Here is a 54,133-nt window from a genome sequence, read left to right as displayed (position 1 = left end):
AAAGCCCGGCGAAGCGAGCTTGGGAGGATGGGTCGAAGGGCTTTGCAGCAAAGCGCCTGCGTTTCATGGCATGATTTTTATCGTCGCCGAGCTGCCCGGACAAGTCAAGCGAGTTAGCGCGGCGCTGTGGTGGGACGTGGTTTGGCCCACACACTGAAAATTATAAAGTAGCCATTTGTGATTAAAAACGTCGTTCATGGACCAAGTTGCGCCATTTTGCTGGCGGCCCCCTGCAGAGTCCGGAAAACCGTGCTGGCAAGCAGCATTTCGCCAGCGCAAAGCGCGGGCCTGTGATAACTTCCACGCCACGACACGGACCTGAGGGAATGACACCATGAACAAGCTGCAGGCGCCCGCGGGCACGCTTTTGCAGGAGCGCCTGAAAGCGCTCACCCCTGCCCGGCTGAAAGGCATGCGCCGCGGCATCGAAAAGGAAAGCCTGCGCGCCCAGCCCGGAGGCGGCCTGGCGCTCACGCCGCATCCGGCCGCCCTCGGCTCGGCGCTGACACATCCCAGCATCACCACCGACTTCAGCGAGTCGCAGATCGAACTGGTGACGGGGGCACATCAAGACGCGGAAGCCACACTGGAAGAACTCACGCAGATCCACCAGTTCACCTACCGCGTGATGCAGGACCTCGGCGATGAAATGCTCTGGGTCTCCAGCATGCCCTGCGGTCTGCCGACCGACGAGACCATTCCGATTGCCCGCTTCGGCTCGTCCAATGTCGGGCGCGCCAAGAGCGTCTACCGCATGGGCCTGTCCCACCGCTATGGCCGGCGCATGCAAACCATCTCAGGCATTCACTACAACTGGTCGCTGCCCGAGGTCACCAGCGAGCAGTACTTTGCGCTGATCCGCAATTTCCGGCGCCACGCCTTTTTGCTGCTTTACCTGTTTGGTGCATCGCCCGCCGTGTGTTCGAGTTTTGTGGCCGGGCGCCAGCACGAGCTGCAAAAGCTGGCCGATCACACCATGTATATGCCGCACGGCACCTCGCTGCGCATGGGGCGCCTGGGCTACCAGAGCGACGCCCAGGCCTCGCTGGCCGTGAGCTACAACAGCCTCGAGGGCTACGGCGCGTCCTTGCAGGATGCGCTTACCCGGCCCTATCCGGCCTATGAGGCGGTCGGCATCCGCAACCCGGGCGGCGACTACAACCAGCTGGCCACCACGCTGCTGCAGATCGAAAACGAGTTCTACGGCACCATCCGCCCCAAGCGCGTGATCTTCCCCGGCGAGCGCCCGCTGCATGCGCTGCGTGAGCGTGGCGTTGAATACATTGAAGTGCGCCTGATGGACCTCGATCCGTTTGTTCCCGTGGGCATCACGGCGCAGACCATGCGGTTTCTGGATGTGTTTTTGCTGCACTGCCTGATCACTGACAGCCCGCCCGACACCCCTGCGGAAATTGCCGCGCTGGCGCGCAACCAGCACCGCACAGCCGCGCGCGGCCGCGAGCCCGGCCTGCTGCTGGAGCGGGACGGCCGCGAGGTGACGCTGGCGGAGTGGGGCGCCGCAGTGGTCGCCGAATGCGCACCGATTGCCGAGGCGCTCGATGCCCTCCATGCGGGCACGCCGGGCGGTGCGCAGTACAGCGAGGCGCTGGCCGCGGCAAGCGCCGCCTTGCGCGAGCCCGACACCCTGCCATCGGCCCGCGTGCTGGCTGCCATGGCCAAAGACTATGACAACTCCTTTGTCAGGTTTGCCCGGGCCCAATCCGAAAAAGCCCAGACCATCCTGCGAAGCCTGCCCCTGGCCGAAGCGCAGCATGCCCGCTTCACCGAGCTGACCCGGCAATCCATTGCCGAGCAAAAGCAGATCGAAGCCTCGGACAGCATGCCCTTTGAGGTGTACCGCCAGCAATATGTGTCGGCGGAGCGCTTGGGCATACCGGGTATGCCGGATGCGCCGGATATGGCGGGCCGCGCAGCGCTCGCCATCTGATCAGACCGGTGGACTCACGTCCCCCAGCTTGCGCAAGGCCTCTTCGGCCTGTTCGCACCAGTAGTCGACAGCGTTGTCGTAGCTCCCCCACACGCAGCCGCTGCAGCCGCGGCCGCAGCAGGTGGTGGGTTCGGGCGGCGGTGCGCGCAGCGTGATGCCGGCGGCGCGGGCGCGCTGCTGCAATGCGCCAATGGCGGCCGGTACGGCAGCGCGGTCGCCCGGCTCGCCGGACGGGATCTGCGCCTCCATGGCTAGGACTGGTTTGGCCCAGCCAGGCGCCGGCGGGCATACAGGCCTATGAACGCCACACCCAGCACCAGCGCGAACCAGCCCACCAGCGAAGAACTGGCCACGATGCCCTGCATGCCGGGCGAGGTGATGAAGTAGGGCGAGATCAGCACGGCCAGGCCGATGACGACGCAAAGCAAGCCCCGGATCAACAGCTCGTTATTGGCCTTGGTCCGGGTCTGGTTGTTGCTGGGTTTTTGGGTTGGGGCGTTGGGCAGGGGCATGGAGGGTGGGGAAAAAGGTGAGGGGGTGAAGGGATGCGGCAGGCGGAGCAGCTTGCGTCGGTTTGTTCAACCAGCTTTCCCCTGATTTTGCTCCATCGCCCGGCCACGGCACGCATAGGGTTTCCTGCGCCAGCGGTAGCAGGGCCTGAACAGGTGACAATTCGGTCATCGTGCGCAGCGGGTCCGGCTTGATGGAAATGTCGAGCCTGATCCAGCCCCGCCCCGAACCAAGAAAGAATATTCCGATGGCCATCCAGTGGTTTCCCGGTCACATGCATTTGACCAAAAAAGCGATTCAGGAGCGCATCAAGGAGATTGATGTCGTGATCGAGCTGCTCGACGCGCGCCTGCCCGGCTCCAGCGCCAACCCCATGCTCGCCGAGCTCACCAGCGCCAAACCCGCGCTCAAGGTGCTCAACAAGCAGGACCTGGCCGACCCGGCGCGCACCGCGCTCTGGCTGGCGCATTACAACAGCCTGCCGGCCACGCAGGCGATTGCGCTGGATGCGAGTGAAACCACGCCCGCCCGCCGCCTGATTGACGCCTGCCACGCGCTGGCGCCCACGCGCGGCAGCATGGTCAAGCCCATGCGTGTGCTGATCTGCGGCATTCCCAACGTCGGGAAGTCCACGCTGATCAATACCCTCACCGGCAAGCGCGCCACCAAAACCGGCGATGAGGCCGGCATCACCAAGCTGGAGCAGCGCATCGTCCTGGCCGATGGTTTTTACCTGTACGACACGCCCGGCATGCTGTGGCCCCGCATCATCGTGGCCAAAAGCGGCTACAACCTCGCCGCCAGCGGCGCCATTGGCCGCAACGCGTTCAATGAGGAAGAAGTGGCGCTGGAACTGCTCGACTACCTGATCAGGGACTACCCCGGCCTGCTGGCGGCGCGCTACAAGGTGGAAGTCCCGGCAGGCATCGCCGATGAGCAGCTGCTGGAGGAAATTGGCCGCAAGCGCGGCGCGGTGCTGTCAAAGGGGCGCGTCAACCTGCAGAAGGCGGCGGAAATCGTGATCCATGAGTTCCGCGCGGCCACGCTGGGCCGCATCACGCTGGAGACGCCCGAAGAGTTCGCCGAATGGCTGGCCGCCGGGCAACTGATGGATGCCGAAAGGCAATTGAAAAAGGACAAGATCGAAACCGATCGCCTGATCCGCTTCAAGAAGATTCCACGGCCGCAGAAACCACGGACGCCGCGCGTGCCGGACGCTTCCGACCCCTCCGAAACCGACTGAAGGAAGGGCCACCGACCCGCCCATGCCATTCCTGTTTTTCCTGCGCGACAACGCCCGCTGGCTGGGCGGCGGCTTCCTGCTTTTTTTCTTTTCCTCGTTCGGCCAGACTTTCCTGATTTCGCTGTCGGCCGGTGACATCCGCCGCGAGTACGCGCTCTCCCACGGCGGGTTCGGCTCGCTCTACATGGCAGCCACGCTGGCCAGCGCGCTCACCTTGCCGCGCCTGGGGCATCTGGCCGACCACCACAGCGCGAAAAAACTCGCGCTGCTGGTGCTGCCCATGCTGGCGCTGGCGGCCGCCGTCATGGCGCTGTCGCGCCACATCGTGACCCTGTTCATGGCCATTTACCTGCTGCGCCTGCTGGGCCAGGGCATGATGTCCCACCTCGCGTTCACCTCCATGGCGCGCTGGTTTTCCGCGCAGCGGGGCCGGGCCATCTCGCTCGGCACGCTGGGCCTGAACACCGGCGAGGCGGTGTTGCCGCTGGTGTTTGTGGCGCTGGCCGCGTCGGTGGGCTGGCGCAACACCTGGTGGCTGGCCGCCGGCGCCTTGCTGCTGTTGGCGGCGCCCCTCATCGCCGCGCTGGTTTCAGTCGAGCGCGCCGCGCAGGCCTCCGACCCCGTGGCCCGCGTGGCAACGGCGCGCGACTGGAGCCGGGCCGAAGTGCTGCGCGACCCGTTTTTTTATGCCGTGATGCTGGCCATGGTGCCGCCGGCCTTTATTGGCAACACCATCTTTTTTCACCAGGTCTACCTGGTCGAGCTGCGCGGCTGGTCGCTCACGGCGTTTGCGTCTTCCTTCACGCTGTATGCGCTGATGACGATCGCCTTCACGCTGATCTCGGGCCAACTGATTGACCGCGTGGGAGGCCTGAGGCTGTTGCCCTTTTACCTGTTGCCGCTGGGACTGGCGCTGTTGCTGCTGGGGTCTGTGCCAGCGGCCTGGAGCATGTTTGCCTTCATGGCGCTGTACGGGGTGTCCAACGGTTTTTCACTCTCGCTGTATGGCTCGCTGTGGCCGGAGCTTTATGGCCTGCGGTACTTGGGCGCCATTCGCGCCGTGATCCTCTCCGTGCTGGTGTTTGCCTCGGCCACGGGCCCGGGGCTGGCGGGGCTGCTGATTGACGCGGGTGTCAGCTACCCGGCGCTGATCGTCACGTTGGGAGCCTACTGCCTCGTCATCTCGGGGGTGATGCTGCGGGTGACACGCCGCCTCAAGGTCAGGGCCCTGGCCGCCGCGCCGCCTGATCAGGTTCAAGAGGTTCCCGCGGCCTGACAAGCCTGAAGCGTTGCAAGCAGGCTGGGCGGCTGCTACCTCAATACCGCCCGCCATCTGCAAGTTGATTAGTGGGCCGCGCTGCCATAGCGGACAGGAAAGTCAGCTGATCCGGGCCAGAAAATGCTTCAACGGCGAGAGAAGGGGGCCTACGCCATTGAATAACTCAGCAATTTTCAAATCCCAAATCCGCTACCTCCCGGCAACGCATTTGCTGAACCGCAGCGATGCACCTATAGTGGCTTTTCACCATTTTCGCGCCCGCACACCACCCTGGTAGATGCGAGGCCGCCATTCAGGGGCATTCTTTGATGACTGAAACCCAATCCACTCAGGTCAACCCGTCACGCTTCGGCAGCGGACAGTCCGTTCGCCGCCTGGAAGACGATGCGCTGCTGGCCGGCGCCGGCCAGTACACGGACGACGTGACCCTGCCGGGCCAGACCCAACTCGTCTTTGTGCGCTCACCCTATCCACACGCCCGCATCGTGTCGTTGGACACCACGGCAGCGCTGGCCATGCCAGGCGTGCTGCAGGTGGTCACCGGGGCTGATCTGGTGGCTGCCGGGGTCAAGCCGATTCCCGGTGCCAGCGGCTTTACGCGCGCCGACGGCTCGCCCTGCGCCGCGCCGCCACGGCGTGCGCTGGCCCACGAGCGCGTGCGCTTTGTTGGCGAGGCGGTGGCCGCCGTGGTGGCGCTGACACTGCAGCAGGCTCGCGACGCGGCGGAAGCCATAACCATCGACTATGAAGAGCTGCCCATGGCCGTGGACATGAACGACGCCATGGCTCCCGGCGCCCCCGTGCTTTGCCCCGAAGCACCCGATAACATCGCCGCCGAAACACGCTACGGCAGTGCCGAAGCCACCGCCGCAGCCTTCGCCAGCGCCCGCCACGTGGTGGCGCTGGACCTGGTCAATCAGCGGCTGTCTCCGCTGAGCCTGGAGCCGCGCTCGGTGCTGGCCGCTGTTGACACCGCGTCCCAGCGCCTGACCATCCGCATGAGCACCCAAATGCCTTCCGGCGTGCGCGACTCGGTGTGCGACGCGTTGGGCATGGCGAAGGAGCAGCTGCGCGTGGTGGTGGGCGATGTGGGGGGCGGTTTTGGCATGAAAACGGGGGCCTACCCGGAAGACGTTGCCGTGGCCTTTTGCGCCCGGGCGCTGCAGCGCCCGGTGAAGTGGGTGGCCGACCGCAGTGAAGAATTTGTCTCGAGCACGCACGGCCGTGACCTGCAAAGCCACGCCGAACTGGCGCTGGACGAACACGGCAAGATACTGGGCCTGCGCCTGGCCTCGCAGGCCAATGTGGGCGCGTATGCCACCGGCGCGGGCGTGGTCATCCAGTTGATGATCGGCCCCTGGGTGCAGACCAGTGTGTATGACATCCAGACCATCGACTTTCATTTCAGGGCCGTGCTGACCAACACCGCGCCCACCAGCGCCTACCGGGGCGCGGGCCGCCCTGAAGCCATCTTCACGATGGAGCGGCTGATGGACGAAGCCGCCCGGCAGACCGGCATCGACCGGATCGAGCTGCGCCGCCGCAACTTTATCCAGCCCACGCAAATGCCCTACAAAAACCCCATGGGCCAGACCTACGACACGGGCCGCTTCGAGTCGGTGATGGACCAGGCGCTGGTGCTGGCCGACTGGCAAGGCTTCGAGGCGCGGGCCACCGGCTCAAAGCAGCGCGGTCTGTTGCGCGGCCTGGGCATCGCGACCTTCCTGGAGTGGACCGGCGGCAATGCGCTGGAAGAACGCGTGACCGTGGAGATCAAATCTTCCACCCCCGGCGCCGACGGCATCATCGAAGTCTTCTCGGCCGTCAACGCCATGGGGCAGGGCATCGCCACCACGCTGGCGCAACTGGTGGTTGATGCGTTTGGCGTGCCGATGGACAAGGTCCGCATCGTGCTGGGCGATACCGACCGCGGCAATGGTTTTGGCAGCGCTGGTTCGCGCTCGCTGTTCACCGGCGGCTCGGCTGTACGCATAGGCGCCGAGCGCACCATCGACAAAGCCCGGCAACTGGCGGCCCGGGAGTTTGAGGCGGCCGAGCAGGACATCACGTACGCCGACGGCAGCTTCAAGGTGGCGGGCACCGACCTGAGCATCGATTTGTTTACGCTCGCGGCGCGCCAGAGTGACCAGCGCATCTTCATGGACTCGACCACCGCCGTGGCCGGACCCTCCTGGCCCAATGGCTGCCACATCTGCGAGGTCGAGGTCGACCCGCAGACCGGCCATGTGGCGGTGGTGGCCTATGCGTCCGTCAACGACGTGGGCCGCGTCGTCAACCCGATGATCGTGCGCGGCCAGCTCGACGGCGGAGCCGTGCAGGGCATAGGCCAGGCGCTGTGCGAGCACCTGGTGTATGACCGTGAAACCGGCCAGCCCCTGACGGGCAGCCTGATGGACTACGCCGCCCCGCGCGCAGACAACGCGCCCGACTTCAAAACCGAAATGGACCCCTCCACTCCTTGCCTGAACAACCCGCTGGGCGTCAAAGGCGTGGGCGAGCTGGGCACCATAGGCGCCGGGCCCACGGTGGTCAATGCCGTGGCCGACGCGCTGGCACGCAGCGGCATGGCGGCGCAGGCCCGTCAGTTGCAGATGCCGCTGTCACCATCCCGGCTCTGGCATTTGATGCAGGGCTGAGGTTCATCAATTCCTCCGGCTTTACGAAGGCAGGCGGCTTTCATCGCCGGCATCCGGCTCGGCGCAGCGCTTCAGGATTTCCGCGCGCGCGGCGTCGCGCAACCGGATCGACGCTGACCAGTCGTCACCATCGGGTTGAATCGGGGCACTGACCAGCACGCTGATCGGTACGCGGCGGGGGAACCACTGGCCGGCACGCAGCACGGAGCGCGTGCCGCGGATCGTCACCGGCACCACGGGCACGCCGGCCTGCGCTGCCGCAGAGAACGCGCCCGCATGGAACGGCAACAAGCCTGGCACACGCCTGAACGTTCCTTCCGGGAAAAACAACATGGCGGTTTCGTCGCAAACGCTGCGCGTCACCCGCGCGACGTCCTGCGCCCCGCGCTGCGCGTCGTCGCGGTCTACAAACATGGCGCCGAGGCCTTGCAAGTAGACCCGTGAGATGAACTGTTTCTGCAGTTCGAGCTTGGCGATAAAGCGGACATGGCGCGGCAGTGCGGCGACCAGGGTTATGCCATCCAGGTAGCTCGCATGGTTCGCCACCACCACACAGCTTGCCTCGCGCGGCAGATTCGCCAGCCCCTCGGCCGCAAACGAGAGCCCGGACAAACGCAGGAACAGCCGGGCTGCATGGTGACTCAGGGCCCAGCTCCAGGACGGCTTGGGCAGCACGGCGGTCAGCGCCCACGTGATGGGCGCAAGCAGCCAGAACAGCAGCCAGACATAGCCAGCGTAGGCTATCTCCGCTGCGACGCGCCCGGCACGCCGCAGTTGCGGCAGTATCGCCTGCCAGGCAAAGCGCGCGATCTGTTGCCATGGCGCCGGCTGCGTGGCCGAAGCGCCTCCGGTCTCGTACAACTCGCGGCTGGCCGCGCGACGAATCTTGCCGCTGGAGGTCTTCAAGACCGTGTGCGGCGGCACCAGGACCACGTCGTCCGGCGGCGCACCGAGCACGCCGACCGCGGCGCTGTTGATCTGGCGGCGCAGCTGCGCCAGCGCCTCGGGCGGCAGGCCACGGGTTTCCGCCATGACAACGACCCGCTCGCTGCGTGTCCTGGGGTCCGGGCTGCCGAACACGGCGACACAGCCCTTGCGGACAGAGGGAATCGCGCCGACGGCCTCCTCCAGGTCGTACGGGTAGACCTGATGGCCGCCCCGAATGATCACGTCCTTGGCCCGCCCGGTGATGTAGACGTCGCCTTGTGCCATGTAGGCGTAGTCGCCCGAGTCCAGCCACTCGCCATCAAACAGCCGGCGCGTCTCTTTCGGGTTGCGGAAGTAGCCGCTGGTGGTCGACGGACCCTTGAACAGCAGACGCCCCTCCTGGCGTTCCGCCACCTCACATCCCGTCGCGTCGACCAGGCGGACCTCATGGCCCGGCAGCGGCCGTCCGCACGCCACGACCAGCCGCACGTCAGACGTGCTGCTCGCCGCGGGCAGTGCGCGGCCCGAGTGCGAGAACGCTTGCGTATCGATGCGGTCGACCAGCAGACCCCGTCCCTGCGGCGGGAAGGTCAGGCCCAGCGTTGCCTCCGCCAGTCCATACACCGGCGCCAGCGCTTGCGGCCGCAGCCCGTAGCGGGCGAAGCGTTGCTGAAACTCCTGCATGGTCGTCGCGCTGACCGGCTCGGCGCCGTTGAACGCAAAGCGCCAGCTGGACAGGTCGAGCCCCTCCAGCGCGGCCTCGTCGAGCTTGCGCAGGCACAGCTCGTAGCCGAAGTTGGGCCCGCCGGACAGCGTGCCGCGGTGCCGGTGCACGGCCCACAGCCAGCGCTCCGGTCGCGCGAGAAACGTCAGCGGCGACATCACCACCAGCGGGTACGCATAGTACAGGCTGCCCAGCCAAGCCCCGATCAGCCCCATGTCGTGGTACAGCGGCAGCCACGAGACGAAGACGTCTTCGGAGCTGACTTGCAGGGCCTGCCCCATGGCCCGCAGGTTGGCCAGCAGGTTGGCGTGCGTCAGGACCACCCCCTTGGGACTGCTGGTACTGCCGGAGGTGTACTGCAGCAGGGCGATATCGTTGGCATGGGCGGTGACGCGTTCCAGGGAGGCGGTGGACGCGGACAGTTCTTCCACCGTGCAGACCATGCGCAGCGACGGCACCTGGGACTTGAGCAGCGTCGCCAGCACCTTGGCCCGCGGCACAGTGATCAGCGCCGTGGCGAGCGCATTGGTGAGGATGCCGACGTGACGCTGCAGGTGCTCCTCGATCTGCGCCGCCCGCGCTGGCGGGTAGATTGGTACCGGAATGCCGCCGGCCAGCAGAATGCCGGCGAAGCTGAAGAAGTACTCGCGGCCGGTCGGCAGCATGAGCGCCACCGGTTGACCCGGCTGAAAGCCGCGATCCAGCAGCCCCGCAGCGACGCCAGCGGCGCCCTGCTGCAAGTCGGCGTAGCTCAGGCGCGTCGGTGCGTCGCTGTCGCCGTTGTCGATCGCAATGTGCTCGCGCTGCGGATGAGTCCGCACGTGCCAGTCGAGCACCTCCTGCAGGGTCGCAGCCGCGTGCGGCACTTGCGAGACGCGTTCGGGCACCGCAAGCCGCCGTGCCTGCTGCACTGGCGCCTGGGGTGAACCCCGTGCGGCAAGCAGCGCACGCAGCAAGTCTCGTGGCGCTTCGGCCGTGCTCAGCATATGCTCCGGCGGGCGTACGCCGAACGCGCGTTCGAGGCGCATCAACAACTCCACGCGCGCCAGGCTGTCCAGGCCAAGGTCTTCCTCCAGCGCACTGTCCAGCGTCACCGGGTCCGTGTCCTTGCGGCCCGGGTGGAGTTCGGTCAAGACTTCCCGCACGATCCGCAACACAGCCTCGTCGGACACTGCGCGGGAAGGCGAGTCTACGTTCATGGGCTGATTACCCTTGCTGCATGGGGCCCTCGTGTTGAGGCGCCATCAAGCTTCTTTCCGTCCGCGAGACCATTCTTTGCCGATCTCGACGGTCCCGGCGAGAAAGAACAGGATGACGGCTTCGAAGCAGGGCATGTCCCCGGTCGGGCACGCGAATGAATCAGCGCACGCCCGGAACCGGGATCTGGGCCGGGGGAATAACATTGTAGGCTTGCGGGCTCCGCAATAGGGCTTTCGTGGAACTCATCTGGTACCCCTGAAGACGTTGCGGGTTTAGCAGAAATCTGACCTCGGTTTGCCTTGATCACCGTTCAGGACGGCCTAAGAGCCACCCCTTTCAAGGTCTTGCTCCAGAGACAGCGGTAATCTTCTGCTCCACATAGAAATTGTGGAGAGAAATGGATGTTGGAAGCAGTACTTGCCCGGTTCGAACAACAGGGCAGCCTGATGGACTACGCCGCCCCGCGCGCTGACAATGCGCCCGACTTCAAAACCGAACTGGACCCCTCCACTCCCTGCCTGAACAACCCGCTGGGCGTCAAAGGCGTGGGCGAGCTGGGCACCATAGGCGCCGGGCCCACGGTGGTCAATGCCGTGGCTGATGCGCTGGCACGCGGCGGCATGGCGGCGCAGGCCCGTCAGTTGCAGATGCCGGTTTCACCATCCCGGCTCTGGCATTTGATGCAAGCCAATTGATTGGCGGCCGGCGTTGTGCAGGCGCCAAAACAGGTCTGCTGATCAATTCCTGAGCACTATGTTGCAAGCCAATACTGGTGCGGTGTTGCGGGGTTGTTAGTGACCTTATCCACAGGGTGGCCCACAGAAGCTGGGGGCAATTCCGTTGCTATCTCGCATCGCATTGGAAATGAAATAAGGCTGCCCCCAAAAAAAACCGGAACGCCAGCGGCCGCCTGCTCATCCAATGGACAGGAACAGCCATGAACACCTCACCAGCGCCGCGCTCTATGTCCACAGAAGCCCGTTCGGACGCAGAGCTGGTCAGCCTGTCCGTAGCCGGCAACGATCCTGCGCTTGCCCGGATCATGCGGCGCTACAGCCGTTTCCTCTTTCGCACGGCCCGTGGTACCGGCGAGCGGCCAGCGCAGCCGCATGGGCATCGTTCACCGGATCGAGGCACGGCATGAGCATGAGCCCCTGCCAAGTGTTGCTGCAAGCACGCGAGGAAGTTGCTGGCGGCACGATGGCGTTTTATTTTCAGCGGCCGGCCGGCTTTGCCTTCAAGGCCGGTCAGGCGATTGACCTGATTCTTCCAGATGCAGTGGCGCCCGGCGGGCAAAGCCAACGGCATACGTTTTCCCTTGTGAGTGCGCCGTTTGAGCACGAACTGGCGATCGCGACACGCATGCGCGACAGCGCATTCAAGCGGGCGCTCAAGATGTTGCCCATTGGCGGGCTGGTGGACATTGAAGGGCCCTTCGGTTCCCTCACGCTGCATAACGAGCGCACAAGACAGGCGATATTCATCGCGGGTGGCATTGGCATTACCCCGTTCATGAGCATGTTGCGCCAGGCGACGCATGATCGGTTGCCACAGGAGATGGTTCTGCTCTATTCCAATCGGCGCCCCGAAGATGCGGCGTTTCTTCTGGAACTGCAGGACCTTGAGCAGCAGAACGTCAATTTCCGCCTGTTGCCGACCATGACGGAGATGGGCAAATCCCTTATGCCGTGGCAAGGAGAAACCAGCCATGTCACCGAAGATCTGTTGAGAAAAACCATGAACGGTTTTCTGAAACCCGTTTTCTATGTGGCTGGACCACCCGGCCTGGTCGCTGCCGTGTGCGACATGTTGAATCGTGTCGGTGTCAATGACGACGACATTCGCAGCGAAGAGTTTTACGGGTACTGAGGTTTTACGGGTACTGAGTATTCGGAGTCGCGCGCGCCGTGGCGAACGAGGTTTGGCCGGGCGCTGTTTTTTTTCCTTTTGCCTCGTCGTCTGACAGAGAAAAATCCGGAACGCTGGTGGCACCCTGACCATCCAATGGACAGAGACAGGAGCAGATATGAACACTATGAACAACTTGCAATCAGTGCCCACCGTGCCGTCCGACGCCAGTTCGGATGCAGAACTGGTCAGCCTGTCCATAGCCGGTAACGATCTGGCGTTCGCCCAGATCATGCGGCGCTACAACCGTTTGCTCTTTCGCACGGCGCGCAGCATCCTCAAAAGCGACGACGACACGCAAGACGCCTTGCAGGAGGCTTATTTGCGCGCCTGGCGTGCGCTGGCCACCTTTCGGGCCGAGGCCAGGCTTTCCACCTGGCTGGTGCGCATCGTCGCCAACGAAGCACTGGGGCGGCTGCGGCGCAATGGTGCGCAGGCTGCCCGCATCGTGCCGCTGAGCGCCAGCGTGGATGCCGATGACGAAACCCCGGAGATGCAGATGCAAGCCAACCCGAATGACCAGCCGGAGCCATCCGTCATGCGTGCGCAGATACGCCAGCAGATTGAAGCCCGGATTGACACCTTGCCCGATGCCTTTCGCACCGTGTTCATGCTCAGGGGGGTTGAAGAGATGAGTGTGGAAGAAGTTGCGCTGGTGCTGGGCATACCTGAAGCGACGGTGCGGACCCGGTTTTTTCGTGCCCGCAGCATGTTGCGCGAAGGCCTGTCACGCGACATCGACATGGCCGTCGGTGACGCCTTTTCATTTGCCGGCGCGCGCTGCGATCGTATCGTGGCGGGCGTGCTGGCAAAGATTGCCCACGAGCGTGAATCCTCTCGCCCGTGATCCGTGAAGTTCGTTAAGTCCGTCATTTGTGAACCGTTTTTTTTCACTGGAGATTGCCATGTCGTTTTTTGAAATGTCCACGCCCGTCGCTGCACGGCGGCTGTTTTTGGGCCGCTCGGGCGGTCTGGTCCTGTCGGGCGCAGCGGTTGCGCTGCTCGCGGGCAATGACGCGCTGGCCGCCAAGGCGGGTGGCTCCAAAGCCGGCGACGTGCAAATTCTCAACACCGCCATCGGCGCCGAACTGGAGGCCATCGCGGCCTATCAGCTGGGCGCAGAAAGCAAGCTGCTGACCAAACCCGTGCTGGACCTCGCCGTGACGTTTCAGGGACACCACAAGGCGCATGTGGCGCTGCTCTCGGGCACGGTCGAAAAGCTGGGTGGCAAACCCGTCATCGCCAAAACCAAATACAACTTTCCGGTAGATCAGCTGAAAACAGAGCTGGATGTGCTCAAGTTCGCGGCCCAGCTGGAGCAAGGCGCCGTGAGCGCCTACCTCGGTGCCGTGCCGCTGTTTGCCAACCGCGACTTGTCCAAGGCGGCCGCCAGCATTCTGGGTGATGAAGCCATGCACTGGGCCATCCTGCGCCAGGCCATTGGCGAAGCCCCCGTGCCGTCGGCCTTTGTGTCGTGAAGCCGCGGCGCCATCGTCTGCGGGGTGCCAACAGCACGGCGCCGTGCCGCAAGTAGCGGGCGCTGCCGCGCCGGTTGGCGTCATGGCCTGTGGGTGTGGTGACGCTTCAGGCCGTTCCCCAGACCTCCTGCGCCGTTTCCACCACCAGGCGCAGTTTGGCGCGCTGTGCTTCAACGGCGATGTCGTTGCCATGCACGGTGCTGCTGAAGCCGCATTGCGGTGACAGCGCCAGCTGCTTCAGCGGCGCGTAGCGGGCCGCGGCTTCGATGCGGCGTTTCAGGTCGTCCTTGTCTTCCAGCGAGCCAAACTTGGTGGTGACGAGTCCCAGCACCACGGTCTTGCCCTTGGGCAGGTAGCGCAGCGGCTTGAAGTCGCCGCTGCGCGCGTCGTCGTACTCCATGAAGTAGGCGTCGAGGTTCATTTCTTTCAGCAGCGCCTCGGCCACCGGCTCGTAATTGCCCGATGCCGCGTGCGTGCTCTTGAAGTTGCCGCGGCACAGGTGCATGGCCAGCAGCATGCCGGGTGGCTTTTGCGCGACAACGAGGTTGATGAATTTGGCGTAGCGGTGCGGCAGCTCATTGGGGTCGTCGCCGCGCTGGCGTGCGGCTTCGCGCATTTTTTCGTCGCACAGGTAGGCCAGGTTGGTGTCGTCCATCTGCACATAGGTGCAGCCGGCGGCGGCCAGCGAGCGCAGCTCCTCGCCGTAGGCATTGGCCACGTCCTGGTAGAACTGCGGGTCCAGCTCGGGGTAGTGCTCCTTGCTGATGCCGGCCCGTCCGCCGCGAAAGTGCAGCATGGTCGGTGACGGAATGGTCACCTTGGGTGTGTTGCCTGCCGATACCTGGCTCTTGAGGTACTGGAAGTCGGCCAACTGGATGTCCTTGACGTGGCGCACCTTGTCAATCACGCGCATCACCGGCGGAGCCAGCTCCTGCGAGCCGTCGGGCCGGATCACGGTGACCGGGATGTCGGTTTTCACGCCGCCGATCTGCTCCAGAAAGTCAATGTGAAAGTAGGTGCGGCGAAACTCACCGTCGGTGATGCTTTTCAGGCCCACGTCTTCCTGGAATTTCACAATCTCGGTGATGGCCCGGTCTTCCACCTGGCGCAACTGCTCGGGCGAGATCTGGCCCTGGGCTTTTTGTTCGCGGGCTTCCAGCAAATATTTCGGGCGCAAAAAACTGCCCACGTGGTCATAGCGCGCAGGCAGGTGAGGGGCGGCGTTGCTCGTGTTACTCATACGGAGTCCTTGGTTGAGGCGGTGATTAGCTTGCATGTTAAGGCATTGATTAACTCTTTGAATGAATACAGAAACTGGTGAAAACACCTAGAAATGGCTATTTTCAGTTGATTTTTCTTCTTTTATGTATACAGTGCGTATCCATGAAAGACGAAAAACCCTCCTTTCCGCTCAACGCCTGGTATGCCGCGGCCTATGACGTCGAAGTCGTGCGTGCGCTGCTGCCGCGCACCATCTGCAAGCAAAAACTGGTGATGTTCCGCAAGACCGACGGCACAGTGGCCGCGCTGGAAGACGCCTGCTGGCACCGGCTGCTGCCGTTGTCCATGGGCCGCCTCGACGGCGATGAGCTCACCTGCGGCTACCACGGTCTGGTCTACAACGCCCAAGGGCGCTGCACCCACATGCCGAGCCAGGAAACACTGAACCCTTCGGCCTGTGTGCGTGCTTACCCGGTGCTGGAAAAGCACCGCTTTGTCTGGGTCTGGCCGGGTGATCCGGCCAAGGCCGACCCGGCGTTGGTGCCCGACCTGCACTGGAACGACGATGCCGAATGGGCGGGCGACGGAAAAATGATCAAGGTGAAGTGCGACTACCGCCTGGTGGTGGACAACCTGATGGACCTCACACATGAGACCTTTGTGCACAGCTCCAGCATTGGCCAGCGTGCGGTGGCCGAGGCGCCGTTTGTGGCCACGCACGGCGACCGCACGGCCACCGTGACGCGCTGGATGGAAAATATTGATGCGCCGCCTTTCTGGGCCGGGCAGATCAACCACTCCCTGGGTTACCAGGGCCCGGTGGATCGCTGGCAGATCATCAAATTTGAAGCGCCCTGCACCGTGACGATTGACGTGGGCGTGGCCGAGGCCGGCACCGGCGCCGTGCCGCCCGGCGGCAATGCAGGCGATGCGCGCTTGAGCAACCGCAGCAGGGGCGTGAACGGCTTTGTGCTCAATACCATCACGCCCGAGACCGACGGCACTTGCCACTACTTCTGGGCTTTTGCGCGCAACTACTGTCTGGGCGAGCAGCGCCTCACGCATCAGTTGCGCGAGGGCGTGGCCAGCATCTTCCGCGAAGACGAGCATGTGCTGGAAGCGCAGCAGATCGCCATGGACGAACACCCGGACCACCAGTTCTACAACCTCAACATCGACGCCGGCTCGATGTGGGCCCGCAAACTGATCGACAAGATGGTGGAACGTGAAACATCCCCCACCCCGGTGATCCCGATCCGCCAGGTGGCCTGATCTTTCAACCACGCCTTTCAACCCCGGCTCTTTTTCCCGACATCTCCCCCACACAAACACAAATCCATGGCAACTGCTATCAAAAATATAGCTTCCGAGGCAGATGGCACCGCCGCTGAAAACCCGATTGGCACGGAAAGCGCGCAGGTGCGGGCGCTGCTGAAGCTGCGCGAGCTGATCCTCTCGGGCGAACTGGCCGGCGGCACCCGTATTGCCGAACTGGCGATTGTCGAGCGCCTCGGCGTGTCTCGCACGCCGATACGCGCGGCGCTGATGCGGCTGGAGCAGGAAGGCCTGCTCGAAGCGTTGCCCAACGGCGGTTATGCGGTCCGGACCTTTTCCGAGCGCGACATTGCCGACGCGATTGAGCTGCGCGGCACGCTGGAAGGTTTGCTGGTGCGGCTGGCGGCCGAGCGGGGCGCGCCGGCGGTGGTGATGGGTGAGGCCAAAGACTGCCTCAAGCAGGTGGACGCGGTGCTGGCCCAGCCCGCGCTGAGCGACGAGGCCTTTTCCGCTTATGTGGATTTGAATGAGCGCTTTCACACGCTGCTCTATGAGATGGCCGACAGCCCGGTCACCGTGAAACAGCTGGAGCGTGTGGTCAGCCTGCCTTTTGCGTCGGCTTCGGCCTTTGTCGTGGTGCAGTCCAACTCGCCGCAGGCGCGCGACATGCTCGTGGTGGCGCAGGACCAGCACTGGCAGGTACTCGATGCCATTGAGCGCGGCGAGGGCACGCGCGCCGAAGCCCTGATGCGCGAGCACTCGCGCCTGGCGCAGCGCAACCTGCGCCGTGCGCTGTCGGGCCAGGGCTCGGCCATGCCGGCATCCATGAAAGCCATGAAGCTGATCCGCCGGCGCGGCTGACTGCCTCTGACCACTTCTGACCACCTCTGACTACGTGATTCCCAGAACATGAAAAGCACCCAGACCTGGCAACCCGCCACCGTTGCCGCCGTGCGCGACGTCACACCCACCGTGCGCGAATTCGAAATCCGTCCGGCGGAGGGCGCTGCTGCGCCGTGGCAGGCCGGCTCGCATTTGCAGCTGCAGGTGCTGGTCAACGGCAAGGTGCAGACCCGTTCCTATTCGCTGGTGGGCCTGCCCGATGGCGTGAGCTATCGCATTGCCGTCAAACGCATGGACGACGGCCGGGGCGGCTCGCTGGCCATGTGGCGGCTGGCCGTAGGTGACCGGCTGCAGATCAGCGATCCGCAAAACCATTTTCAGCTGGACCTGTCGGCGCCGCACTATCTGATCGTGGCCGGCGGCATAGGCATCACACCGCTGGTGATGATGGCCCAGCAGCTCCAGGCGCAGTGCCAGAAGTCGGGCGCCACGCTGCGCATGCTCTACGGTGCGCGCACGCAAGAGGAACTGGCGTTTTTGCCGCTGCTGCGCGCAGCGCTGGGCGACGCCCTGCAGACCTTCGTGGCCGGGCGCGGCGAAAACATGGACCTGGCCGCCGCCATTGGCGCCTTGCCCGCGGGTGGGCAGCTGTATACCTGCGGCCCGGTGTCCATGCTGGAGGCCGTCAGGAAAAGCTGGACCGAGGCCGGCCGTCCGCTGGCCGACCTGCGTTTTGAAACCTTTGGCAGCAGCGGCCGTTTTGCTGCCCAGGCCTTCAGGGTGCGGGTGCCGCGCCATCAGGTCGACATCATGGTGCCGGCCGACACCACGCTGCTGGACGCACTGGAGAGCGCCGGCGTGGAAAGCATTTTTGATTGCCGCCGCGGCGAGTGCGGCCTGTGCGCGATGGATGTGCTCGCGCTGGACGGCGAGATCGATCACCGCGATGTGTTTTTGAGCGAGCACGAAAAGCAGCAAAACACGCGCATCTGTACCTGCGTATCACGGGTGGTCGGCTCGCTGACCCTGGATTCTTCCTATAGACCCGAGGCCTGAGGGGCCTAACACTGCATTGTTGATTCCGATTCCGTTCGCATTAATTACCAGGAGACATCCATGAACAAAAGAACCTTTATCCAAGCCGCCGTGATGGCCGCCGTGGCGCTCGCCAGCGTGCAAGCGCTCGCGCAAGACGGCAAGTTCAAGATAGGCCTGCTCCTGCCGATGACGGGGCCCTTCGCTTCCACGGGCCGGCAGATTGAAGCGGCGACCCGGCTGTATATGGCGCAAAACGGCGACACCGTCGCCGGCAAAAAGGTCGAACTCATCATCAAGGATGACACCGGCACACCCGACGTCACCAAGCGCCTGGCGCAGGAAATGATCGTCAACGACAAGGTCAATGTGCTGGCCGGCTTCGGCCTGACGCCGCTGGCGCTCGCCACGGCCCCGCTGGCCACGCAGTCCAAAACACCGATGGTGGTGATGGCCGCGGCCACCTCCAGCATCACCGAGGCCTCGCCCTACATCGTGCGCACCAGCTTCACGCTGCCGCAGGTCACCATTGGCGTGGCGGATTGGGCGCCGAAGAACGGCATCAAGAAAGTGGTGAGCCTGGTGTCGGACTACGGCCCCGGCATTGACGCCGAGCGCACCTTCAAGGACCGCTTCACCTTCAACGGTGGCGCTGTGGTGGACGCGGTGCGCGTGCCGCTGCGCAACCCCGACTTCGCGCCTTTCCTGCAGAAAGTGCGCGATGCCAAGCCCGATGCGGTGTTTGCCTTTGTGCCCTCCGGTGCCGGTTCGGCGCTGATGAAGCAGTTTGCCGAGCGCGGCCTGGACAAGGCCGGCATCAAGCTGATCGCTACCGGCGATGTGACCGATGACGACATCCTGAACGACATGGGCGAGGTGGCCGTGGGTGTGGTGACCTCGCACCACTATTCGGCGGCCCACAAATCGCCGTTGAACCAGAAGTTTGTCGAGGCCTTCGGCAAGGCCAACAAGGGGCTGCGGCCCAATTTCATGGCCGTGGGCGGCTATGACGGCATGCGCGTGATCTACGAAGCCCTGAAGACCACCAAGGGAGCAGGCGGCGGCGAGGCCTTGCTCGCTGCCATGAAGGGCCAGGTTTTCGAGAGCCCGCGCGGCCCGATCTTTGTGGACGCGCAATCGCGCGACATTGTGCAAAACGTCTACATCCGCAAGGTCGAGAAAGTCGGCGGCCAGCTCTACAACGTCGAATTCGAAACCATCAAGGACGTGAAAGACCCGGGCAAGGCCAGGTAAAACGGGTATGTCATTGGGATCTGACCCGAATCCATCGCCGTGTACACGCCAAGATGGATGCCGGGTCAAGCCCGGCATGACAGCTATTTTGCTTGCTGGTCATTGCGGGCTCGACCCGCAATCCAGGATCCCGACTTCTTGACTAACTACCATCACTGATGCTCACCATCCTCTTTGACGGCATTGCCTACGGCATGCTGCTGTTTGTGCTCGCGGTCGGCCTGGCCGTCACCATGGGCCTGATGAATTTCGTCAACCTGGCGCACGGCGCGTTTGCCATGGTGGGCGGCTACATCACCGTGCTGCTGATGCAGCGGCTGGGCGTGCCATTTTTGCTGTGCCTGCCGTTGGCCTTTGCGGGCGCGGCGCTGCTGGGCGGGGTGCTGGAGCGCACGCTGTACCGGCCGATGTACGCCAGGCCGCACCTGGACCAGGTGCTGTTTTCCATTGGCCTGACCTTCATGGCGGTGGCCAGCATGGACTACTTCATGGGCTCGACCCAGCAGATCATCCAGCTGCCTGACTGGCTGCGTGGTCGCACCGAGATCGGCAGCGGCTCGTGGATTCTGGGTATGGGCCACTACCGCCTGTTCATCGTGGCCGTGTGCGCGGCGCTCACACTGGCGCTGCAGTATGTGCTGGCGCGCACACGCTTCGGCAGCCGTCTGCGCGCCTCAGTGGATGACCAGCGCGTGGCCGCCGGCCTGGGCATCAATGTCAACGTGGTGTTCCTGTCCACCTTTGCGGTCGGTTCGGGCCTGGCCGGGCTGGGCGGCGCGCTGGGCGCTGAAGTGCTGGGGCTGGACCCGACCTTCCCGCTGAAATTCATGATTTACTTTTTGATCGTGGTCGCCGTCGGCGGCACCTCGTCCATCACCGGGCCGCTGCTGGCCGCGCTGCTGCTGGGCATTGCCGATGTGGCCGGCAAGTACTACATCCCCAAACTCGGCGCCTTCATCGTCTACAGCCTGATGATTGCGATCCTGATCTGGCGCCCGCAAGGCCTGTTTGTGCGCAAAGGCGGCAAGTGATGAACAACAAACCACTCCTGCCGGTCCGGCAGTCCCTGCTGAATGCCTCGCGCTGGAAACCCTGGGAGCCGGTGCTGTGGCTGCTGGCTTTTGCCTCGCCGCTGCTGCTGTCCAGCCATGCGCTGATCATCAATGAAATCGCCATCGTCGCGCTGTTTGCCATCTCGCTGGACCTGATCCTGGGCTTCACCGGCATTGTGTCGCTGGGGCATGCGGCATTTTTTGGCCTGGGCGCTTATGCCGCTGCGCTGTTCGCCAAACTGGTCATGCCCGATCCGCTGGTCGGGCTGGCGGTGGCGATTGCGGTCTCCACGCTGATGGGCGCCGCCTGCAGCCTGACCATCATGCGCGGCAGCGACCTGACGCGCCTGATGGTCACCCTGGGCATGGGCCTGATCCTGCTGGAGCTGGCCAACAAGCTTGACTGGCTCACCGGCGGGGCCGACGGCCTGCAAGGCGTGCTGATGGGGCCGCTGCTGGGCCGCTTCGAGTTTGACCTGTCGGGCCGCACCGCCGCGTATTACTCGCTGTGTGTCGGCCTCGTTCTCTTTTTGCTCGCCCGGCGCCTGGTGCATTCGCCGTTTGGCGCCACCCTGATGGCGATTCGCGACAACCGGCTGCGCGCAATGGCCATCGGCATTCCGGTGCATGCGCGCCTGGCCGTGATCTACACGGTGTCGGCCGGGGTTGCCGGTGCGGCCGGCGGCCTGCTGGCGCAGACCACCGGCTTTGCCTCGCTGGACGTGTTTGACTTTCACCGCTCGGCCGACGTGATGCTGGTGCTGGTGGTGGGCGGCGTCGGCTGGCTGTATGGCGGTATTGCCGGTGCGGTGGTGTTCAAGCTGATGCAGGACATCCTGTCGGCCATCACCCCACAGTACTGGACTTTCTGGATTGGCCTGTTCCTCGTCGTGCTGGTGCTGGTCGGGCGCGAGCGCCTGCTGCGGCCCTGGACCTGGTTCAAGAGGAGTAAGGCATGAGCACCGGCCAGACCGATCAAATCGATCAAACCGATCAAACCGACCAGACTGTGCTGTCGGCCAGCGGCCTGGTGATGCGCTTTGGCGGTATCACGGCCACCAACAACGTCACGCTGAACCTGCAAAAGGGCGCGCGCCATGCGCTCATCGGCCCCAACGGCGCCGGCAAGACCACGCTGATCAACCTGCTGACGGGCGTGCTGCAACCCACCGAAGGGCGCATCACGCTGCTCGGCAACGACATCACCCAGCTGGCCCCGCACCAGCGCGTGCAGCGCGGCATGGTGCGCACCTTCCAGATCAACCAGCTGTTCGACTCTCTGACGCCGTTGCAGACTTTGGCGTTGACGGTCTCGCAGCAACACGGCCTCGGTGCCCGCTGGTGGCAGTCGCTGGGCCGCAGCGACGCGGTGGCCGCGCGCTGCGAGCAGCTGCTCGAGCAGTTCCACCTGACCGAGGTGATGAACCAGCCCACCCGTGTGCTGGCCTACGGCAAGCGCCGCCTGCTGGAAATCGCGATTGCGCTGGCCTGCGAGCCGCGCGTGCTGCTGCTCGACGAGCCCGTGGCCGGTGTGCCGGCCGGCGAACGCGAGGAACTGCTGCAAACCGTTGCGGCGCTGCCGGCCGACGTGTCGGTGCTGCTGATCGAACACGACATGGACCTGGTGTTCAGCTTTGCCACGCGCATGACGGTGCTGGTCAATGGCACGGTGCTCATCGAAGGCGATCCGGAACAGATTGCGAACGATCCCGAAGTCAAGGCGGTGTACCTGGGCCATGGCGAGGAGGCCCACCATGAGTGAACTTCTTAAAGTCGAAGGACTGAGCGCCGGCTACGGCGAGGCGATTGTGCTCAACAACATTTCGCTGGCGCTGGACGAAGGCAAAACACTGGCGCTGCTGGGGCGCAACGGCACCGGCAAGACCACGCTGATCAACACGCTGGCCGGCGCCACGCGCCAGCACGGCGGCAGCATCACACTGGGCGGGCTGGCTTTGCACAAGCTGGCCTCGCATGAGCGTGCGGCCGTGGGCATCGGCTGGGTGCCGCAGGAGCGCAACATCTTCAAGTCGCTGACCGTCCATGAAAACCTGACCGCCGTGGCGCGGCCGGGCCGCTGGACGCCGGAGCGGGTGTACGAGATGTTTCCGCGTCTGGCCGAACGCAAGACCAACCTGGGCACGCAGCTGTCGGGCGGCGAGCAGCAGATGCTGGCGGTGGGCCGCGCGCTGGTGCTCAACCCGCGCCTGCTGCTGCTCGATGAGCCGCTCGAAGGCCTGGCGCCCATCATTGTGGAAGAGCTGCTGCGGGCGATTCGCCGCATCACGCGCGAAGAGGGCTTGTCGGCCATCATCGTCGAGCAGCATCCGCAGGCCATCCTGGCAATCTCCGACAGCGCTGTTGTGCTCGACCGCGGCACCGTAGTGCATGCCGGCACCGCGCGGCAGTTGCGCGAGCAGCCGCAGCTGCTGGAACACCTGCTGGGGGTGGCGCGCTAGTGTGGTGCAACACCACACTACGCCCTTGATCCAGCGCAACACGGGGGCAGCCGGTGCTGCGGTACAGTGCCTCCATGATGAACTGGCAACATCGCAAACATCTTGTCACCCGCCGCGGCGTGAGGTACTCGCTGGTGCTGTGCCTGCTGATTCTGGGCCTGGGCGGCGTGGGCTTCTGGATCGTCGAGCCGCGCGTCGTCACCCTGGCTGACGGGCTGTGGCTGGCCTTCACCACGGCCGCTACCGTCGGCTATGGCGACATTGTTCCCAGCACCGATTTGTCGCGCGCATTTGCCGTGCTGGTGGTGCTGCTGGGCCTGGCCGTGCTGTCGCTGGTGACGGCCTCCGTGGCGGCCATGTTTGTTGAAACCGAAGAGCGGCAAATCGAACGCGACCTGATGCACGCCATCGGCGCACTGCGCGCCGAGGTGAAAAGCCTGCACGATGAGCTGCGCGAGCTCAAGGCAACGCGCCAGGCCGACCCGCCTGGCTGAGCCGGCCGCCTGTCCCGGTACATCTCCATTGGCGCATCACCTCCGGGGCCGGCGCACCCCGACCTTTGCGGTCACTTTATGGGTCAAAAGTGCATTTGGATACCACTGAAGTCGCGACGTAAATACCGGGTAAATCTCCGTTTTCCTTACACGGCGTTCACAAATGCAGGCCAACAATGAACGCACTGAATCAAAGATCCCGATAACAGAACCCCGGAACGCAGCGATTCAGAAAGCAGCTCCCACAGCCGCTTGCCGACCCTGGTTTGAAATGCCAGCGGCTGCAAATGGCCATTCGAGTTGTCGGTTATCCAATCCAAAGCAGGAGATCCCATGAAATCGAAACTTTTAACCCTCTCGCTACTGGCGTCCGCCTTGTTTGCCAGCCTGGGCCTCGCTCCGGTGATGGCGCAAAGCACCTACACGCCCGGCATTGACCAGACGCAGGCTGCGATCAGCGCGCGCATCCAGGAAGGCCTGGCCTCGGGCCGCATCACACCGTCGGAGGCGCAGGCGCTTTACCGCCGTGACCGCGAGATCCAGATGCGCGAAAACCAGTTCAGGGCCAACGGCGACGTCTCACCCCAGGAGCGCCAGCAACTGCGGGCCGACCTCAGCGCCCTGACCGCTGAAGTTGAACGCCTGATTGCCAACCGCGACGTGGTGGGCCAGCCCGGCTACCCCGGCAATCCCGGTACCCCCGGCATCGACAATCGCCAGGTCAATATCAGCGAGCGCATTGACGAGGGCGTGCGCACCGGCCGCATCACCCAGCGTGAAGCCGACAGGCTGCACAGCCGCGAGCGCCGCATTGCACGCCATGAGGCCGCCTTCAAGTCTGACGGTGTGGTGACCCAGCAGGAACGCCGCCAGCTGCGCGATGAACTGACCGCACTGCGCCAGGAGGTGGAGCGCATGATGCACAACCGCCGTGGACGTGGCTAGGAAGCTTTGAGAAGGCATGAAGCCATCAAGCCAGGCAGCTTGGCCCGAGAGGGTCGAGCTGACTGGCTATCAGTTCAACCAGAGACACTCTTTGTGTGGCGGAAGAAGTTTTCGGGGTCGTACTTGCGCTTGAGCGCCGCGAGTCTGTCCAGGTTGGATCGGCCGTACGCGGCCTCGATGCGGTCCTGGCCCTCGTCCTCAGTCAGGAAGTTGATGTATGCCCCGCCTGTCGAGCAGGAGCGCGTCGCTTCGAAGCAGTCGCGCGCCCACTTGACATTGATGTCGTCATCGCCCGGCTTCTCCCAGGAGGCAGCGATGTTCAGCACATAGGCCGCGTCTCGATTGCCTGCCGGCGAATACCCGGCAGGCAGCTCGCCCAACGCACCCTGTATCTGGAACAGGAGGATGGCCGAATGGGGCGATCGAATTCGGCCCGCATGCTCCACGGCGACGTCAATGGTCTGACGATCGATGCCTGGCAGGTAGTGTGACTTCCAGTAGTAGCGCCGTCCTTTGGGCTGCGTGGCATCAAGCAGACTCTGCATCTGCGTATAGGGCCGACGCGTCATGATGTCGGCCACTGGCCGACCCAGCCCGCGCAGCGGCGCGATCAATGCTTCTCCGTCTTCGACCTTGCCGGAGTAGCAGACGAAGATGGCGACGATCGGCTTGCCGTGCACATCCTTCGGGAGCCAAGGTGCCGGCGGCGAAATCCGCAGAACAGCCACGCTGGTCAATTCGCGCGGCGCCCCTGCGCTGAACTCACGGTAGGCGTCGAGAACCTGCTGGGCGTCGTCGCCGTGCCACGCGATCGCGCCTCCCAGGATTTCGGGGCCGACGGGAAAGAGTCGATACTCAAACGATGTGACGATTCCGAAGTTGCCGCTGCCGCCACGCAGCGCCCAGAACAGGTCCTCGTTCTCGTCCGCAGACACACGCAAGACGTCGCCGCCGGCGGTCACCACTTCCATCGAGACCACGTTGTCGCAGGTCCAGCCGTGGCGACGCGTGAGGTAGCCAAATCCGCCGCCGACGGTGAGGCCTGCAATCCCGGTGGCAGAAACAAAACCGAGCACGGCTGCGAGCCCGTGCAGCTGTGTCTCGCGGTCGACCTCGGCCAGTGTGCAGCCGGCTTGCGCGCGAGCCGTGCGGCGCACTGGATCGACCCAAACGCCTCTCAGCGGTGACATGTCGATCATGAGGCCGCCCTCGCAGACCGCAAGGCCTGCGATATTGTGGCCGCCGCCGCGCACGGAACTGAGAAGCCCGTGCTGACGCGCGAACCGAACGGCCTGCACGACATCGACCGTCCCGGTGCAGCGAGCCACCAGGCCAGGGCGACGATCGATCATCGCGTTCCAGATCTTGCGCGACTCCTCGTATTCCGGGTCATCCGCAGTCAGCACCTGGCCTTTGAATGCGGCCTTGAACGACTGCAGGACCTCCGGCGAAAGGTCCACTGTCCCGCCGTCCATTCGTGTAAGTTTGATAGCCATGAGTCATCTCCAGGAAGAGTGATGAAATTTGGGGTCTTACTGCCGGTTGCCGGCCGCCATCCTGGCAAGTGTTCGAGCGACGGAACGGGTCGGCTGGTCCTGCAATCAATCTGGGCGCGCGGCGCTTACCCGTCAACGTAGCGCACGGGTGTCACCGGCGCGCGACGCACCTGTAGCTCGAAGATGTCCGGTCGCGCGTAGTGCCCGGTGACGTCGAGCGTTCGGCGTGACGGCGCGACGCGCGCGGTATCGATCTCTGCATACAAGATGCCGGCCTCTCGGCGCAATGGGCCCGCGACGACCTTCCCCATGGGATCGACCACCACCGAATCGCCGTCGTTGATCCATTCCTCGGGATCGGGGAACAACTCTGCGCGGGCCGGGAAGTCCTGCGGAACGTCACTGGCACGCAGCGCCGTGCCGCTACCGACCACCCAGCACCGACCCTCGAGCGCGATATGGCGCATCGTGCCGATCCAGGCGTCCCCACTGTCGTAGGTGGGCGCGACGTAGATCTCCACGCCCTGGGCGTAGAGCGCGTAGCGCGCCAGCGGCATGTAGTTCTCCCAGCAGATGAGGCAGCCGATCCGGCCGGCAGGCGTGTCGACCACGCGCAACCCGGACGCATCGCCCAAGCCATGAACCATGCGTTCAGGGTTGGTTGGCATCAACTTGCGGTGCCGGTTCTGCACCCTGCCGTCGGTGCCAATGGTAACGACGGTGTTGTAGAGCGTCCCGCCGCCACGCTCCCGATCTCGCTCATTGATGCCGCACACGATCGTCACCTTATGGGCGCGGGCGGCCTCGCACAGTTCAGCCAAGTCGCCGCCGCCGACGTCAACCGCGTTGGCGAGCAAGCGGGCGTGCAATTGGCCCATGACGGCGCCATCCCTTCCTGCCGCGAGTCGCCATATCCAGGACGGGTAACCCGGAATGAACGACTCGGGAAAGACGATCAGCGACGCCCCTGCCGCTGCTGCTTCGGCGACCCATTGCACGGCTCTTGTGATGGTGGCGCCACGGTCGAGCAAGGCCGGTGGGCGCTGAATGATGGCAATCCTCGTCATGGCGTTCTTTCTCGGGCAGACGTGCCCTACATGGACAGCTTGCGCGTGACTGGGCGCCCAGACTAGTCCAGAATCTGAAGCGTTTACGCTCTGGAGACGATACGATGGAAAAAACCTACGGTCAGTTCTGCACCGTTGCAAGGGGTGCCGAGGTGTTGTGCGAGCACTGGACGCCGCTGGTTGTGCGCGAGTTGCTGTGCGGCAGCAAGCGCTTCAACGAGCTGCATCGCGGCGTACCGCGAATGTCCACCAGCCTGCTGGCGCAGCGGCTTCAACGTCTCGAGGAATTCGGTGTCGTGCGCCGCGACGCCGTCGGCAAGGTTTGGGAATACAGCCTCACAGAGGCCGGCGAGGCACTTCGACCCATTGTCATGGCGCTTGGCCATTGGGGTGCGCAGTGGATTGGCAGCCGCCTGCGCGACGATGAACTGGATGCGGGCTTGCTCATGTGGGATATGCGCCGATTCGCGTGCATCCAGGAGTTCCCGTCCCGGCCCGTGGTCATCCACTTCCAGTTCCGCGACGCACGGGCTCGCGAGCGCGCCTGGTGGCTCGTCGTGGAGGACGGCGTGGCCGACCTGTGTCGCGACGACCCAGGGCGCGAGCTGACGCTCGTGGTGGATGCTTCCGTGCGCGCTTTGACCGAGGTGTGGGCGGGTGACCGCACGCCTCAGCAGGCCCTTCAGTCGCACGAGATCCGTGTTGATGGGGCGAGGCGCGACGCGGAAGACCTATGGCGGTGGCTGGGCACGAGTGCGTTCGCCTCGACGCGCCGCGCCGCGGGGCGGATGTCCCCGAGCGGCCCATCTCTGACGCCATCGCTGGTTGGCCGCGGACCCGAAGCGCACTTGTAATTTGTACGCCGAGGCGGACGCGCAGGCCAGGTCGGCCGTGACTGCACTGGGTGGTCGCCCGACAGTCGCCGGTCGCCACCGGCAGCAACTGGCCGGGAGCGTGAGTTCGACATCCGCAGACGCCACCATTGCCGGCGCCCCATAGGTTCTGGAACTTCGAGCGCACCACACTAGCGCAGCGCCAGCAGCATCTGGTCGGTCGCGTAGTTGCAGTCCTGCGGCCCGCGCTGGCAAAAGCGGGCAATGGCGTCCACATCCACCGGCACGGTCGCAAGCCCCGGCCGCTCCACCTTCAAGTTGCCGTCAGGTGTCGGCTGCACGGTGTACGCCGGATACTGCTGGGTGATCTTTGCCGCCAGCAGCTTTTGCCAGCTGGGCGCCTCGGTGCAGGCGGCCAGCGCGAGCAAGGCGGCCAGCGCGCCGGCAGCCAGGCCCCGGGCGTGGTGTTTGCGTTTGTAATGGATGTAGCAGGGCTCCATCAGGCCTACTTTAGCGATTTTCTGAAATAGAAGAGGCTCTTGCCGAGTAGCTGCGGCGAACCACGGCGGCAGGTAGCTATCAAAATAGTAGCGCATGGGCCGTGCGGCCCGAAGGCGGTGGAAACGTCCTACGACAGTCTGGGTGTAAACCGTGCGTTTGCGCCGGGTCAATGATTTAGGGTGCTGTGAGGGCGTCGGCGAAGTTTTTAAAATCGCCTGAATATGTCTGGGTGTGTCAGCATGGGTGATGATGCCTGATGAACCTGTAGAAATGTTGATGCTGGGGAGTGTTTTACCTGTGAAGCCGTTTTGCCTGACTTACCGTCAATCTCCATTGGTGTCTTCATTGATGTCTCCATTGGTGCCATTGCTGCTGGGCCTTTGCGGCCTGTCAGCCCTGCTGGCAGGGTGCGCAAGCCCTGTGAAGGCCTTCCCGCTGCAGGAAAAGTTCGGTTCCACCGCGACGTACTCCCGCCTGTTTGACGCCACCCCCGCGCAAACCTGCGAGGCCGCGCGACGGGCGCTGCTGAGCCAGGGTTACATCATCAACACCGTCAGGGCCGACCTGGTGGAGGGCCAGAAGAGCTTCCAGCCCGAGCCCGAGGCCCACCTGCAGATGATGATCCGGGTGGTGTGCGCGCCCGAGAGCTCTGACGGAAAAATCAGCCTGGGTTTTGTCACCGCGCTGCAGGACAGCTATGCCCTGAAAAAGAGCAACAACTCCGCCAGCGTGGGGGTGGGGGCGATCGGCTCGCTCTCGCTGCCCTTCAGTTCGAGCAATGATGCGATGGTCAAGGTGGGCAGCCAGACCATCACCTCCGATGCGTTTTATGACAGCTTTTTTGACCTGCTGAAGCGCTACCTGGCCACGGATGAGTCGGTGGGCATCTCCCCCTGATCTCCCCCTTGAGAAAACCCCGGTCTGGCCGTACTGGCCGCCGTCAGCGCAGCTTGGACTGCACCCAGCGCACGATGTCCGCCGCGCCCATGGCGCCCGCCTGGCGCGCTACCTCGCGGCCGTTCTGGAACAGCGCCAGCGTGGGAATGCTGCGGATGTTGAAGCGTGCGCCCAGGTTGGGCACGGCCTCGGTGTCTACCTTGGCCACGCGCACCCTGGGCTCCAGTTGCGCGGCAGCCTGCTCGTAGCCGGGTGCCATCTGGCGGCAGGGCCCGCACCACGGCGCCCAAAAATCCACCAGCACCGGAATCTGGTTGCGGCTGATGTGTTTGTCAAAAGCCGCTTCGTCCAGCGCGGCGGAATGCGCGGTGAAAAGCGCCTGTTTGCAGCTGCCGCAATTCGGCGCACTGCCGAGCTGGTCTGCGCGGACGCGGTTGGTGGTGTGGCAGTGCGGGCAGACGATGTGCAGGGATTCAGTCATATTCGTGCACCTTGGGGCCGTGGCGACCCATTTCAAGCGCGTCCCCCGCTTTTCGACGGGTGTGGCCGGCTGGCTCGGGCGCAAGTCCCGCCGACCACGGCCCGCCAAATGCCAAATTGCCCGATTGCCACTTACCACTTACCACTTACCACTTACCACCTACTAATTGCAGCGAGTTTGACGCGGATCAAAGGCCCGTCCATCCCCCGGTTGCATCATCAAATCGGTGTCATCAAATCATCTGCTGGCCGGGCCTTGCCTGCCCGCCATTTTCAAAAGCGAGGCCCGCCATGTTCAAACACATTCTTCTGGCTACTGACGGCTCCGCCGCCTCGGAGCATGCCGCCGAACTGGCTGTCGGTCTTGCGCGCACACACGGCGCCAAGCTCACGGCGGTGTTTGTCATCGACCCCTATCCTTACCTGAGCCTGGGCGAGACCAACCCTTACGGCTTTAATGCCTACATGGCGGCCGCGCAGGCCCGGGCCGCAGAAGCCCACGCCAGGGTGATGGAGATCGCCGGGCGGGGTGATGACCAGTTGGCGGTGGAGCTTCGCATGGTGGAGGAGGTCGGATCCGCGCGTGGCATTTTGCTGACCGCCGAAAACGAGGGCGCCGACCTCGTCGTGGTCGGCTCGCACGGGCGCTCCGGCTTCGGCCGCCTGATGCTGGGCAGCGTGGCCAACAGGGTGGTGGCCGAGTCGGCGTTGCCCGTGCTGGTGGCGCGCTGACCCTGGCCATGCCCCCGCATTCGCAGGTTTTCTTGGCGCGCATCAAATCCGCTCTGGAAGACCTGCGCTATCGTGAAATCAATGACAACCTGGGGTACCCCTAACCTTGACGGACACGATCATGAAGCCAGAATGGATATTGATTGCCAACGCTACGCACGCCCGCCTGCTGTCGCACGACCGCGGCAGCCCCATGGTGGTCCTCAAGAGCTTTGAGCATCCGCAAGGCCGCAGCAAGGTCAGCGAACTGGCCGACGACAGGATGGGGCGCGAAAATACTGACCAGGGCATGGGTGGCACGGCTTATCAGCCGCGAATGGAAGCCAAGCACAAGGAAAATCCGCGCTTTGCGCGCGAACTGGCCGACTACCTGGAGCCCTATGCCCAGCAGGACAGCTTCCGCTCGCTCGCCATCTTTGCGTCCAGCCCTTTCCTGGGCGAGCTCGAAAGCGAACTCGGTTCGGCCACCACGCGCCTGCTGACCTACCTGCAAGACCTGGACCTCACCAGCTTTGGCCTGGGCGAAGTGGAGCGGCGAATTGCGCAGGAGATGGCGCGCTGATTGGCGGCTTAAAAAATCACTTTTGCTGTCACTGGGCAGGAAGTGGAGAGTAGGGAGTAGGAAGTGGGAAGTGGGAAGTGGGGGAGAAGGGAAGGATGGCACGGGGCGGGCTGTTGTCCCCGCAGCGATTCACCGCGGGTTGGGGCTTTGTGCCCCTTCTCTTTTTTTAAAGTCCCTTGAAGCCTCTTTGGAGGGCCAATGGGCGAAGATGGCGGTCTGGGGTGCTCCGGTGCCCGGTCAATCTGTCATTTTGTCCATCGGTCTTCACATGCCCAACCTTGAACTCAGGATTCCGCCACCCCTGGTAGCTGTTTTGGTGGGCAGTGCGATGTGGGGCGTGTCGCTGATTGCACCGGGCATCGACACCCCCGCGGCTGTACGCATGGCCGTGGTGGTGGCGCTGGTGCTGATCGGCGCCGGCTTTGAGATGTCCGGCATCCTCGCCTTCCGGCGTGCCAGAACAACCGTCAACCCCCTGCGGCCCGACAAATCCTCCCGGCTGGTCAGCTCGGGTGTTTACCGGTTCACCCGAAACCCGATGTATGTGGGCCTGGTGTTCATGCTGCTGGCCTGGGCTGCCCATTTGTCCTGCGCCTGGGCCGTGCTGGGGTTGCCGGTGTTTGTGCGCTACATCACCCGCTTTCAGATCAAGCCTGAGGAAAAAGCGCTGGCCGCCCTGTTTGGCAGCCACTACACCGACTATCGGGCCCGCGTCAGGCGCTGGTTGTGAGGGTTCACCCAGCTGCGCTGCATTCCCGCCGCTCCCGCCGCCACCGGTCGCAAAACGCCGGCCCTGCCTTGACACAAAACGTTCCCGTGCATCGAAACAGGTCCGTCCAGTGGTTTAAGCTAGGCCGACCGGGTAATGCGGCCCGTTCGCCCTGAACCTGAACAGGTCTGATCCTGCCGCCCTTGCCTTGCCCCTTTTACCCATTCACCCCTTCACACAAGAAAACTGAACGTCGCGATGGAACTTCTTCCCCTGGTGCTGCTGTTGGCAGTGGCTTATTTCTTGCTCAAGAAAAGTGAGCAACGCAAACGCATTGTTTTGCTGGCCAGTCATCTGGGCAACTACCAGATTGAAAAGCTGATGGAGACCCTGGCCGAAGGCTACCTGCGCGCACTGGGCGAGAAAGATCTGGAGCGCCGCGAGCAGATCTGGCGCTACCTCGACTCGACCGAAACCCAGTTGTGCGAGCAATTCAACAAGTTCTGCGCCGAGTTTGCCAGGCTGGATGCCGCAGATACCCGCGTCAGCACGCTCCCCCTGGCCATTCCCTACGCCGCCAGGTTGTTCCCCCAGGCCACGTTCGACCTGCGCAAGGCCCTCGCCATCCACGCCCACGGCCTCATGCAGGCGGCGAGCAACGCGTTGAACCGCACGCCCCGGGACAAGGCCTTCACGCTGTCTGCCGAGCTGTTTTTGATGCAGCACACCTGCCACTGGTTTTGCAACTCGAAAGCGGTGGCTTCTGCGCGCTTGATGGCGCGGCACCAAACAACGTATGCGCAGGTGCTGGCGGCTGTGGGGCCCGATACGCGGGCGGCCTATGTGGCTTTGACGGGCGGCTGAGCAGCGTGGTTTGCGGCCTGGTTTGCGGCGGGGTTTGCGGAGGGCGCAGCATTTGCCCCCGGTTTCAGGCCCTGGCCCACACCAGCAACAGATTGTTGGCGGGCATGGCGTGCCGCGACGATAACTTCAGCCCGGCGCGCGCAGCCTCTTGCTCCACGTCTTCACGCCGGCGGATGCCCCAGGCGGGATCTTGTGCGCGCAGGCTTTGGTCAAACGCCAGGTTGCCCTCCGAGGTCTGCACGTCATCTTCCAGATAGGGCCCGTAGGTAATCAACACACCGCCCGGTGCCAAGTGTCGCGCGCTTCCCTGCATCAATGCGGGGCAGGTGGCCCAGGGCGCGATGTGCAGCATGTTGGCGCAGTAAATCAGGTCGAACTTCTCGTCGTCTGGCAACCAGCGCGGCGCCATCACGTCCAGCAGCAAGGGCGGGCGTACCTGCGTCAGGCCCTGCTGCTCCACATAAGCTGCAATGGAGTCCAGCGCGTCGGGCCGGGCATCGGTGGGCTGCCATGTCCAGTGCGGCAGGCCAGCGGCAAACCAGGCCACGTGCTGGCCAGTGCCCGAGGCAATCTCCAGCGCACTGCCGCGCTCCGGCAGCAGCTCGCGCAGCATGTTGAAGATGGGCTGCTTGTTGCGGTCGGCAGCGGGGCTGAAATCGGGTTGGGGCATGGGCGGGCGTTGCGGCAAGGTTAATGCGCGAAAGGAGCGAAGGTGAATGGTAGCCCTTGCGCAGCGGGCGTGGGCAGCTTTCCAGGGCTGGTTCGGCTACCCGCTGCAGCCAGCTTGACAAGCCTGCGACGCTCCCCACAATCGAGAGACGGATTGGAGTGTGGCCATGTCTCATGTCATCCATCAGGAAATCGTCATCGCAGCCAGCCCGCAGCGCGTCTACAGCGCGCTGACCGACAGCCAGCAGTTCAGCGCGCTCACCGGCGTGCCGGCCGAGATCAGCCGCGAGGCAGGCGGCGCCTTTTCATGCTTTGGCGGCATGATCGTGGGGCGCCATGTGGAGCTGATGGTGAACGAGCGCATCGTCCAGGCCTGGCGGGTGGCCAATTGGGACGCCGGCGTTTATTCCGTGGTTCGTTTCGTGCTGAAGGCGCAGGGTGCGGGCACCCTGCTTGTCGTCGACCATGCCGGCTTTCCGGACGGCACAGGCGAGCACCTGGAGACCGGCTGGCACAGCAATTACTGGGAACCGCTCAAGAAGTACCTGGGTTGATGGGCGCCGGTGGGCGCTGGCATGGAACGGGAGTCAGGCCCTGGCCCGGTTTCGCTGGCTCAGGCGGCTTTGGCGGTGCGCCGCTGCTTGAAGGTAGACGTTCGCTTGACCTTGGCAGTCACCACGCTGCCGCCCGCAATCTTGCTGGCCAGTTCCGCCGTCTTCTGTTCGATCTGCGTTGCCAGCCTGGTCAGCGCCTCGGCGCCCGGTACCGTGGCCTGGGCCAGCACGTTCAGGGCGGTCACGCCGGTTTTTTCTTCAAATGCACTGGCGTTGGCGGCCACGCGCTCTACGCCACCTTCCAGCACTTTGACCAATTGGCTCACCACGTGTTGTGCGCCGTTGGTCGTCAGGCTCAAGCCCTTGGCGTAGCAGGCGCTAAAAGCCAGCTGCGCAGCCGATGCGTTTTCGACCGTTTCAGCCGTGAGTTGCGGGCGTGACTCTTCCAGCGCGCGGTTCCAGCGCTGCTCCAGCAGGCTGACCACGCGCTCGCCGCCAGCGCGGTAGGCATCAATCACGTTTTTGGCCGTATTGCCATAAGACTCGATCAGGTTGCCGGCAACAATGGACAGATTTTTGGCGCTCATGGTGTTTCCTTGGGATGGGTTGAAGCTGGGAAATTAGAAAGGTAGCTAGAAAGGTAGCGCCATGATGCGGGTTTTCCCTAGTGAGCGCGACCTAACGGGCTAGAGTGGCCAGCCCAGCCGGGTTTGGGGCAGGGCCTGGCTGGCAGCCGGAAGCGGGGCGTGCGCCTGGCTGGAAGTTGGCCCAAATTTCGGGCTTCATATGGGGTGAGGGCATGGTCGCTATGCACAAGTCCGAGCCCAGCCGTCTGAACGCTCAGGCTGCCCGTTTTTGCTCCTTCACCCTCTGGGGGAAGGTTGGGATGGGGGCTCGCGAGGTAACGCTTCGTTAACCAACGCAGAACAGGCCGAAAGGCATAGCAACCGCACCTGCTTTGTTTGAAAGAAGTGCAGGCGCACAGAGCCCCCATCCCCGCCTTCCCCCAGAGGGTGAAGGAGCCAAACCAGCCAGCGCCTGCTTGAACTGGCAGCCGGGAAGATATAGGGCATAGCGTCGGGCATCGGGGAGACGTTTCAGGTGATTGGAGTCCGCCCCCCGATGCGCTCAATCACTGAATCACTGCGGCGCCAATCCCTTTTCCGCTAGCCAGGCGCGATTGAACAGCCGGCTTGAATACAGCCCGCCGCGGTCGCACAGCAGGGTGACGATGGTGTGGCCCGGCCCCAACTGGCGGGCCAGCCACGCGGCGGCCGCCACGTTGATGCCGGTGGAACCGCCCACGAACAGGCCCTCTTCGCGCAGCAGGCGGTAGACCATGGCGACGCAGTCCTGGTCATTGATTCGCACGGCGTCGTCGATGGGCGTGCCCTCCAGATTCGCGGTCACGCGGCTGGAGCCAATGCCTTCGGTGATGGAGTTGCCCTCCGCCGTGAGCTGGCCGGTCTTCACAAAGTTGTACAGGGCGCTGCCGTAGGGGTCGGCCAGCACGCTGCGCACAGCAGGGTTCTGTTCCTTGAGAAAGCGCGCCACGCCGGCGAGCGTGCCGCCTGTGCCGGTGGAGCAGGTGAAGGCGTCCACCTTGCCCCCCGTGTCGCGCCAGATCTCCGGCCCGGTGGTTTCATAGTGGGCCTGGCGGTTGACGAGGTTGTCGAACTGGTTGGCCCAGATCGCGTTGTCCATCTCCTGCGCCAGGCGGGAGGCGATCTTCTGGTAGTTGTTGGGGTCCTTGTACGGCACGGCCGGCACCGGCCGTACCTCGGCGCCCAGCACGCGCAGCAGATCCATCTTTTCCTGCGACTGCGTCTCCGGAATGACGATCACGCAGCGGTAGCCGCGCGCCGCGCAGATATGGGCGAGCCCGATGCCGGTATTGCCGGCGGTGCCCTCTACCACCGTGCCGCCTGGCTTCAGCGCGCCGCGCCGCTCGGCATCCTGGATGATGTAGAGCGCCGCGCGGTCCTTGACCGAGCCGCCCGGGTTCAGGAACTCCGCCTTGCCGAGGATCTCGCAGCCGGTCTCGGCGCTGAGCCTTGCCAGCCGGATCAGTGGTGTGTTGCCTATGCTGCCGATGAAGCCTTCACGCACGTCCATGATGTGGACCTCCACTTCCCAGTGTCCCAGTGGTTGGCGCACTGGATATCTCTCTTTTGAAGGATACTCCCAATGAAAACATTGTGGCGGCCGAGTGCCATTCCACGATCCTGATTCCCATGACCATCCTGGTTGGCACTGCCTCCTGGACCGACAAAAGCCTGATCGGTTGCGCACGCTTTTATCCCAAGGAAGCGCGCAGCGCCGAGGCGCGGCTGCACTATTACGCGAGCCAGTTTCCCCTGGTCGAGGTGGATTCGAGCTACTACGCCATGCCCAGCGCAAGCACCGCGCAGCTGTGGGCCGAGCGCACGCCGGCAGGCTTCGTGTTCAACGTCAAGGCGTTCAGGCTGTTCACCGGGCACCAAACCTCGCCGACCGTGCTGCACAAGGACCTGCAGGCCGCCATCGCTGCCAGCGCCACCTTGAGCCGCAAGAAGCTGCTCTATTACCGCGACATGCCCGCCGAGATTCGCGACGAGCTGTGGCGTCGCTTCATCGAGGCGCTGGCGCCGCTGAACGCCGCGGGCAAGCTGCGCGCCGTGCACTTCCAGTTTGCGCCGTGGATTGTGCGCAACCGCGAAGGGCATGAGCATGTGGCGCGCTGCGTGCAGACCATGGCCGGGCACACACTGGCGGTGGAGTTTCGCAACCGCACCTGGTTCGAAGGAGAGCATGCCGCCGCCACGCTCGCGTTCGAGCGGGATCTGAACGTGATCCATGTGGTGGTCGACGGGCCGCAGGGCTTTGCCAACAGCGTGCCGGCGGTATGGGAGGTGGCCAATCCCGCGCTGGCCATCCTGCGGCTGCACGGACGCAACCAGGAGACCTGGAACCAGAAAGGGCTTGCGGCGTCGTCCGAGCGTTTCAACTACGACTACCCGGACCAGGAACTCGCGGCGCTGGTGCCTCGCATCCGCGAGCTGGCCAAGCGGGTCGGCGCGATGCACGTGGTGTTCAACAACAACTTCGAGGATCAGGGGCAGAGGAACGCGAGGACGGTGATGCGGCTGTTGGATGCGGCATGAAGGGGAGTTCAACCCCATTCCCTGTTACTTCGAATCCGACCCCGCTCGCGCACCTTGAGGCTGCTGGGCAGCCAGGCGTTGCAAGATGAGCCGGTGGGTTTCACGCACCTCGGCCGCAAATGGCCCCTGTGCCTGCAGAGCCTGGTCGATCTGCGCAAGTGCCTCCTGTTGGCGGCCCTGGTCGGACAGGTTCTGGGCCAGGTTGTTCAAAACCACGGTCGACTGTCGGTGGCGCGTCGAGGCCTCGCGCAGCACCGCTTCGGCCTCTTTGAGCGCGCCTGCGGCATGGTACTGGTTGGCCAGGCCTATGCTGGCAGTCAGGTTGTCTGGCCAGCGCTTGAGGGTCGCGGCGTAGGCCAGGGTAGCGGCCTTTCCGTCGCCCGTTCTTTCCATCGCCATCACGGCCGCCAGCCATCGGGCTTCGGTCGCCGTCGCGGGAATGCGGTCGGGCGGCACGGTCACCATGGCCCAGTAGCCGCTTTTCATCCAGGTGCGCTCGAACAGCGTGAAGGGCAGGGCCTGACTCCTGCGCATGCCCGAGCGCAGATGCAGTTCGCCGGCGGGGTAGTCAAAGCCCGCCACCACCGCGTAATGCCACTGGGTCATGACAGGGCCGATGTCCTGCAAGACCAGCACCGGATTGCCAGCCGCCACCTCGCGTAACAGGTCGTCGTAGCGAGGCTCGAGCAGGTAGGGCACCTGGCCGTAGCGCCGCGGCGTGGCCAGCATCTCGGCTTGCAGGCTGCCCAGGCGCGCGGGCAGGTAAACCTGCTCGACCAGCGCCTCGGGCGTGATCGTCACGCCCGCGTGATTGAGCAAGGTCGCCAGCGCCGCGGGGCCGCACTGGTACTCCTCTTGCGGGAAAAAGGGAACGCCGGCCAGTTCGACCTGCCGGGCCACGCCCACAGGCCAGCCCGTGCGCAGCGCCATGGTCTGCGGCACCATTTGCGCGCAGCCGGCGAGGGCGAGCAACAGGCAGCCAATACCCGCAATACCCGCGCGCCGGCATGTGCGCAAGCCCATCATCAAAGCGCGGAGATCAGGCATGCATCACTCCGCGGCTTTCGCCGCGCTTTATTTGCGGAACGCGAAGTACCAGACGAGGCCGGCGATCAGCGCCACCACCAGCACGCCTGCGGCGGTGCTCATGCCACCGGCCGGGGCCGTGTCGATGTTGGTGGCCGCCAGGGTCTGCACTTCTTCGTCCGTCATGGCCGCGACGCGCTCGCGGGCCATCGTTGGGTCAATGCCTTGGGCCCGAAGTTGGGCTGCCGTGTCGGCGCGGCTGAGTATGCTCAGCACCGCGGCGCGGTCAGGCGGTGCGTTGGCAGCGACCTGATCAGCCCCGATCATCCCTGCCTGTGCTGTCTGGAAAGACAGTGTGATTAGCGCAACGATCAATGAGCGGCATATCAGACTTTTCATGATTGGTATCATCTGGACCTCCTTCAAAGCTCGGCCTGAACAACGCCCGGCAGGAATTGCCCGACGCCGTTCCAATATACGCCCGTGGCGGATTTTTGTATGCTGCGTGCGTCCGCGAACCGTGTGGCATTCACACTTGGCAACAAAAATAAGTTGGGCCGCGCTCTTGCAGCGCTGGGCCGTGAGCGTCACCCGCCAGACTTGCTGGATCCGGCGTTGCGTCAAACAAGCGCGCAGCTTGACGGGCACCTTGATAAAGCCGGACACTCTCCTGCAACCCGATTCCTCCACCCCGACGCCCCAAGGAGCACTTGCATGGCCCACTATGTCGATGGATTCGTTGTCCCGGTTCCGAAGAAAAACCTCGACGCCTACCGCCGCATGGCGCGCAAGGCCGGAAAGATCTGGAAGGAATTCGGCGCTCTTGATTACATTGAATGCGTTGCTGACGACGTGAAGCCGGGCAAGCACACTTCGTTCCGCAAGCCGTCAAGCTCAAGCCGGACGAGACCGTGGTGTTCTCCTGGATAGTCTACAAGTCGCGCAGGCAGCGCGACAGCGTCAATGCCAAGGTGATGAAAGACCCGCGCCTGGCGCCGATGATGGACCCCAAGGCCATGCCCTTCGACGGCAAGCGCATGTTCTGGGGCGGCTTCAAGACCATCGTCGAGCTCTGAGCTTTTGGACCGCACGAGCCTCGCGCCGCGAGAAGCTGATGGCGAACGAGCGCATCGTCCAGACCTGGCGGGTGGCTAATTGGGACGCCGGCGCTTATTCCGGTATCCAGGTGATCTTGCCTTCCTGCACATATTCTTCAAACTGGGTGAGGGGAATGGCGGTCACGGCGGCAATGCCCGGGGCATCTTCCCAGCTCAGGGTGGCGCTGTCGAAGGTCAGCGCCACTTCCACGCGCACCCGCGGGATTTCTATGGGCACACCGTCACCCGGCGTGTAGGTCACGTCACCGGTAATCATGGCGAACTGGGGCATGGCAATCTCCTGCATGGTTGAACGGACGTGGACGGCATGCTTTAAGAGCCGCTAACAAAACCCTCCTGGCGTCGTTGTGCCGCCTTGCCGTGCTAGAGGTCTGCGGCGGCACGCCTAGCCAGGACCGCTTCGCTGGGTTTTGTTAGCGGCTCTAAGCCGAGACCCTCATTTGACACGCAGCACTGACCGCCTTGTGTAGGCAAAAACGACTTTGTGCGACGTCCAGCGCGGCAAGCGTTGATGATGCGTTAAACACGAAGTCTCTGCAATCCAGTTGCAATTTGTTTCCTCGGTTTTCCAAATAATGCAACTGTTTGGTTGCATTATTTGATTGGACTGACGCACAATAAATGCAACCAGGAGATTGCATATGACTTCATCAACCGACCGTATTGAACGCAGCGTCCTCATCAACGCCGCGCCTTCCAAAGTCTGGACGGCGCTCGCCAACGCCGAAGAATTCGGCAACTGGTTCGGCGTGGCGCTCAAGGGACAAAAATTCGTCGCCGGCCAGCAGGTGCAGGGCCACATCACTATTTCCGGCTACGAGCATGTGGTGTTCGACGTGCTGATCGAGCGCATCGAGCCGGAAAAACTGTTTTCTTACCGCTGGCATCCCTATGCGGTGGACCCGGCCATCGACTATTCCAAAGAGCCGACCACACTGGTGGTGTTTACGCTCACGGAAGCGGGCAACGGCACGCTGCTCAGCGTGGTCGAATCGGGCTTTGACAACATCCCGCTGGCCCGCCGCGCCGAAGCCTTCCGCATGAACGACGGCGGCTGGGAAGGGCAGATGAGCAATATCCAGAAATATGTCGCCCCGCAATAAATCCCCGCAAGCCCCCGAAGCCCAATCACCACAGCCCGGCCCCGCAGGCGTATTCGCCGCGCTGGGCGATGAGACTCGCTTGCGCCTGGTGGCCGTGCTGTGCGTGGGCGGCGCAGTGTCGATTGCCCAACTCACCTCCACCACCGACATCACCCGCCAGGCCGTGACCAAGCACTTGCATGTGCTGGCCGATGCGGGGCTGGTGCACCACGTGAAAGTGGGGCGGGAGCGTTTGTGGCAGTTTGACCCGCGGCAGTTGGATGAGGCGCGTCGCTCGCTGGAGCTGATTGCGCAGCAGTGGGATCAGGCGCTTGGCAGGTTGAAGAGGGCTGTGGAGATGGATTGAAGACGACGGTTGCTGGAGAAGCCGGGGCAGCGGACGCGCTACGCATGGCTGGCAGCTTGACAACCCTGCGATGAGGGCGCGTGGGCGCCTTGACTGCCGGCACGCACGATCGCACCCCAATCCTTGACGTCGCGCGTGACGGTCTCGGCAAACTTCTCAGGTCGGGTTCAGAAACTGTGCCGGATACCGAAATCGACGCCGGTGATATTGCCACCCGGCGTCGTCGTGGCCGGTGTGGCAAAGCCGCCAGTCGTGTTCAGGACGTACAGCTTCGAATTGTTGCGGTTATCCAGCAAGCTCAGCGTTGTGTAGAGCGCGGTGCGTTTGCTGAGGTTGTAGACCCAACCGGCGGAAAACTGCCGTGCATCGTTGCTGCCGGCGATCTCGTTCTGTTTGACCTGCGCGTACTGCAGCTTGAAATCGTTGGGGCCACGGGGAATGACGGCGCCCACACTGAAGCTCACGTTGCTGCCCACGCCACCCGTTCCACGGGCACGCCGCTCGGTGCTGGCCAGACCGAGCAGGCGCATCATGCCGAAGTCGTATGACGCACCGAGATTGACGCGGTCCGAGTTGCCAGCAACCGCAGTGGACGTCGGCAGCAGATCGTAGCGCGTGCGCCCGGCGGCCAGCGCCACATCCAGCCTGGCGTTGCGATAACCGACTCGCGCACCGTAGTAGTCACCATCATGTTTGCCGCCCGCAGCTGTCGCGGACACATTCGACGCGTTTTCGCCAAGGGCAGCCATGGCCTGACCGTACCAACCACCCAGACCGGAGGGCAGAAAGTAGCTGACGGCGTTGGATGCACGCAAGGCTGTTACGCTGGAAAACACACCCGTGCTCAGCATCAGCGCACTGGAATTTCCGATGCCGTTACCACCGAACGGATCGAACACCACGTAATTCAAGGAACTAGGCACCACGTCGCGACCCACACGCACCTCACCAAAGCGGCCCATCAAGCTCACCGTGGACCGACGATTGAATGTCAGGCCGCCGCCCCCAGTCGAGCCGGACGGCGTGTTGTTCAAGTTGGTCAGTTGACCAGCGCCGGTGTCGAGGAAGAAACCGGCCTCCAGCCAGAACGCAGCAGAAAGTCCACCACCCAGGTCTTCACTGCCTTTGAAGCCCAGCCTGCTGGGTGTGTTGGCGCCCGACACGATCCGCGTGATCCGCACGGCTCCATCGGCCTTGGTGATTTCGACGGCCGTATCCATCACGCCAAACAGCGTGACCGATGACTGCGCGAACGACAAGCCCGACCCGAGGACCGCGATCGATCCCAACAGCAATTTCTTCATTTCATTTATCCCGGTTGATTTGCAAATAGAATCCCGGCCTTGCGACGTCGACCTTCCAGTCGAGTACCGGTCATGCTGAACGGGTGGCCAATCGCAATTGAGCCGCCGTTCATGTTGTGCTGCGCAGGGTCAATACCCAGCGGAAATTGCGCGTCGAAGTGCACCAATTACCGAAAGTACGAACACCCCTTCGGGTACGTGTACAGATGCGTAGCCCTTGAACCTGACTGGTCGCACTCAACGAGCACGGCCATCGTCAAATCCCGCAAGCCTGGCCCACTTCTTTCTCAGCCGGTGGCGTCCAGTCGCCAGTCGGTGAAGAGAGTTCGCGAATGAATGCTTCGGCCTGCGGCCACTCGCCATAGCCCGAGGCCGGATTCAAATGTCCGACCGCCCCCAGTTCGACGAAGCGGCTGCCCCACGCCGCGGCCAGGTCACGGGCACGTTCAAGACGCGTGAGAGGATCGTTGCTACTTGCCGCGACGATGCTTGGAAACGGCAACGTGGCGCGCGGGATCGGTAGCCAGCCATGGTTGCTCAGTGCCTCGGTCGTCGGGTAGCCCGCCGGCATGGGTGTTTCAAGGTCCGCAGGCGCTGCCAGCAGCGCACCTTGGACCTCGCGTGTGGCGCGCAGGGTAGCCCAATGGGCAACCATCATCGCGCCCGCGCTGTGCGCCACGATGATCACTGGCCCCTGAATGGAGGCCAGAGCGCTGTCGATGGCATCGACGCGGGCAATGCAGCCAAGTTTGTCGTGCTCGAGCGGGGCGACACTGCGCACGCGAGGCAGCTTCGCCGCCAGCAGGGTCTGCCAGTGGTTCGGCACATGCTCACGCAGGCCAGGAACGACGAGAATGGTTGGTGACGTTGATGTCATGTTGAGCACTTAGTAGGGCAAGTCACCGATGATTGCGGTGCGCTCCATCTTGCGGTGGCACGGCGGGTAATCCATCACCGCGTAGTGCTGGGTCGAACGGTTGTCCCAGAAGGCGACGCTGTTCTTCTTCCAGCGAAAGCGCACCTGATACTCGGGGATGCTGGCCTGGCTGGTCAGGTAATTGAGCAGGTTGCTGGCGCCCGGCGACTTGTCCAGGCCGAAGCGCACGTTGGCCGGGGTGTTGAAATTGGTGAAGTGCGTCGTGAAGCTGGCGTTGACAAACAGAATCTTCTCCCCGGTTTCGGGATGGATACGCACAACCGGGTGCTCGGCGTCGGGGTACTGAGCCTTCAGCGCCAGGCGCTTTTCGATCGGCATCACGGCGCCGAAGCTCGCCTCGATGCTATGGCGCGCGCGCAATGGGTCGATCTTCGTCTTGATATCCTCGGGCAGCTGCCTGTAAGCCTCGACCATGTTGACCCACATCGTGTCGCCGCCCACGGGCGGGCATTCGACACAGCGCAGCACGGCGCCTAGTGGAGGCTTTTCGCGCCAGGTGGCATCGGTGTGCCAGGAATTCTCGTTGCGTTCGGGAGGGCTTTCCGGGGTTTTGTAGATCTGAACCAGCCCCGGATGATCGGGATGGCTGCCCACCACGGGATGCTCCTCCAGCTCGCCGAAGCGGCGCGCGAAGGCCACGTGCTGCGCGCGCGTGATGTCCTGGTCGCGGAAGAACACCACGCGATACTTGAGAAGCAGCGTCCGGATCTCTGCCATCAGCGCGTCGTCCTCGGCAGCGGCTCCCAGATTAACGTTGCCGAGCTCGGCGCCGATCGTGCAAGTGAGCGGTTCGACCTGGATCGAGCTTCCCAGCGAAGTCGCGCGGACCACTGCGGGTGCCACCTGGAGGTCTTGAGTCATGACAGTTTGTCTCCTGTAATAGAATGACGTGACAGATCAAGTGTGGCGTCGGTGGACTGTCTCCGCTTGACAATACATGACAGGCATTTTGCATTTCATGCCAATCCTTTAGACCGATGTCGCCTCTTGTTCGTGCTGCGAGCCTCACCAATTACAGCGAGGTGGCCCTTGCCGCCGGACTCAACCCGGCCCGGATGCTCTTTGACGCAGGGCTCAACCCCAGCGTATTGCACGAGCCGGATCTCATGATTCCGGTGGAGTGTGTCGGGCGACTGCTCCAGGCTTCTGCAACCATGTCGGGCAACGAGAGTTTCGGACTCTGCATGGCCGAGTCGCGCCTGTTGTCCAATCTTGGGGCGGTAGGACTGCTGATTCGCGACCAGGCGACTCTGCGCGACTCGCTTTACATGCTGATGCGCTACCAGTCGCTGCTCAATGATGCGCTGTCGCTGGCGGTCGAGGAAAGCGCTGGAATGGTCGTTATTCGCGAGGTGGTCATGGCCGGCAGTCCGCGTCAGCCCACGCGCCAACGGGTTGAACTGGCGCTAGGGGTCATGGTGCGCTTGATACGCCAGCTCCTCGGGGCCGACTGGCAGCCGCGGCGCGTGTGCTTCGAACACGCTGCGCCGCGTGACATCAGTACCCACCTGCGGTTGTTTGGCCGTTGCGTCGAGTTCGACTACGACTTCAATTGCATCGTCTGCGCAAAAACCGATCTCGATGCACGCAACCCTTCCGCTGATCCGGCGATGGTGCGCTATGCGCAGCAGCTGATAGACGCGTCGGCCAAGTCGCAGAGGGCGACAATGCTTGAGGACGTGCGGCGCACGATTCTGCTGCTGCTACCCAGTGGGCATTGCAGCATCGAGCAGGTGGCCGAGCACCTGGGGGTCATGTGCCGCACGGTCCAGCGTCGACTGGCTGAACAGGAGCAGAGCTTCTCGGCTATGGTTAACGACATCCGCAAGGATCTCGCCACACGTTATGTCCTCGAGAGCGATCGCCCATTAACCGAAGTGGCAGCGCTACTCGGTTTTTCTGCGCCAAGCAGCTTCTCGCGCTGGTACCAAACACAATTCAGTTGTAGCGCCAAGGAGAGTCGATCCACACGCATCGCCGCTCGCCGCCGCACAGTACCGCGGGCCAGTGCATGACCCCTTACGAGGCGGTGCGTCTAGCTGCCGGCAATGGCCACCATTTCTGCGCTCTTGCCGGCCAGCAGCAATAAATCACCTGAAGCTACTGCCAAAGCTACTGTATTGTTCAAATAGCCAAGGCCGCCTGGCTACTGGAATTTGACTCCGAGAGCTTCACTTCACACTATTCCAGATTGCCGGATGGACTCCCAACTCAGGCGGAGGCAATTCCGACTTTGGTCGCATCCCGTCCATCAGCATCGGATTAGCCACCATAGGTGGAACGGTTGCATCACTCGACGCCAGTTTCATCCCCCGCGCGGCCACATGTGGATGCGCCATGACTTGGGTAATGTCCAGGATCGGTGAGCAGGGGACGGCGGACTGGTCCAGCAAGCAAACCCACTCGGCCGTGTCGCGCTGCAGCGTCCATTCGGCAATCATGGGCACGAGCGAGTGGCGGTTTTCTACCCTTGCCGGATTGGTGCCGTATCGCACGTCGCATGAAACAGCGGGCCGGCCGGCCACCTCGCAAAAACGCGCAAACTGGCCGTCGTTTCCTACAGCCAACACCATATGGCCATCGCGAGTGGGAAACACCTGGTAAGGAACGATGTTCGGGTGAGCGTTTCCCATGCGGGTTGGCGTCGTGTGCCCAATGAGCTGATTACTACCCTGGTTAGCCAGCATGGCCACCTGCACATCGAACAGTGCCGCATCAATGGTGCGTCCGCGCCCCGTCTGCTGTCTTTCATACAACGCGGCAAGAATGGCCGTGGTCGCATAGACGCCGGTCATCAGGTCGGTCACGGCCACCCCCACCTTTTGTGGTTCAGCGCCCTTGTCACCGGTGATGCTCATCAGCCCGGCTTCAGCCTGAATAGCAAAATCGTACCCGGCCTTATGAGACAAAGGGCCGTTTTGCCCATAACCGGTGATTGAACAGTAGATCAGCCGTGGGTTGATGGCGCGCAGACTGGCTGCATCCAACCCGTACCTGGCAAGTTGCCCAACCTTGTAATTCTCGATCAGCACATCGGCATCCCGAGCCAACGCTTGCACTAGCTGAATGCCGTCCCGGCTGGCGATATCGATGGCCACTGAGCGCTTGCCCCGATTGGCGCAGACGAAATAGGCCGCGACCCGCTGCTCGCCCTCACCCCACCAGGGAGGGCCCCAAGTGCGGGTGTCATCGCCTGTTCCGGGGCGCTCAACCTTGATAACCTCAGCGCCGTAGTCGGCCAGTAGCTGACCAGCCCATGGTCCGGCCAGTACGCGAGAGAGGTCGAGCACGCGCACTCCGGCCAAAGGGCGTGGTGTTTCACAGGCGCCGCGAGCGACCTCGGGGCCATGAGCTTGCAAGTGGTCCATTGATGTGCCTTCGCTGAAGCCAGTGTCAAGAGAAGGCCTGGATACCCGTGATGGCCCGCCCCAGGATCAGCGCATGGATGTCGTGTGTTCCCTCGTAGGTGTTGACCACCTCCAGATTGACCAGGTGGCGCGCCACACCGAACTCGTCGCTGATGCCGTTACCCCCCATCATGTCGCGCGCCATACGGGCAATGTCCAGGGCTTTACCGCAGCTGTTGCGCTTGAGGATGGAGGTGACTTCAACCGAGGCTGTGCCGGCATCTTTCATCCGGCCCAGCTGCAAGCAGCCCTGCAGGCCCAGGCTGATATCGGTCAACATATCGGCAAGCTTTTTCTGGATCAGCTGGTTGGCGGCCAAAGGGCGGCCGAACTGGTTGCGGTCCAGCACATATTGGCGCGCGCGATGGAAGCAGTCTTCGGCCGCACCCAATGCACCCCAGGCAATGCCGTAGCGGGCGCTGTTCAGGCACGTGAACGGGCCCTTCAGACCGCGCACGTCGGGGAAGGCGTTTTCTTCCGGCACGAACACCTCGTCCATCACGATTTCTCCGGTGATCGAGGAGCGCAGGCCTACCTTGCCGTGGATGGCGGGCGCGCTCAAGCCCTTCCAGCCTTTTTCCAGGATGAAGCCGCGGATCGCGCCTTCGTCGTCCTTGGCCCACACGACGAAGACGTCGGCGATCGGGCTGTTGGTGATCCACATCTTGGCGCCGGTGATCGAGTAGCCTCCGGGCACCCTCCTGGCGCGGGTGATCATGCTGCCGGGGTCGGATCCGTGGTTGGGCTCGGTCAGGCCGAAGCAGCCCACCCATTCGCCGCTAGCGAGTTTCGGCAGGTATTTCTGTTTCTGTGCTTCGGAGGCAAACTCATTGATCGGCACCATCACCAATGAAGACTGCACGCTCATCATGGATCGGTAACCGCTGTCAACCCGTTCGACTTCGCGTGCTACCAGGCCGTAGCAGACGTAGTTCAGGCCGGAGCCGCCATATTGCTCCGGGATAGTTGCGCCGAGCAGACCGAGTTCGCCCATCTCATTGAAGATGGCGCGGTCGGTTTTTTCATGGCGGAAGGCGTCTTGCACGCGCGGCAGCAGGCGTTCCTGGCAGTAGGCATGGGCAGCGTCGCGCACCTGGCGCTCTTCATCGCTGAGTTGCTGATCCAGCAGGAAAGGGTCGGACCAGGAAAAATGGGGGCTTTTACTCATGGCTTGTCTCTTTACAAAAAGTGATGATGTTTTGCTGGCACGTTTGACGTTTGATGTTTGACGATGTGCCAATGCTGCTGATTCAAGTTAAATTGGCAAACGGTTCTCTGGCCGTCATTTGCCCTGGTTCTTTGCGAGGTGAACGTGCTTATGGCCTGGTGCACTCAGACTCGCCGGAAAGAGCTGCGATGACTTGTTTCAGGGAATAGCTGCAGGGGCAAAACGACCAAGAGCCTTCGATTTATCGCGTTGCCAGGTAGCTAGTTGTGCGCTTGCCCCTCATGAATTGCAAACATCAGGGCGAAGGACTCAATTGGGACTGATCTGAAGCTTCAGCTTTTCGATGATTTTCCGGTTCTGATCCATGGTCGCAGCCATCTTCTGCCGAAGCTCCTCAACTGAAGCATCTTTTGGTATCTCAAGGCTTTGCGCAGCAAGCATCTCGCGTAATTTTGGTGAATGCACGGCCTTTGCCACTTCGCGCTGGATTCGATCGCTAAGCGGCTTGGGCATGCTGCTCAGAATAAAGACCCCGATGCTCGCATCGGCAAGGACAAACTCAGGCAACCCTAGTTCTGCAAAGCTGGGCACATTGGGCAGATACGGGGAGCGTGTGGGCGATATGACTGCAAGCCCCTTGATTTTCCCGCTCTTGATCGTTTGGACAACGCTGCCAGTCACAGTCTCAAAGCTCAGTTGAACTTGACCTCCCATCAAATCGACCATGGCAGGAGCCGAGCCCTTGTATGGAACGACCAGGATGCTATCGCCGCTTTTTTCCCTGAGCATTTCGCCAAGAAAATGCGAGCGTGTGCCGACGCTGACATTCGCTACGCTTACGGACTTGGGATTGCGCTTGGCATACTCGCTCATTTCTTTCACGTTGTTTGGCGGGAAATTTTCATTCGCAACCAATACATGAACCATATTCGCGACCGCAGCAACGTAAGTAAAAGTCTTGAGTGGGTCGAAAGGCGTCTTGACGCTGAGTGGAAAGTCGGTCAGGAGACTCGATGGCGCCACCATCAAGGTGTACCCATCGGCAGGCGCGCTCATCAGCGCCCTTTCGGCGATGACGGCCGAACCACCTGGCTTGTTATCCACCAACACGGGCTGACCTAGATTGGTCCGCAATTGTTCAGCGAGCGAACGAGCCACATTGTCGATGATGCCGCCAGGCGGCGCAGGGACGATCAAGCGGATGGGTTGGTTCGGCCATTCCTGCGCCATTGCAGGCGATACCGCCGTCAGCCAGGACAGTGCAGTTATCGCGAAGACTCTCAGTTTCAATGAATTGAATGCCATGGAAGTTCACCTTAAAAAGTGGAATTCTCAAATAACGAATATGGATGACCCGGTGGTCTTCCGGCCTTCAAGATCACGATGCGCCTGCACTGCATCCTCCAGGGCATACCGCTGATTGATCTCGATGCGGATGCGGCCTGCCGCCACGTGGCCGAATAGCTCATCGACCAGTTCCGCCTTTTCGGCCGGATCCGCGATGTAGTCGGCCAAACCTGGGCGGGTGATGTATGCGGAGCCTTTGCGGGCCAGGATCGCAGGGTCAAACGGGGGGATTTTTCCGGAGGCGGTACCCACGCACACCAGCAAACCGCGGCGCTTGAGCGAGTCCAGCGAAGACATGAATGTGTCTTTGCCCACGCTGTCAAAAACTACAGAGACGCCCACGCCGTTGGTGATCTCACGCACGCGCCTGGCAACGTCCTCATGGCTGTAGTTGATGATGTGGTCGCAACCGTGGGCGCGTGCCACCTCGGCCTTGGCCTCGGTAGAGACGGTTCCAATCACGTTGAGGCCCAGAAGTTTGGCCCACTGGGAGACGATCAGGCCCACACCGCCGGCGGCAGCATGCAGCAATATGGTTTCACCGCGCTGGAACGGGTAGATCTTGCGGCACAAGTAGGAGGCCGACAAGCCTCGCATGGTCATGGCCGCCGCGGTCTCGCAGCTGATGGCCTCCGGCAACTTGATCAGCGGTGCGGCGGCAATCAGCCGCTTCGTGCTGTAGGCGCCCAGCGTGTTGGTAAAGCCTGTGTAGGTTACGCGGTCGCCGACCGCGACGTTCGTCACGTCGGCACCGACGGCCTCGACCACGCCGGCCGCCTCGTTGCCGATGCCGCTGGGCAGCGGAACCGGGTAGATGCCGCTGCGGAAATAGGTGTCAGCGAAATTCAGGCCCACCGCCACGTGGCGGAGGCGAACTTCTCCCGACCCGGGTTCACCAACCTCAACGTCCTCAAAACGCAGCACCTCAGGCGCGCCCGTTTCATGGAACTTAACGACTTTTGCCATGTTGTCTCCTGTTATGTATCTTGCGTATCAATATCAGAATGTCAGAATGCGCCGGCAGCTTGCCGGCCTTGACCTCACACCCTGAGGCTTCAGGTCGGCTTGCGCAGGAAGCCCTGGTTGCCACCGTTGCGGTTGGGCGCGAAGCCATTGGCCTGAAGCGTCTCTTCCGCCGTCTCGTAGAAGACGCCTATCTTCATGATTTCGCGTGCCTGTTGTGCTGTCGCGATGGGGCGACCAAATTCGGTTGAGATACGCACCAACTGCTTGATCTGCTCGACGGAGCTCATCTTGCCCGTGCGGGTCTGGTTCCAGAGTACGTCCTCGATGCCGCAGCGCACGTGCAGGCCCAAGGCAATGCCGATCATGTTCACGGGCAGCACATTGAGCACCGAGCTCTCCACCGTGATCACCGCGCCATCGGGCGCAGCACGCAGGAAGTTGGCCAGGTTGTAGATGTTCGCTTGATCCATGCCGCCGCTGATGGCCACCCAGTTCATCACCAGAGGGCCCTTGTAGACGCCGCGGCGAATCATCCGCTCGATCGTTTCAAAGCTGTTGATGTTGTAGCACTGAAACTCGCTCTGAATGCCGGCGGCAGTCAGGCGGCGGATGTGCTCTTCGACCCAGCTGGGATTCGAGGGCACGATCATGTCCTTGTAGGTTGCATAGAGGTGCGGGAAGCCGCGCGAAACGCCCTTGAAGTCATCGATACCCGCATGCTCCGTCACATTCATCTGCGTCGTGTTGACGGTCACCGTCACCTGGTCGGGCTTCGGCGTGAGTTCGGCCAACATATGCCGCGTGTCGTCGCTTAGCCACTTGGCGGCCGAGCCATCATCTTCGGGCGCGAAGCTGATCGAGCCGCCCACCTGGATGACCATCTCCGGCACGCGGGCGCGCACCCCGGCGATCAGCTCATTGAACATGGACAGGCGCTTGCTGCCCTTGCCATCGGCTTCACGCACATGCAGATGCAGCACGGTGGCACCGGCTTCATAGCAATCCACCGCCTTTTGGATCTGATCCTCCATGGTGACCGGGATATCTTCCGGGAAGTCTGCGGGAATCCAGCCCGGCGCATAGGGAGCGGCTGTAATGATCAGGGGCTGCTGGTTCTCGGGATACAGGTGGCCGTCAAGGAAGTTCATGATGGGTCTCCAAGTTGAAATGTGAATAGCGAGAATGTCGAACTAGATGAAAAAACTTCAGGATTAATCTTTAGCGAGGAGTGAATCATCTGGCTTTGCGCCATGTTTCACTTCACATTTCACGTCTTTGACTTCGCTTTTCATGACAGGGGCCCGCCCCCTCACCGGGAATTTTTCGGACACTGGGGCGTTCTTGAAAACACGACCAGGCACTGCGCCATCCTGAAATATTCGGAAGAGGGGTGGCCCCGGAAATCTGACCAGGTCGATCAGCACAGTCGCCCCCTGAAGGTGCCGAAAAGTGGCCCCTGAGACTGGAGCAAGACATGCGCAGAAGACTCCGCCGCAACCATTCACCCGCGTTCAAGGCGCAAGTAGCTGCAAGCCGTACGCGGTGAGAAGACGCTGACCGAACTGGCACCGAAGCACGACCTGCACCCCACGCAGATCCATGAATGATGCAAGCAGTTGATGGAGCGTGCCGCCGACGTGTTCGATGCCGACAGCCAGCCCGATGCGCCGGTTATCGAACGCCAGGAGCTGCAAGCCAAGTCTGGGCTGTGGACATCACCTATGTTCCGATGGCCAGGAGCTGGAGGTACCTCACCGTGGTTCTGGACTGGTACAGCCGCAAGGTTCTGGTCTGGCGCCTAAGGACAATGAGATTCCCATGTCGATGGACAGCAAGGGCTGTTGGCGCGACAACGTGTTTGTAGGGCGCTTGTAGCGCTTGGTCAAATATGCGGAGGTTTATCTCCAGGCCTACGAGGGTGTCACCCACGCCCGAGTCTGGGCTACCTGGACCGCGACAGATACTGAGCAGCAAAATCAGCTTGGACTGATCTTTAGCTTGAGTTTCTCGATGATTTTTATGTTGTGGTTCATGGTCGCATCCAGCTTCTGCCGGAGCTGCTCCATTGATGCATTTTTAGGGTGATCAAAACCTTGCGCTGTAAGAGCTTCACGGAATTTTGATGAATTGATCGCCTTTTGTAATTCATTCTGAATTTGATCGCCAAGGGGCTTGGGTGTGCTGCTCAGCATAAATACCCCAACGCCGGCGTCCGGCATCACAAGGTCGGGCAGTCCTAACTCGCCGAAGCTGGGCACATCAGGAAGATAGGGGGAGCGTGTGGATGACGCAACTGCCAGCGCATGCAGTTTTCCACTCTTGATCAAGGGCACAACATTCGTCACGACATCAAATGTCAGTTGAACGTGGTTGCCCATCAAATCAGCCAAAGCTGGGGCCGAACCCTTGTACGGAGCAACAACAATCGTGTTGCCACTTTTATCCCTGAGAATCTCGCTCAAAAAATCTGATCGGTTCCCGGCGCTAAGGCTCGCTATGCTGACTGACTGGGGTTTGCGCCTGGCATAGTCCAATAATTCAGTGATAGTGTTTGGCGGGAAATCAGTATTTTTCACCAGGACATGGACCATGCCGGCGGCTTCCGCTACATAAATAAAACTCTTGCGCGGGTCGTATGGTTTTTTTACGGCGAGTGGGATATCGGTCATCATGCTCGATGGTCCGACCATCAAGGTGTGGCCATCGGCAGGCGCGCTCATGAGTGCCCGTTCGGCCACTACAGCCGAGCCACCGGGCTTGTTATCCACCAACACAGGCTGCCCCAGAGTGGCACGCAATTGTTCAGCCAGCAGACGTGCGACAGCATCGGCAATACCGCCAGGTGGCGCTGGGACTATCAATCGGATGGGCTTGTCAGGCCACTTTTGCGCCTGTGCTGGTGATGCCGCAGCAATACAGGACGCTATAGCTATTGCGAATACCCTTATCAATGAATTGAATCTCATGTTGCTTCACCTTAAAAATGGCATGACGCCGCATTTGCATCATCTGGTCGTGGCCCCTTTTTGACTTGACCGTTGACGTCTTTTACTTTGCATTTCATGACAGGATGCACGCCTGCTGTCTAAGAACCTGTTTACGATCTATGTGGGGTCGCGTTGAGACGCAATCGGGATGAGTTGCTTGCCAACATCACGCGGCATGGGCTGATGCCCATGCAAGGGATTTGGTGAGCAAATCGCCCGATTTCGTCCCAACCCGCAGGGCAAGTGGATTCTCGGGCGGTCTGCGGCGTTGCAACATCAGCCAAGGCATCAGCCTTGGCCTGGATGTTGCGCCTTGCATCCCATCCCGATAATCCACTTGCGCGACCCCACATAGATCGTAAACAGGTTCTAAGGACGCAGAAGATTGGATCGCCCGGCGACTGACGCCGTTGGCTCAGTGGGAGCCGTGTTGCTCGGCGGCGCTGCAGTGCGCCAGAAAATCCGTGGTCGCACGGCCCAGCCGCTTTTCGCGGTGCAGCACGATGGCGAGCTGGCGGCTTGCCCTGGGCAGACGTGTTTGCAGTTCGACCAGGTGCCCGTCTGCCACACTTTGCGCCACCGCGTAGCGCGAAAGGCAGCCCAGGCCATCGCTCGCCGCCACCACGCGCTTGATCGCTTCGGTGCTGCCTAGTTCGAAGCCGACGCGCACCCGGTCGAGGTTTTTCAGCAACCATTCATCCGCGATCTGGCGCGTGCCGGAACCGTGTTCCCGCAGCACCCAGGTGGCATCGGCCAACTGGCGGGCCGTCGCGCAGCGATTCGCCAGCGGATGACCCGGAGCCGCGAGAATCACCATTTCGTCATCCAGCCAGGGCCGCACGACCAGGTCGGCATGCGTCTGCGACCCCTCGACAAAGCCGACGTCGACGTCCAAGGCAGCTACCGCAGCTATCACTTCGCTGGTATTGCCTATGCGCAGATGGATCTGGCTCTTGGGGTGCAATTGCGTCCATTGCGACACCAGGCTGGGCAACAGGTATTCGCCGATCGTAAAGCTGGCGGCGACCCGCAAGGGTGCGGCGTGCTCGTCCGTGAACAGGGCTTGCACTTCGGCCGCCTGTTCGACCAGGGCCTGGGCCTTGGGCAACAGCGCACGTCCGTTCTCGTTGAGCAGCAGGCGTCGGCCGATGCGGTCGAACAGTTCGACGCCGAGCGCGGCCTCGAGTTCGGCCAGCGAGGTGCTCGCCGCAGATTGCGAGCGTGCGATCCGGTCGGCGGCCGCACGCGTGCTGCCACCGCGCGCCGTGGCCAGAAAGACTTCGAGCTGACGCAGGTTGAGGCGCAGGCGCTGGAAGGATTGCTGATTGGATTTATCGATCATTCTTAACGATATTATCCGCTTTTTTCTTTAATGACTTTTGCCTATTATCTAATTCATTGAGGGCATAACCCTCCCACGCGTACCCCACGCGCGCTGTTCGAAAGAGGTTTGCCTGTGTTCAAT

55 protein-coding genes and 2 pseudogenes are annotated in these 54,133 nt (G+C 62.8%); 32 read left to right on the top strand and 25 right to left on the bottom strand.

Annotation, left to right across the window (positions count from 1 at the left end):
• Window positions 1-334: 334 nt before the first annotated feature.
• On the top strand, window positions 335-1,948 hold the full coding sequence (gene gshA, locus AC1DUR_RS14810; RefSeq protein WP_477719604.1) for a glutamate--cysteine ligase: 1,614 nt from the start codon (window positions 335-337) through the stop codon (window positions 1,946-1,948).
• Here the strand turns inward: gshA and AC1DUR_RS14805 are convergent, their stop codons facing one another.
• Window positions 1,949-2,197 carry an oxidoreductase-like domain-containing protein gene (locus AC1DUR_RS14805; protein ID WP_477719603.1) on the bottom strand — a complete coding sequence of 83 codons (249 nt, stop codon included), beginning with the start codon at window positions 2,195-2,197 and terminating at the stop codon, window positions 1,949-1,951.
• 2 nt (window positions 2,198-2,199) lie between these two features.
• Window positions 2,200-2,460 (bottom strand): hypothetical protein, encoded by a 261-nt coding sequence (locus tag AC1DUR_RS14800; protein WP_477719602.1) that lies wholly within the window; start codon window positions 2,458-2,460, stop codon window positions 2,200-2,202.
• Window positions 2,461-2,705: 245 nt separating this feature from the next.
• Here AC1DUR_RS14800 and ylqF point away from each other — a divergent pair, with 245 nt between their 5' ends.
• From ylqF to AC1DUR_RS14785, 3 genes are all read left to right on the top strand, one after another.
• A complete protein-coding gene (ylqF, locus tag AC1DUR_RS14795) occupies window positions 2,706-3,701 on the top strand; it encodes a ribosome biogenesis GTPase YlqF (RefSeq protein WP_477719601.1) in 996 nt (331 codons plus the stop codon).
• 22 nt (window positions 3,702-3,723) lie between these two features.
• Window positions 3,724-4,977 (top strand): MFS transporter, encoded by a 1,254-nt coding sequence (locus AC1DUR_RS14790; protein WP_477719600.1) that lies wholly within the window; start codon window positions 3,724-3,726, stop codon window positions 4,975-4,977.
• 311 nt (window positions 4,978-5,288) lie between these two features.
• A complete protein-coding gene (locus AC1DUR_RS14785) occupies window positions 5,289-7,637 on the top strand; it encodes a xanthine dehydrogenase family protein molybdopterin-binding subunit (RefSeq protein WP_477721722.1) in 2,349 nt (782 codons plus the stop codon).
• 21 nt (window positions 7,638-7,658) lie between these two features.
• Here AC1DUR_RS14785 and AC1DUR_RS14780 read toward each other — a convergent pair whose 3' ends face one another.
• Complete coding sequence (locus AC1DUR_RS14780; RefSeq protein WP_477719599.1) at window positions 7,659-10,487, bottom strand: AMP-binding protein; 2,829 nt, start codon at window positions 10,485-10,487, stop codon at window positions 7,659-7,661.
• Between the two features lie 402 nt (window positions 10,488-10,889).
• Between AC1DUR_RS14780 and AC1DUR_RS14775 the strand changes: the two genes are divergently transcribed.
• The 5 genes from AC1DUR_RS14775 to AC1DUR_RS14755 all read left to right on the top strand — a co-directional run bounded on the left by AC1DUR_RS14775 (window position 10,890) and on the right by AC1DUR_RS14755 (window position 13,874).
• Entirely contained in the window at window positions 10,890-11,183 is a 294-nt protein-coding gene (locus AC1DUR_RS14775; protein WP_477719598.1) for a hypothetical protein, read from the top strand.
• A 242-nt stretch (window positions 11,184-11,425) separates the two neighbouring features.
• Complete coding sequence (locus tag AC1DUR_RS14770) at window positions 11,426-11,632, top strand: hypothetical protein (RefSeq protein ID WP_477719597.1); 207 nt, start codon at window positions 11,426-11,428, stop codon at window positions 11,630-11,632.
• Entirely contained in the window at window positions 11,629-12,357 is a 729-nt protein-coding gene (locus AC1DUR_RS14765) for an FAD-dependent oxidoreductase (protein WP_477719596.1), read from the top strand. The genes AC1DUR_RS14770 and AC1DUR_RS14765 overlap by 4 nt, the downstream gene beginning before the upstream one ends.
• 166 nt (window positions 12,358-12,523) lie before the next feature.
• Window positions 12,524-13,243, top strand: coding sequence for an RNA polymerase sigma factor (locus AC1DUR_RS14760; RefSeq protein ID WP_477719685.1), 720 nt, complete (start codon window positions 12,524-12,526; stop codon window positions 13,241-13,243).
• A gap of 58 nt (window positions 13,244-13,301) precedes the next feature.
• On the top strand, window positions 13,302-13,874 hold the full coding sequence (locus tag AC1DUR_RS14755; protein WP_477719595.1) for a ferritin-like domain-containing protein: 573 nt from the start codon (window positions 13,302-13,304) through the stop codon (window positions 13,872-13,874).
• Window positions 13,875-13,980: 106 nt separating this feature from the next.
• Here AC1DUR_RS14755 and AC1DUR_RS14750 read toward each other — a convergent pair whose 3' ends face one another.
• Window positions 13,981-15,114 carry a 5-methyltetrahydropteroyltriglutamate--homocysteine S-methyltransferase gene (locus AC1DUR_RS14750; RefSeq protein WP_477719594.1) on the bottom strand — a complete coding sequence of 378 codons (1,134 nt, stop codon included), beginning with the start codon at window positions 15,112-15,114 and terminating at the stop codon, window positions 13,981-13,983.
• Between the two features lie 143 nt (window positions 15,115-15,257).
• Here AC1DUR_RS14750 and AC1DUR_RS14745 point away from each other — a divergent pair, with 143 nt between their 5' ends.
• The 10 genes from AC1DUR_RS14745 to AC1DUR_RS14700 all read left to right on the top strand — a co-directional run bounded on the left by AC1DUR_RS14745 (window position 15,258) and on the right by AC1DUR_RS14700 (window position 24,452).
• A complete protein-coding gene (locus AC1DUR_RS14745; protein WP_477719593.1) occupies window positions 15,258-16,367 on the top strand; it encodes an aromatic ring-hydroxylating dioxygenase subunit alpha in 1,110 nt (369 codons plus the stop codon).
• Between the two features lie 66 nt (window positions 16,368-16,433).
• Window positions 16,434-17,231, top strand: a complete 798-nt coding sequence (locus AC1DUR_RS14740; RefSeq protein WP_477719592.1) for a GntR family transcriptional regulator — start codon at window positions 16,434-16,436, stop codon at window positions 17,229-17,231.
• 48 nt (window positions 17,232-17,279) lie between these two features.
• The gene (locus AC1DUR_RS14735) at window positions 17,280-18,269 is read left to right on the top strand and encodes a PDR/VanB family oxidoreductase (RefSeq protein ID WP_477719591.1); all 990 of its coding nucleotides are present in this window, start codon (window positions 17,280-17,282) and stop codon (window positions 18,267-18,269) included.
• A 60-nt stretch (window positions 18,270-18,329) separates the two neighbouring features.
• Entirely contained in the window at window positions 18,330-19,502 is a 1,173-nt protein-coding gene (locus AC1DUR_RS14730) for an ABC transporter substrate-binding protein (RefSeq protein WP_477719590.1), read from the top strand.
• Between the two features lie 158 nt (window positions 19,503-19,660).
• Window positions 19,661-20,533 (top strand): branched-chain amino acid ABC transporter permease, encoded by an 873-nt coding sequence (locus AC1DUR_RS14725; RefSeq protein WP_477719589.1) that lies wholly within the window; start codon window positions 19,661-19,663, stop codon window positions 20,531-20,533.
• Complete coding sequence (locus AC1DUR_RS14720; RefSeq protein ID WP_477719588.1) at window positions 20,533-21,513, top strand: branched-chain amino acid ABC transporter permease; 981 nt, start codon at window positions 20,533-20,535, stop codon at window positions 21,511-21,513. The genes AC1DUR_RS14725 and AC1DUR_RS14720 overlap by 1 nt, the downstream gene beginning before the upstream one ends.
• Window positions 21,510-22,316: an ABC transporter ATP-binding protein gene (locus AC1DUR_RS14715; RefSeq protein WP_477719587.1), complete on the top strand. Its 807-nt coding sequence runs from the start codon at window positions 21,510-21,512 to the stop codon at window positions 22,314-22,316. The genes AC1DUR_RS14720 and AC1DUR_RS14715 overlap by 4 nt, the downstream gene beginning before the upstream one ends.
• Entirely contained in the window at window positions 22,309-23,013 is a 705-nt protein-coding gene (locus tag AC1DUR_RS14710) for an ABC transporter ATP-binding protein (RefSeq protein ID WP_477719586.1), read from the top strand. Before AC1DUR_RS14715 ends, AC1DUR_RS14710 begins: the two co-directional genes overlap by 8 nt.
• A gap of 74 nt (window positions 23,014-23,087) precedes the next feature.
• On the top strand, window positions 23,088-23,507 hold the full coding sequence (locus tag AC1DUR_RS14705) for a potassium channel family protein (RefSeq protein ID WP_477719585.1): 420 nt from the start codon (window positions 23,088-23,090) through the stop codon (window positions 23,505-23,507).
• Between the two features lie 333 nt (window positions 23,508-23,840).
• Window positions 23,841-24,452 carry a hypothetical protein gene (locus tag AC1DUR_RS14700; protein ID WP_477719584.1) on the top strand — a complete coding sequence of 204 codons (612 nt, stop codon included), beginning with the start codon at window positions 23,841-23,843 and terminating at the stop codon, window positions 24,450-24,452.
• Between the two features lie 74 nt (window positions 24,453-24,526).
• On the opposite strand, the gene AC1DUR_RS14695 is transcribed toward AC1DUR_RS14700, so the two are convergent.
• A complete protein-coding gene (locus tag AC1DUR_RS14695; RefSeq protein WP_477719583.1) occupies window positions 24,527-25,948 on the bottom strand; it encodes an FAD-binding oxidoreductase in 1,422 nt (473 codons plus the stop codon).
• Between the two features lie 125 nt (window positions 25,949-26,073).
• Window positions 26,074-27,015 carry a carbon-nitrogen hydrolase family protein gene (locus AC1DUR_RS14690; protein ID WP_477719582.1) on the bottom strand — a complete coding sequence of 314 codons (942 nt, stop codon included), beginning with the start codon at window positions 27,013-27,015 and terminating at the stop codon, window positions 26,074-26,076.
• Window positions 27,016-27,119: 104 nt separating this feature from the next.
• Here AC1DUR_RS14690 and AC1DUR_RS14685 point away from each other — a divergent pair, with 104 nt between their 5' ends.
• On the top strand, window positions 27,120-27,869 hold the full coding sequence (locus AC1DUR_RS14685) for a winged helix-turn-helix transcriptional regulator (protein ID WP_477719581.1): 750 nt from the start codon (window positions 27,120-27,122) through the stop codon (window positions 27,867-27,869).
• Window positions 27,870-28,039: 170 nt separating this feature from the next.
• Here the strand turns inward: AC1DUR_RS14685 and AC1DUR_RS14680 are convergent, their stop codons facing one another.
• Window positions 28,040-28,444: a hypothetical protein gene (locus AC1DUR_RS14680; RefSeq protein WP_477719580.1), complete on the bottom strand. Its 405-nt coding sequence runs from the start codon at window positions 28,442-28,444 to the stop codon at window positions 28,040-28,042.
• 253 nt (window positions 28,445-28,697) lie between these two features.
• Here AC1DUR_RS14680 and AC1DUR_RS14675 point away from each other — a divergent pair, with 253 nt between their 5' ends.
• Complete coding sequence (locus tag AC1DUR_RS14675) at window positions 28,698-29,246, top strand: DUF2242 domain-containing protein (protein ID WP_477719579.1); 549 nt, start codon at window positions 28,698-28,700, stop codon at window positions 29,244-29,246.
• Between the two features lie 43 nt (window positions 29,247-29,289).
• Here AC1DUR_RS14675 and trxC read toward each other — a convergent pair whose 3' ends face one another.
• Window positions 29,290-29,727, bottom strand: coding sequence for a thioredoxin TrxC (trxC, locus tag AC1DUR_RS14670; RefSeq protein WP_477719578.1), 438 nt, complete (start codon window positions 29,725-29,727; stop codon window positions 29,290-29,292).
• Between the two features lie 290 nt (window positions 29,728-30,017).
• Between trxC and AC1DUR_RS14665 the strand changes: the two genes are divergently transcribed.
• The 4 genes from AC1DUR_RS14665 (at window position 30,018) to AC1DUR_RS14650 (ending at window position 32,593) form a co-directional block, all read left to right on the top strand.
• Window positions 30,018-30,458, top strand: coding sequence for a universal stress protein (locus tag AC1DUR_RS14665; RefSeq protein WP_477719577.1), 441 nt, complete (start codon window positions 30,018-30,020; stop codon window positions 30,456-30,458).
• Between the two features lie 121 nt (window positions 30,459-30,579).
• A complete protein-coding gene (locus AC1DUR_RS14660) occupies window positions 30,580-31,020 on the top strand; it encodes a host attachment protein (RefSeq protein ID WP_477719576.1) in 441 nt (146 codons plus the stop codon).
• Between the two features lie 268 nt (window positions 31,021-31,288).
• The gene (locus tag AC1DUR_RS14655) at window positions 31,289-31,750 is read left to right on the top strand and encodes a methyltransferase family protein (RefSeq protein ID WP_477719575.1); all 462 of its coding nucleotides are present in this window, start codon (window positions 31,289-31,291) and stop codon (window positions 31,748-31,750) included.
• Between the two features lie 237 nt (window positions 31,751-31,987).
• Window positions 31,988-32,593: a hypothetical protein gene (locus AC1DUR_RS14650; RefSeq protein WP_477719574.1), complete on the top strand. Its 606-nt coding sequence runs from the start codon at window positions 31,988-31,990 to the stop codon at window positions 32,591-32,593.
• A gap of 64 nt (window positions 32,594-32,657) precedes the next feature.
• On the opposite strand, the gene AC1DUR_RS14645 is transcribed toward AC1DUR_RS14650, so the two are convergent.
• A complete protein-coding gene (locus tag AC1DUR_RS14645) occupies window positions 32,658-33,263 on the bottom strand; it encodes a DUF938 domain-containing protein (RefSeq protein ID WP_477719573.1) in 606 nt (201 codons plus the stop codon).
• Between the two features lie 166 nt (window positions 33,264-33,429).
• Between AC1DUR_RS14645 and AC1DUR_RS14640 the strand changes: the two genes are divergently transcribed.
• Complete coding sequence (locus AC1DUR_RS14640) at window positions 33,430-33,816, top strand: SRPBCC domain-containing protein (RefSeq protein ID WP_477719572.1); 387 nt, start codon at window positions 33,430-33,432, stop codon at window positions 33,814-33,816.
• A 59-nt stretch (window positions 33,817-33,875) separates the two neighbouring features.
• Here AC1DUR_RS14640 and AC1DUR_RS14635 read toward each other — a convergent pair whose 3' ends face one another.
• On the bottom strand, window positions 33,876-34,403 hold the full coding sequence (locus tag AC1DUR_RS14635; RefSeq protein ID WP_477719571.1) for a hypothetical protein: 528 nt from the start codon (window positions 34,401-34,403) through the stop codon (window positions 33,876-33,878).
• Window positions 34,404-34,956: 553 nt separating this feature from the next.
• Complete coding sequence (locus tag AC1DUR_RS14630; RefSeq protein WP_477719684.1) at window positions 34,957-35,931, bottom strand: cysteine synthase A; 975 nt, start codon at window positions 35,929-35,931, stop codon at window positions 34,957-34,959.
• Between the two features lie 56 nt (window positions 35,932-35,987).
• Between AC1DUR_RS14630 and AC1DUR_RS14625 the strand changes: the two genes are divergently transcribed.
• Window positions 35,988-36,959 (top strand): DUF72 domain-containing protein, encoded by a 972-nt coding sequence (locus tag AC1DUR_RS14625; RefSeq protein WP_477719570.1) that lies wholly within the window; start codon window positions 35,988-35,990, stop codon window positions 36,957-36,959.
• A gap of 24 nt (window positions 36,960-36,983) precedes the next feature.
• Here AC1DUR_RS14625 and AC1DUR_RS14620 read toward each other — a convergent pair whose 3' ends face one another.
• Complete coding sequence (locus AC1DUR_RS14620; protein WP_477719569.1) at window positions 36,984-38,006, bottom strand: PA2778 family cysteine peptidase; 1,023 nt, start codon at window positions 38,004-38,006, stop codon at window positions 36,984-36,986.
• 27 nt (window positions 38,007-38,033) lie between these two features.
• The gene (locus AC1DUR_RS14615; RefSeq protein WP_477719568.1) at window positions 38,034-38,384 is read right to left on the bottom strand and encodes a PA2779 family protein; all 351 of its coding nucleotides are present in this window, start codon (window positions 38,382-38,384) and stop codon (window positions 38,034-38,036) included.
• Window positions 38,385-38,699: 315 nt separating this feature from the next.
• Here AC1DUR_RS14615 and AC1DUR_RS14610 point away from each other — a divergent pair.
• Window positions 38,700-39,061, top strand: a pseudogene (locus AC1DUR_RS14610) (DUF1428 domain-containing protein).
• 94 nt (window positions 39,062-39,155) lie between these two features.
• Here AC1DUR_RS14610 and AC1DUR_RS14605 read toward each other — a convergent pair.
• The gene (locus tag AC1DUR_RS14605; RefSeq protein WP_477719567.1) at window positions 39,156-39,374 is read right to left on the bottom strand and encodes a hypothetical protein; all 219 of its coding nucleotides are present in this window, start codon (window positions 39,372-39,374) and stop codon (window positions 39,156-39,158) included.
• A 370-nt stretch (window positions 39,375-39,744) separates the two neighbouring features.
• Here AC1DUR_RS14605 and AC1DUR_RS14600 point away from each other — a divergent pair, with 370 nt between their 5' ends.
• Both AC1DUR_RS14600 and AC1DUR_RS14595 read left to right on the top strand, forming a co-directional pair.
• Window positions 39,745-40,206, top strand: a complete 462-nt coding sequence (locus tag AC1DUR_RS14600) for an SRPBCC family protein (RefSeq protein WP_477719566.1) — start codon at window positions 39,745-39,747, stop codon at window positions 40,204-40,206.
• Window positions 40,190-40,552, top strand: coding sequence for an ArsR/SmtB family transcription factor (locus AC1DUR_RS14595; protein ID WP_477719565.1), 363 nt, complete (start codon window positions 40,190-40,192; stop codon window positions 40,550-40,552). The genes AC1DUR_RS14600 and AC1DUR_RS14595 overlap by 17 nt, the downstream gene beginning before the upstream one ends.
• A gap of 167 nt (window positions 40,553-40,719) precedes the next feature.
• On the opposite strand, the gene AC1DUR_RS14590 is transcribed toward AC1DUR_RS14595, so the two are convergent.
• The 4 genes from AC1DUR_RS14590 to AC1DUR_RS14575 form a co-directional block, all read right to left on the bottom strand.
• A complete protein-coding gene (locus tag AC1DUR_RS14590; RefSeq protein WP_477719564.1) occupies window positions 40,720-41,856 on the bottom strand; it encodes a porin in 1,137 nt (378 codons plus the stop codon).
• 5 nt (window positions 41,857-41,861) lie between these two features.
• Complete coding sequence (locus AC1DUR_RS14585; RefSeq protein ID WP_477719563.1) at window positions 41,862-42,020, bottom strand: hypothetical protein; 159 nt, start codon at window positions 42,018-42,020, stop codon at window positions 41,862-41,864.
• 92 nt (window positions 42,021-42,112) lie between these two features.
• Window positions 42,113-42,733: an RBBP9/YdeN family alpha/beta hydrolase gene (locus AC1DUR_RS14580; RefSeq protein WP_477719562.1), complete on the bottom strand. Its 621-nt coding sequence runs from the start codon at window positions 42,731-42,733 to the stop codon at window positions 42,113-42,115.
• A gap of 9 nt (window positions 42,734-42,742) precedes the next feature.
• Window positions 42,743-43,654, bottom strand: a complete 912-nt coding sequence (locus AC1DUR_RS14575) for a TauD/TfdA dioxygenase family protein (RefSeq protein WP_477719561.1) — start codon at window positions 43,652-43,654, stop codon at window positions 42,743-42,745.
• Window positions 43,655-43,770: 116 nt separating this feature from the next.
• On the opposite strand from AC1DUR_RS14575, the gene AC1DUR_RS14570 reads away from it, so the two are divergent.
• Entirely contained in the window at window positions 43,771-44,808 is a 1,038-nt protein-coding gene (locus tag AC1DUR_RS14570; protein WP_477719560.1) for an AraC family transcriptional regulator, read from the top strand.
• A 156-nt stretch (window positions 44,809-44,964) separates the two neighbouring features.
• Here AC1DUR_RS14570 and AC1DUR_RS14565 read toward each other — a convergent pair whose 3' ends face one another.
• From AC1DUR_RS14565 to AC1DUR_RS14545, 5 genes are all read right to left on the bottom strand, one after another.
• Window positions 44,965-46,161 (bottom strand): CaiB/BaiF CoA transferase family protein, encoded by a 1,197-nt coding sequence (locus AC1DUR_RS14565; protein ID WP_477719559.1) that lies wholly within the window; start codon window positions 46,159-46,161, stop codon window positions 44,965-44,967.
• 25 nt (window positions 46,162-46,186) lie between these two features.
• Window positions 46,187-47,368, bottom strand: coding sequence for an acyl-CoA dehydrogenase (locus AC1DUR_RS14560; protein ID WP_477719558.1), 1,182 nt, complete (start codon window positions 47,366-47,368; stop codon window positions 46,187-46,189).
• A 309-nt stretch (window positions 47,369-47,677) separates the two neighbouring features.
• Window positions 47,678-48,673, bottom strand: coding sequence for a Bug family tripartite tricarboxylate transporter substrate binding protein (locus AC1DUR_RS14555; RefSeq protein ID WP_477719557.1), 996 nt, complete (start codon window positions 48,671-48,673; stop codon window positions 47,678-47,680).
• 27 nt (window positions 48,674-48,700) lie between these two features.
• On the bottom strand, window positions 48,701-49,681 hold the full coding sequence (locus AC1DUR_RS14550) for a quinone oxidoreductase family protein (protein ID WP_477719556.1): 981 nt from the start codon (window positions 49,679-49,681) through the stop codon (window positions 48,701-48,703).
• Between the two features lie 89 nt (window positions 49,682-49,770).
• Complete coding sequence (locus AC1DUR_RS14545) at window positions 49,771-50,829, bottom strand: beta-keto acid cleavage family enzyme (protein ID WP_477719555.1); 1,059 nt, start codon at window positions 50,827-50,829, stop codon at window positions 49,771-49,773.
• 545 nt (window positions 50,830-51,374) lie between these two features.
• On the opposite strand from AC1DUR_RS14545, the pseudogene AC1DUR_RS14540 reads away from it, so the two are divergent.
• Window positions 51,375-51,616 (top strand): annotated as a pseudogene (locus AC1DUR_RS14540) (DDE-type integrase/transposase/recombinase); the annotation flags it as partial.
• Window positions 51,617-51,657: 41 nt separating this feature from the next.
• Here AC1DUR_RS14540 and AC1DUR_RS14535 read toward each other — a convergent pair.
• Window positions 51,658-52,647, bottom strand: coding sequence for a Bug family tripartite tricarboxylate transporter substrate binding protein (locus tag AC1DUR_RS14535; protein WP_477719554.1), 990 nt, complete (start codon window positions 52,645-52,647; stop codon window positions 51,658-51,660).
• A gap of 436 nt (window positions 52,648-53,083) precedes the next feature.
• The gene (locus tag AC1DUR_RS14530; protein ID WP_477719553.1) at window positions 53,084-54,010 is read right to left on the bottom strand and encodes a LysR family transcriptional regulator; all 927 of its coding nucleotides are present in this window, start codon (window positions 54,008-54,010) and stop codon (window positions 53,084-53,086) included.
• Between the last annotated feature and the right edge of the window lie 123 nt (window positions 54,011-54,133).

Source organism: Polaromonas sp. P4_F4, assembly GCF_056401355.1.
The sequence above is the reverse complement of the archived record's forward strand: the minus strand, read 5'-3'. Positions and strand labels throughout refer to the sequence as shown.

Bases quoted from the DNA above. Each gene is read 5' to 3' on its own strand.
- AC1DUR_RS14595 (WP_477719565.1), top strand. From the start codon at position 40,190: ATGTCGCCCCGCAATAAATCCCCGCAAGCCCCCGAAGCCCAATCACCA.
- AC1DUR_RS14800 (WP_477719602.1), bottom strand. From the start codon at position 2,460: ATGCCCCTGCCCAACGCCCCAACCCAAAAACCCAGCAACAACCAGACC.
- AC1DUR_RS14715 (WP_477719587.1), top strand. From the start codon at position 21,510: ATGAGCACCGGCCAGACCGATCAAATCGATCAAACCGATCAAACCGAC.
- ylqF (WP_477719601.1), top strand. From the start codon at position 2,706: ATGGCCATCCAGTGGTTTCCCGGTCACATGCATTTGACCAAAAAAGCG.
- AC1DUR_RS14665 (WP_477719577.1), top strand. From the start codon at position 30,018: ATGTTCAAACACATTCTTCTGGCTACTGACGGCTCCGCCGCCTCGGAG.
- AC1DUR_RS14790 (WP_477719600.1), top strand. From the start codon at position 3,724: ATGCCATTCCTGTTTTTCCTGCGCGACAACGCCCGCTGGCTGGGCGGC.
- AC1DUR_RS14655 (WP_477719575.1), top strand. From the start codon at position 31,289: ATGCCCAACCTTGAACTCAGGATTCCGCCACCCCTGGTAGCTGTTTTG.
- AC1DUR_RS14735 (WP_477719591.1), top strand. From the start codon at position 17,280: ATGAAAAGCACCCAGACCTGGCAACCCGCCACCGTTGCCGCCGTGCGC.
- AC1DUR_RS14590 (WP_477719564.1), bottom strand. From the start codon at position 41,856: ATGAAGAAATTGCTGTTGGGATCGATCGCGGTCCTCGGGTCGGGCTTG.
- AC1DUR_RS14560 (WP_477719558.1), bottom strand. From the start codon at position 47,368: ATGAGTAAAAGCCCCCATTTTTCCTGGTCCGACCCTTTCCTGCTGGAT.
- AC1DUR_RS14570 (WP_477719560.1), top strand. From the start codon at position 43,771: ATGTCGCCTCTTGTTCGTGCTGCGAGCCTCACCAATTACAGCGAGGTG.
- gshA (WP_477719604.1), top strand. From the start codon at position 335: ATGAACAAGCTGCAGGCGCCCGCGGGCACGCTTTTGCAGGAGCGCCTG.
- AC1DUR_RS14745 (WP_477719593.1), top strand. From the start codon at position 15,258: ATGAAAGACGAAAAACCCTCCTTTCCGCTCAACGCCTGGTATGCCGCG.
- AC1DUR_RS14680 (WP_477719580.1), bottom strand. From the start codon at position 28,444: ATGCGCTACTATTTTGATAGCTACCTGCCGCCGTGGTTCGCCGCAGCT.
- AC1DUR_RS14750 (WP_477719594.1), bottom strand. From the start codon at position 15,114: ATGAGTAACACGAGCAACGCCGCCCCTCACCTGCCTGCGCGCTATGAC.
- AC1DUR_RS14705 (WP_477719585.1), top strand. From the start codon at position 23,088: ATGATGAACTGGCAACATCGCAAACATCTTGTCACCCGCCGCGGCGTG.
- AC1DUR_RS14690 (WP_477719582.1), bottom strand. From the start codon at position 27,015: ATGACGAGGATTGCCATCATTCAGCGCCCACCGGCCTTGCTCGACCGT.
- AC1DUR_RS14650 (WP_477719574.1), top strand. From the start codon at position 31,988: ATGGAACTTCTTCCCCTGGTGCTGCTGTTGGCAGTGGCTTATTTCTTG.
- AC1DUR_RS14635 (WP_477719571.1), bottom strand. From the start codon at position 34,403: ATGAGCGCCAAAAATCTGTCCATTGTTGCCGGCAACCTGATCGAGTCT.
- AC1DUR_RS14630 (WP_477719684.1), bottom strand. From the start codon at position 35,931: ATGGACGTGCGTGAAGGCTTCATCGGCAGCATAGGCAACACACCACTG.
- AC1DUR_RS14550 (WP_477719556.1), bottom strand. From the start codon at position 49,681: ATGGCAAAAGTCGTTAAGTTCCATGAAACGGGCGCGCCTGAGGTGCTG.
- AC1DUR_RS14645 (WP_477719573.1), bottom strand. From the start codon at position 33,263: ATGCCCCAACCCGATTTCAGCCCCGCTGCCGACCGCAACAAGCAGCCC.
- AC1DUR_RS14780 (WP_477719599.1), bottom strand. From the start codon at position 10,487: ATGAACGTAGACTCGCCTTCCCGCGCAGTGTCCGACGAGGCTGTGTTG.
- AC1DUR_RS14700 (WP_477719584.1), top strand. From the start codon at position 23,841: ATGAAATCGAAACTTTTAACCCTCTCGCTACTGGCGTCCGCCTTGTTT.
- AC1DUR_RS14760 (WP_477719685.1), top strand. From the start codon at position 12,524: ATGAACAACTTGCAATCAGTGCCCACCGTGCCGTCCGACGCCAGTTCG.
- AC1DUR_RS14805 (WP_477719603.1), bottom strand. From the start codon at position 2,197: ATGGAGGCGCAGATCCCGTCCGGCGAGCCGGGCGACCGCGCTGCCGTA.
- AC1DUR_RS14565 (WP_477719559.1), bottom strand. From the start codon at position 46,161: ATGGACCACTTGCAAGCTCATGGCCCCGAGGTCGCTCGCGGCGCCTGT.
- AC1DUR_RS14535 (WP_477719554.1), bottom strand. From the start codon at position 52,647: ATGAGATTCAATTCATTGATAAGGGTATTCGCAATAGCTATAGCGTCC.
- AC1DUR_RS14785 (WP_477721722.1), top strand. From the start codon at position 5,289: ATGACTGAAACCCAATCCACTCAGGTCAACCCGTCACGCTTCGGCAGC.
- AC1DUR_RS14600 (WP_477719566.1), top strand. From the start codon at position 39,745: ATGACTTCATCAACCGACCGTATTGAACGCAGCGTCCTCATCAACGCC.
- AC1DUR_RS14720 (WP_477719588.1), top strand. From the start codon at position 20,533: ATGAACAACAAACCACTCCTGCCGGTCCGGCAGTCCCTGCTGAATGCC.
- AC1DUR_RS14685 (WP_477719581.1), top strand. From the start codon at position 27,120: ATGGAAAAAACCTACGGTCAGTTCTGCACCGTTGCAAGGGGTGCCGAG.
- AC1DUR_RS14710 (WP_477719586.1), top strand. From the start codon at position 22,309: ATGAGTGAACTTCTTAAAGTCGAAGGACTGAGCGCCGGCTACGGCGAG.
- AC1DUR_RS14770 (WP_477719597.1), top strand. From the start codon at position 11,426: ATGAACACCTCACCAGCGCCGCGCTCTATGTCCACAGAAGCCCGTTCG.
- AC1DUR_RS14660 (WP_477719576.1), top strand. From the start codon at position 30,580: ATGAAGCCAGAATGGATATTGATTGCCAACGCTACGCACGCCCGCCTG.
- AC1DUR_RS14545 (WP_477719555.1), bottom strand. From the start codon at position 50,829: ATGAACTTCCTTGACGGCCACCTGTATCCCGAGAACCAGCAGCCCCTG.
- AC1DUR_RS14615 (WP_477719568.1), bottom strand. From the start codon at position 38,384: ATGAAAAGTCTGATATGCCGCTCATTGATCGTTGCGCTAATCACACTG.
- AC1DUR_RS14695 (WP_477719583.1), bottom strand. From the start codon at position 25,948: ATGGCTATCAAACTTACACGAATGGACGGCGGGACAGTGGACCTTTCG.
- AC1DUR_RS14580 (WP_477719562.1), bottom strand. From the start codon at position 42,733: ATGACATCAACGTCACCAACCATTCTCGTCGTTCCTGGCCTGCGTGAG.
- AC1DUR_RS14740 (WP_477719592.1), top strand. From the start codon at position 16,434: ATGGCAACTGCTATCAAAAATATAGCTTCCGAGGCAGATGGCACCGCC.
- AC1DUR_RS14675 (WP_477719579.1), top strand. From the start codon at position 28,698: ATGTCTCCATTGGTGCCATTGCTGCTGGGCCTTTGCGGCCTGTCAGCC.
- AC1DUR_RS14605 (WP_477719567.1), bottom strand. From the start codon at position 39,374: ATGCCCCAGTTCGCCATGATTACCGGTGACGTGACCTACACGCCGGGT.
- AC1DUR_RS14775 (WP_477719598.1), top strand. From the start codon at position 10,890: ATGTTGGAAGCAGTACTTGCCCGGTTCGAACAACAGGGCAGCCTGATG.
- AC1DUR_RS14555 (WP_477719557.1), bottom strand. From the start codon at position 48,673: ATGGCATTCAATTCATTGAAACTGAGAGTCTTCGCGATAACTGCACTG.
- AC1DUR_RS14765 (WP_477719596.1), top strand. From the start codon at position 11,629: ATGAGCATGAGCCCCTGCCAAGTGTTGCTGCAAGCACGCGAGGAAGTT.
- AC1DUR_RS14725 (WP_477719589.1), top strand. From the start codon at position 19,661: ATGCTCACCATCCTCTTTGACGGCATTGCCTACGGCATGCTGCTGTTT.
- AC1DUR_RS14730 (WP_477719590.1), top strand. From the start codon at position 18,330: ATGAACAAAAGAACCTTTATCCAAGCCGCCGTGATGGCCGCCGTGGCG.
- trxC (WP_477719578.1), bottom strand. From the start codon at position 29,727: ATGACTGAATCCCTGCACATCGTCTGCCCGCACTGCCACACCACCAAC.
- AC1DUR_RS14530 (WP_477719553.1), bottom strand. From the start codon at position 54,010: ATGATCGATAAATCCAATCAGCAATCCTTCCAGCGCCTGCGCCTCAAC.
- AC1DUR_RS14620 (WP_477719569.1), bottom strand. From the start codon at position 38,006: ATGCCTGATCTCCGCGCTTTGATGATGGGCTTGCGCACATGCCGGCGC.
- AC1DUR_RS14640 (WP_477719572.1), top strand. From the start codon at position 33,430: ATGTCTCATGTCATCCATCAGGAAATCGTCATCGCAGCCAGCCCGCAG.
- AC1DUR_RS14755 (WP_477719595.1), top strand. From the start codon at position 13,302: ATGTCGTTTTTTGAAATGTCCACGCCCGTCGCTGCACGGCGGCTGTTT.
- AC1DUR_RS14575 (WP_477719561.1), bottom strand. From the start codon at position 43,654: ATGACTCAAGACCTCCAGGTGGCACCCGCAGTGGTCCGCGCGACTTCG.